Below are 56,933 nucleotides of genomic sequence, written 5' to 3'. Positions count from 1 at the left end.
CCTGGCCTATTTCGAACAGAAGCAGGCTGCTGCAGACCCTGCTCCGATGAAGGGCTACGGCAAGACCATCCAGTATCACGCCCAGCAAAACCGTATCATCCTGATCGATCAGGCCAGGGTCGTGAGCAGCGATGGCAACACCACGGACGGTGAGAAAATCACCTATGACACCGTGAAGCAGATCGCTCAGGCGGGTCGCGCCACCGGCGCGAAGATCGGCACGCCGAAGCCGCGTATCGACATGGTTATCCAGCCCAAGCAGAAAGACGCTGCCGCTCAGCCTGCGCCTAAACCCGCTGCGAAGAAGGCGAACTAATGGCAACCCTCAAAGCCCAGCATCTGGCCAAGGCTTACAAAAGCCGTCAGGTCGTGCGCGACGTCAGCCTGTCGATCGACAGCGGCCAGATCGTCGGCCTGCTCGGCCCTAACGGTGCCGGCAAAACCACGTGTTTCTATATGATCGTCGGGCTGGTCCAGGCGGATCAGGGCCGTGTATTGATCGACGACCTCGACGTGAGCCACCAGCCGATGCACGGCCGCGCACGCGCAGGTATCGGCTATCTCCCACAGGAAGCGTCGATCTTTCGCAAACTGTCGGTGTCGGACAACATCATGGCGATCCTCGAGACCCGCAAGGAACTCGACCGTGACGGCCGCCGCAAGGAGCTGGAAAGCCTGCTTCAGGAATTCCACATCAACCACATTCGCGACAACCTCGGCATGAGCCTGTCCGGTGGTGAGCGCCGTCGCGTGGAAATCGCACGTGCACTGGCAACCGCACCGAAGTTCATCCTGCTGGACGAACCGTTTGCCGGCGTTGACCCGATCTCGGTCGGCGACATCAAACAGATCATCCACCACCTCAAAGCCAAGGGCATCGGCGTGTTGATCACTGACCACAACGTCCGTGAAACCCTCGATATCTGTGAAACGGCTTATATCGTCAACGATGGCCAGCTGATCGCCGAGGGCGATTCAGCCACAATCCTGGCTAACGAACTGGTCAAGGAAGTGTATCTGGGCCACGAGTTCCGCCTGTAAGCACCGTGGTGTCACGGCTGTTCGCCAAGGCGCGCGGGAGTCAATAAAAACCTCTTTTTTTTATTGTTACCGCGCTCTAGGCAAAGCCCCCGACATCAGGCATATAATTTGCTTATGTTTGGCGCTCACGCGCCCTGTCGTGGATGGCGCATTGCGCCGGCGAATAAGGTGTTAAGCCCCTGCCATGAAACCATCGCTAGTCCTGAGAATGGGCCAGCAGCTGACGATGACACCTCAGCTGCAACAGGCCATCCGCCTGCTCCAATTGTCGACCCTGGACCTGCAACAGGAAATCCAGGAGGCCCTGGAGTCCAATCCGATGCTCGAACGCCAGGAAGAAGGCGACGACTTCGATAATGCAGACCCGCTGGCCGACAACATCGAGCAAAAATCCAACTCCGACGTGCAGGAACCCTCCTATCAGGAAACCGCCCCAACGGTGGATAACCTTGAGGAAGGCGAATGGAACGAACGCATCCCCAACGACCTTCCCGTGGATACCGCGTGGGAAGACGTTTACCAGACCAGCGCCAGCAGCCTGCCCAGCAATGACGATGACGAATGGGATTTCACCACCCGCACGTCCGCTGGCGAAAGCCTGCAAAGCCATTTGTTGTGGCAACTTAACCTCGCGCCGATGTCCGACACCGATCGCCTGATCGCTGTCACTCTGATCGACTGCATCAATAACCAGGGCTACCTGGACGAAACCCTTGATGAAATCCTCGAGGCCTTCGACCCGGAGCTGGACATCGAGCTGGACGAAATCGAAGCCGTCCTTCACCGCATTCAACAGTTTGAGCCCGCCGGCATCGGCGCTCGCACCCTCAGCGAGTGCCTGTTGCTGCAATTGCGTCAACTGCCCGCCAAGACGCTTTGGCTCGCCGAGGCCCAGCGCCTGGTCACCGATTACATCGACCTGCTGGGCAGCCGCGACTACAGCCAACTGATGCGCCGCATGAAGCTCAAGGAAGACGACCTGCGCCAAGTCATCGAGCTGGTACAGAGCCTCAATCCGCGCCCCGGCTCGCAAATCGAGTCCAGCGAAGCCGAATACGTCGTTCCCGACGTGATCGTGCGCAAGGACAACGAGCGCTGGCTGGTGGAGCTTAATCAGGAATCGGTGCCACGCTTGCGCGTCAACCCGCAATACGCAGGCTTTGTGCGCCGCGCCGACACCAGTGCCGATAACACTTTCATGCGCAACCAGTTGCAGGAAGCGCGCTGGTTCATCAAGAGCCTGCAAAGCCGCAATGAAACCCTGATGAAAGTGGCCACCCAGATCGTCGAGCACCAGCGCGGCTTCCTGGAATATGGCGACGAGGCAATGAAACCGTTGGTGCTGCATGACATTGCCGAGGCGGTGGGCATGCACGAATCAACGATCTCCCGGGTGACCACGCAGAAGTTCATGCATACCCCACGGGGTATTTATGAGTTGAAATACTTTTTCTCCAGCCATGTCAGCACCTCCGAAGGCGGCGAATGCTCGTCCACGGCGATCCGCGCGATCATCAAAAAACTGGTTGCTGCGGAAAATCAGAAAAAGCCGTTGAGTGACAGCAAGATCGCTGGTTTACTGGAGGCACAAGGCATTCAGGTCGCCCGTCGAACCGTCGCCAAGTACCGCGAGTCCCTCGGGATCGCGCCTTCCAGCGAGCGTAAGCGTTTGATGTGACGGGCGGGCCATAGCGTTCCAGTGGCAGGCGTTTTGCCTGCCGCTTTATGCACTGGCAACGAAGGAGAAGCTGTATGCAAGTCAACATCAGTGGACACCAACTGGAAGTTACCAAGCCCCTGCGTGAGTACACCGAGAGCAAGCTGAACAAGCTTGCGGGGCATTTTGACAAGATCACCAACGTGCAGGTCATCATGGAGGTCGACAAGCTCAAGCAAAAAATCGAGGCCACCCTGCACGTACCGAATGCGAAGCTCGTCGCCAATGCGGAGCATGAAGACATGTACGCAGCGATTGACTCGCTCTACGACAAGCTGGACCGCCAACTCATAAAGCATAAGGAAAAGTATCTGCACCTGATGCAAGGTACAGGTCGTTAACTCTCCCCCATGATCCAACTTGAAACCATCCTGACCCCCGGCCGTTCACTCGTGAACGCGCCGGGCGGCAGCAAGAAGAAAGCCCTCGAACACATCGCCAACCTGATCAGCCGTGAAGTGCCTGAGCTGGATGAGCAAGTTGTGTTCAAGGCCCTGATTGACCGTGAAAAGCTGGGTTCGACCGGTTTTGGTAACGGCATCGCCATTCCTCACTGCCGCCTTGAAGGCTGTACTTCTCCCGTAAGTGCACTTTTACACCTGCAAGAAAAAATCGATTTTGATGCCATCGACGGCGCCCCGGTCGACCTGCTGTTCGTTCTGCTGGTCCCGCAAGCTGCTACCGATGCACACCTGGAACTGCTCCGGCAGATCGCCAGCATGCTCGACCGCAAGGAAGTACGCGACAAACTGCGCAGTGCCAGCAGCAACGAGGCGCTCTATCAGGTTGTCCTGGATGAACAAAACAGGCAGTAATCATGCGTTTGATCATCGTCAGCGGCCGTTCCGGCTCGGGTAAAAGCACCGCACTCAATGTCCTTGAAGACAATGGCTTCTATTGCATCGACAACCTGCCCGCCGGCCTGCTGCCGGAGCTGGCCGAGCGTGCGCTGATTCACACTGAGTTGGCGCAGCCGCTGGTTGCCGTTTCAATTGATGCACGTAATCTCCCCAGCCACCTCTCGCGATTTCCTGAATTGCTCGAAGAAGTGCGGGCCAAGCACATCCATTGCGACGTGCTGTACCTGGATGCCGACGAAGAGACGCTGCTCAAGCGCTTCTCTGAAACCCGTCGACGTCACCCTCTGAGCAGCCCTCACCGCTCGCTGGCCGAGGCCATTGAGGACGAGACCACGCTGCTGGGGCCGATCATCGACCTCGCCGATCTCAAGATCAATACCACCGGCTTGAACTTGTATCAGCTGCGCGACGCCATCAAACTACGCCTGCTGAATCAACCAGAGCCTGGCACGGCATTTCTCGTCGAGTCGTTTGGCTTTAAACGAGGCATGCCGGTCGATGCCGACCTGGTGTTCGATGTTCGCTGCCTGCCCAACCCTTACTGGAAGCCGGAGCTGCGTGATCAGTCGGGGCTGGATCAGCCGGTGGCCGAGTACCTGGCTGCGCAACCGGATGTCGAAGAGATGTTCCAGGACATTTCCAGCTACCTGCTTAAATGGTTGCCACGTTTTGCCGCGAGTAATCGTGCCTATGTCACCATCGCCATCGGCTGCACCGGCGGCCATCACCGTTCTGTCTACCTGACTGAACGCCTGGGCCAGGTGCTGCAACAAACCCTCAAGAACGTCCAGGTTCGCCACCGCGACCTTAGCTGAAAGGAACACCTGTTCGATGCCCGCTCTGGAAATTGAAATCATCAACAAGCTGGGCCTGCACGCTCGCGCTTCCGCCAAATTCGTCGGTGTGGCCGGGCAGTTCCCTTGCCAGATCCGGGCCGGGCGCACTCCAGAATCCATGGTCGACGGCAAGAGCATCATGGCCATGATGATGCTGGCTGCTGGCAAGGGCACCAAGATTCACTTGAAGACTGAAGGCGAGCAGGAACAGGAAGCGATGGACGCGCTGGTAAAGCTGATCAATAACTTCTTTGACGAAGGCGAATAACCACGTCCAGGCATCGGCTTGCTGGCGGGACGCCCTCAAGCCTTGCCGTCACCGGGCGGACGCCACCGTTGCCAAGCCGGGCTTGTAATAATGGGCCGAGGTTTATCCCAGAGCAGTATCCATCACCATCATCAAGCAGAACCCGATGCACAGTCCCAGGCTGGCAAGCTTTTCGTGACCATTGCGGCGCGATTCGGGAATCACTTCGTGCGTCACCACCAGCAACATCGCCCCAGCCGCGAGTGCGAGCCCCAGCGGCAACAAAATTTCCGCCAGGCTCACCAGCCAGGCACAGAGCACCGCAAATACCGGTTCGACCAACCCTGACGCAGCGCCGATCAGGAACGCTTTGATCCGCGACATCCCTGCCCCGGCCAAGACCAGCGCAATCACTAAACCTTCCGGAACATCCTGCAGGGCGATGCCCATGGCCAGGCTGTCGGCATCCGGCATGCCGCCACCCGCCGAGACACCTACGGCCATGCCCTCCGGAATGTTGTGGGCAATGATGGCAAACACGAACAACCAAATGCGCGGTGGAATCACCGGCTTGTCCGGCGTGCCCACCAGCATTTCCGGGCTGGCGCCGGAGACCTTGCGGTCAACCAGGTACAACCCGAACGCACCGAGCATGATGCCGAAGCTGATCAAACCACTGGCTCCCCAAGGCGATAGCCCAAGGCCTTCAGCGGCCGCAATACCAGGCACGATCAGCGAAAAGGCCGTCGCCGCCAACATCACACCGGCGCCGAATCCCAGCAAGGTATCGCTGAGCGCTACCGGCATCCGGCGAATCACCAGCACCGGGACTGCGCCCAGTGCAGTGCCAAGCGCGCAGATCGCCCCGCCCTGCAAGGCGCGCAGGATGCGCGGTTCAAGATCCAGCCAGGCCAGCCCGTGGGCCACCAGCAATGCAGTGCCTGCCAATAGCAGCAGCGAACCAAACGCATAACGAAACATTCGTCCGCTGCTGATCGCCAGTGTTTCAGTGCCCATAGTCGGCCTTAGATCTTGTTATTGGATGAATATCAGGCCACGGCGGCCTGGTAGCGTGCGGCGACTTCCGGCCAGTTGATGACGCTGTAGAAGGCGTTGATGTATTCCGGGCGGCGGTTCTGGTAGAGCAGGTAGTAAGCGTGCTCCCAGACGTCCAGACCGAGGATCGGCGTGTTGCCGTTCATCAGTGGGCTGTCCTGGTTGCCGCTGCTTTCGACCACCAGAGTTTTTTGCGGCGTGACGCTCAACCAGGCCCAGCCGCTGCCGAATCGGGTCAAGGCGGCCTTGGTGAAGGCGTCCTTGAAACTGTCGAAGCCGCCCAGTTGCGTCTCGATCGCTGTGCCTAGCGCGCCCTCGGGTTTGCCACCGCCTTTGGGAGACATCACCGCCCAGAACAACGAATGGTTAGCGTGACCGCCACCTTGGTTAATCACCGCTGCGCGTAGTTTTTCCGGCAGTTGCTGGACGCTGGAGACCAGCTTTTCAACCGTCCAGCCCGCAAACTCGGTGCCCTCGACCGCCGCATTCAGATTGTTGATGTAGGTCTGGTGATGCTTGGTGTAGTGGATTTCCATGGTCTGCGCATCGATATGCGGCTCCAGGGCATCATAGGCGTAGGGCAAGGCAGGCAAGGTGTAGGACATATCAATGTGCTCCGTAATAGGGACTGTTGCGGGTCGACGCTTGCGATTGCGCCGCAGTGCCACCCAGCAAGCGATGGGTCCGCGGGTACTCGCCGTGATCACTGATGAAGTTCAACAGTTCGACGTAGGTCTTGCTGCTCTGGCGCAGCGCCGCCTCGCGCAATTGCGGGCTCAGGCGCGGGTCCTGCATGGTCTGCAACAGGCGTTGATGGATAGCGCACAGGTATTCCGCACTTTCCTCAGGCTGGTTCAGGCGCAGGTGCAAGTCCGCCAGGTTGTGATGGGAGATGACGCAAGCCGCCACTGCTTCGTCGGCATCCGCCCAGCGCTCGAATAACACTTGAGCCAGGGCCAGGGCTTGCAAATAGGCCTCGCGAGCGTCAACCAATTCGCCCTGCATAAAACAGCGATTGGCTCGTTCGATCGTGCGTTTCCAGTGCTCCATGGTGAGCCTCCAAAGCAGAGTCGGTGATTACACGCCGCCGGCCGTGAGCTTTTCCGGATCCAGCAGGATCTCGAGTTGGCTACGTGACAAGTCGGTGTGCTCGAGGGCGACATCAATTACCGGACGGCCTTGCTGGTAGGCCTTCTTGGCAATTTCAGCGGCTTTTTGGTAACCAATGATCGGGTTGAGGGCCGTGACCAGAATCGGGTTGCGCGACAGCGCTTCCTTGAGCTTGGCCTCGTTGACTTTGAAGCTGGCGATGGCCTTGTCCGCCAGCAATCGGCTGGAATTAGCCAGCAGTTCGAGGCTGCTGAGCAGGTTTTGGGCAATGATCGGCAGCATCACGTTGAGTTCAAAGTTGCCGGACTGACCCGCAACAGTGATCACGGTGTCATTGCCGATGACTTGCGCAGCAACCATGGCAGTCGCTTCAGGGATCACCGGATTGACCTTGCCAGGCATGATCGAAGAGCCCGGCTGCAAGCCCTCCAGTTCGATTTCACCCAGGCCCGCGAGCGGTCCGGAGTTCATCCAGCGCAAATCGTTGGCAATTTTCATCAGCGAGACGGCGGTGGCTTTCAGCTGGCCGGAGACGGCCACAGCGGTGTCCTGGGAGCCAATCAACGCGAACAGGTTCTTGCCCGGTGTGAATTTCACGCCGGTCAGGGTGCTCAGTTGCTGGCTGAAACGCGCGGCGAATTCCGGGGGTGCGTTGATCCCGGTGCCGACCGCCGTGCCGCCCTGTGCCAGGGCTTGCAAGCTCGGCAGCAAGTCCTGCAAGTGACCGATATTGGCTTTGAGTTGTTGCGCCCAGCCGTTAAGCACTTGGCTCATACGCACCGGCATGGCGTCCATCAAGTGGGTGCGGCCGGTTTTGATGAACGGATGGACCTCCTCGGCCTTGTGTTCGATCACCTGCACCAGGTGCAGCAAGGCCGGCAGCGTTTGCTCGTGCAACACCAATGCGGCGCTGACGTGAATGGTGGTCGGGATAATGTCGTTGCTGCTTTGGCCGCAGTTCACGTGGTCGTTGGGGTTGACCGCTTCGCCCAACAAACGGCTGGCGAGGGTCGCAATCACTTCGTTGGCGTTCATGTTGGAGCTGGTGCCGGAACCGGTCTGGAAGATATCCACCGGAAAGTGCGGCATGTAATCACCTTCCAGCAAACCCTGAGCGGCGTCGACAATGGCTTTGCCTTGCGCTTCGCTGATCTGCTTGAGGTCGACGTTGACCTTGGCGGCGGCGGCCTTGGCCAAAATCAGGGCGCGAATGAATTGCGCCGGCATACGCTGGTCGCTGATTGGGAAGTTGTTCACCGCGCGCTGGGTTTGCGCGCCATACAGGGCCCCGGCAGGCACTTGCAGTTCGCCCATGCTGTCGCGTTCGATACGGGTGTTACTCATCGGAAGATCCTTGCACCAGGTCAGAAACGGAAATGGAGGGCAGCAATTCGCAGGTCGCCAATTGCCAGGCAAAGGTCTGCCAGCGCTTGAGGCGGCAGGCACAGTGAGAGAGTTTTTCCAGGTCACGCAGCGGGCGCCAAGCCTGGTCCAGGCACATGGATCGCCAATGCCAGGGCAAGGCGACATCGCTGGCGGTGTCGATCAACAAACGGAATGATGTTTCAGCGATCGTCCACGGATGGGTCGCGGTGCAGCACGCCAGGTATCGACCCTCATTGAGGTAATGTTCGATCAGGCGAGGTTCATTGGGATCGAGGCCGCAGCGAATCTGACGACTCATCCAGCGCCAGCTTTCCAGGTACGGATCCTCATGCAGGACAGAACTCATGATCCACACTCATTCGGTAATGATATTTATTATTAAATGATATTGAGAATCAAAACAAGGGTGGCACGCGAATCCACCCGTGATGCGGGCATAAAAAAGGCGCGCCATCTGTAGGATGGCGCGCCTTTTTTTGAGACGTTGAGTGTTTAGCTGCCGGCGACGGTCATCCGCTCGATCAACACCGACCCCGTGCGAATATTGCTGCGCAGCTCCAGATCGTTACCGACGGCAACGATCTGCTTGAACATGTCGCGCATGTTGCCGGCAATAGTCACTTCCTGGACGGCGAACTGAATCTCGCCGTTTTCCACCCAGAAACCGGCGGCGCCGCGGGAATAGTCACCCGTGACCATATTCAGGCCACTGCCCATCAATTCGGTCACCAGCAGGCCGCGGCCCATGCGACGCAGCAGCGCAGCCTGGTCTTCGTCGCCATGGGTCACGAACAGGTTGTGCACGCCACCGGAGTTGGCCGTGCTCGGCAGCCCCAGCTTGCGACCGGCGTAAGTGCCCAACACGTACGAGACCAGCTCGCCCTTCTCGACGAACGGCTTGGCATAGGTCGCCAGGCCATCACCGTCGAAGGCGGAACTGCCCATGGCACGCATCAAATGAGGACGCTCATCGATGGTCAGCCACTCAGGGAACAACTTCTGGCCGATTGCGCCCTCAAGGAACGAGGACTTGCGGTACAGATTCCCACCGGAAATCGCCCCCAGGAAGCTGCCAAACAGGCCGCCGGCAAGTTCGGCCGAGAACAGCACCGGCACTTCACACGTCGGCACCGGACGCGCGCCCAAACGGCTGGCCGCGCGCTGCGCAGCGCGCTGACCAATACTGACCGGGTTCGCCAGCAATTCACCCTGACGGCTTACGTCATACCAATAATCACGCTGCATCTGGCCATCGGCTTCGGCGATCATCACGCAGCTCAAGCTATGGCGAGTAGAAGCGTAACCGCCGATAAAACCGTGGCTGTTGCCGTAAACACGGCAACCCTGATGGGTGCTCAAGGTGGTGCCATCAGCATTCTTGATGCGGGGATCGGCATCAAACGCCGCAGCTTCGCAGATCAGCGCCTGCTCGATAGCCTGCTCAGGCGTGATGTCCCAGGCGTGAAAGAGGTCGAAATCCTTCAAGTCCTTGGCCATAAGCGCTTTGTCGGCCAAGCCCGAGCTTTCGTCTTCGGACGTGTGCTTGGCAATCGCCAACGCAGCAGCGACAGTTTCGCGAATCGCTTCCGGACCGCTGGCCGACGTACTCGCCGAGCCTTTGCGCTGCCCCGAATACAAGGTGATACCAAAACCCTGATCGCGATTGAATTCGACAGTTTCCACTTCCCGCTGGCGCACCGACGTCGACAGCCCCTGCTCCAGCGATACGGCCACTTCACAGGCACTGGCACCCTGGCGCTTGGCCTCGGCAAGGATCTGCTCGACTTGTTCCTGCAGTGCCGGTAACGCTTGCGGACCGACGCTTTGGGCTGCACTCATGGTTTTCTCCACTCAAATTCTGCTTTCGGTTAAGGCCATCGAGCGACCGGGCCGGACAAGCGGCCCCCGACTGGTTATCATGGCGGCGTTTCTTTGCGGACTGCCACCATGGTTGATTCTTACGACGACTCCCTCGATGGGGAGAAAAGCAAAACCCAGGTCAAACGCGAGCTGCATGCTCTGGTTGACCTTGGCGAGCGCCTTACAACGCTCAAGCCGGATTTGGTTGCAAAACTGCCACTGACCGACGAAATGCGTCGGGCCCTGGCGGATGCGCCCAAGCACACCGCGAATATCGCGCGTAAACGGCACATCATGTTTATCGGCAAATTGATGCGCGATCAGGACACTGACGCCATTCTGACGTTGCTCGATCAACTCGATGCCTCCACTCGCCAGTACAACGAACGTTTCCATAACCTGGAACGTTGGCGTGACCGCCTGATTTCGGGCGATGACGCTGTACTGGAGAAATTCGTGGTGGACTACCCGGACGCGGACCGCCAGCAACTGCGCTCCCTGATCCGTCAGGCCCAGCACGAACTGGCGCAAAACAAGGCTCCGGCCACCAGCCGTAAAATTTTCAAGTACATCCGTGAGCTGGACGAGACTCAACGCGGCCTGCGCTGATCCTCTTCCCCGGGTGGCGTTCTGCGCCACCCGAAGCTCCACCGCTTACGACCCCGTGCCACCCACGGTGATCGCATCAATCTTCAAGGTTGGCTGGCCAACGCCGACCGGCACCGACTGCCCATCCTTGCCGCATGTGCCCACGCCGCTGTCCAGCGACAGGTCGTTACCGACCATCGACACCTTGCTCATGGCTTCCGGCCCGTTACCAATCAACGTCGCCCCTTTGACCGGCGCGGTAATCTTGCCGTCTTCGATCAGGTACGCCTCGCTGGTGGAGAACACAAACTTACCGCTGGTGATATCCACCTGGCCGCCGCCGAGGTTGGCGCAGTAGATCCCGCGTTTGACCGAGGCGATGATTTCCGCCGGATCGCTTTCGCCACCGAGCATGTAGGTATTGGTCATACGTGGCATCGGCAAGTGCGCGTAGGACTCACGACGGCCGTTACCGGTGCGCGCCACGCCCATCAGGCGCGCATTGAGTTTGTCTTGCATGTAGCCCTTGAGCACACCGTTTTCAATCAGCGTGGTGCACTCGGTCGGCGTGCCTTCATCGTCAACGCTCAACGAACCACGGCGACCCGCCAAGGTACCGTCGTCGACAATGGTGCAAAGCTTGGACGCGACCATCTCGCCCATGCGCCCGCTGTAGGCCGAACTGCCCTTGCGATTGAAGTCGCCTTCCAGGCCGTGGCCCACCGCTTCGTGCAGCAAAACCCCGGACCAGCCCGAACCCAACACCACCGGCAAGGTACCGGCGGGTGCTGGGATGGCTTCCAGGTTAACCAGCGCCTGGCGCAGCGCCTCGCGGGCATAGCCCATGGCGCGGTCGTCAGAAAGGAAATACCGGTAGTCGGTACGCCCGCCGCCGCCATGGCCACCGCGCTCGCGGCGACCATTCTGCTCAACGATCACGCTGACATTAAACCGTACCAACGGCCGTACATCTGCCGCCAGCCCGCCGTCGGTGGACGCCACCAGAATGCGTTCCCACACACCGGCCATGCTCACGGTCACTTGCTGTATGCGTGGGTCGAGGGCACGGGTAGCGGCGTCGATACGCTTGAGCAAGTCGACCTTTTCCGCACGGCTGATCACTTCCAGAGGGTTATCCGGCGCGTACAACTGCGCCAAGTCCTGGGTACTGAACGCCTGCACCGTGCCGTTCTGGCCAGCGCGGGAAATCGAGCGCGCTGCGCGGGCCGCCAGGCCCAGCGCTTCAAGGGTAATGGCATTACTGTAGGCAAACCCGGTCTTTTCACCGGATTGCGCACGCACGCCCACGCCCTGATCAAGGTTGAAACTGCCTTCCTTGACGATGCCGTCTTCGAGGGCCCATGACTCGGAAATCTGCCCCTGGAAATACAGGTCCGCCGCGTCGATGCCTGGCCCGGCCAGGTCGCCGAGCACGGTTTGCAAGCTTTCGATGGTCACGCCACCGGGTGCCAGGAGGTGTTCACTGACTGAGGACAACAACTCGCTCATAGGTTTGGCCTTAAATTCATCGTTCCGAAGCAGGCCGCTGCGCGCCCTGCGAGAAAAAGCGCCGATGGTTGACCACCGGCATGCGCGCCCGTATCGACGCTTGTTCATTGCTATCGCGTTCGGCCAACAACACCGCTTCGCCCTGATCCTGTTGTGTCAGCACGCGCCCCCAAGGGTCGACAATCGCTGCGTGGCCAAAGGTTTCCCGTGGGCCTGGGTGTACGCCGCCTTGGGCAGCTGCCAGCAAGTAGCACTGGGTTTCAATGGCTCGCGCCCGAATCAGTACGTCCCAATGCGCAGCACCAGTTACCGCTGTAAACGCCGAGGGCGCGGTAATCAATTCAGCCCCCGCCGCGCGCAATTCGCTGTACAGCTCGGGGAACCGCAGGTCGTAGCACACCGTCAGGCCCAATCGCCCCACCGGCGTGTCCGCTACCACCACATTGCTCCCGAAAGCATAGTCGTCAGATTCGCGATAACGACCCCGCGCATCTGCTACATCCACATCGAACAAGTGCAGCTTGTCGTAACGGGCGACGATTTCGCCCTGATCATCGATCAGCAGCGAGCAAGCGTTGGACTTGGCGTTGGGTTGGTCCTTGGGCGGCAACGGCAAAGTACCGGCCACTATCCATAAGGTGAGGTCGCGAGCGGTCTGTTTCAACCACGGCAGGATCGGGCCTTCGCCCAAAGCTTCGGCGCGGCCCAGATCGGCTACGTCACGGCGGCCCATGGCGGCGAAGTTCTCCGGCAGTACCGCCAGCTTCGCGCCGCCAGCCGCCGCTTGCTCCAGCAAGCGCCTGGCCTGGGCCAGGTTGACCAGAACATCGCTCTGGCTGACCATCTGAATTACCGCAAAGGACATAGGCCGACACTCCGAAAAGGGCATGCGGCCATGCTACTCCACAGCCTCTCAGTTTGGTTTTTCAAATGGCTTGTCGAAGGTGATTTTTGGATCCTTCCAAGGCCCTTGCACCTTGTACTGCACGCTGGCGAAGCGCGAAACACGATCGCCAATCAACTTGTCGATCAAAAACAGCGCGCCACCAATGGCCGGTGCACCGACAATCAAAGCGGCAATTGGCAGGTTATTGGTCACCGGCAACGTGACCAGCAGCTTGGCGTCGACGCGGTCGGCTACCAGGTCCAGCGTGCCGTTGAGCTCCAGGTTGGTGGAAGGCCCGGTCATGGTGATGGGTTCACGCGTCACGAACACGCCATTGCTGGCCGCGAGCAAGCCTTTGACCCGGTCATAGCTCAAGCCTTTACCAAGCAAGTCCGAGAAGTCCAGACGCAAACGGCGCCCGATGGAGTTGAAATTCAGCAAGCCAAATACCCGCAGAGCCTGCGCGCCACCTTCGACCTCAACGAACTGGCCTTTGCGGAACGCTGCATCCAGGCTACCGGAGAAACGCTTGGGACCGACCCAAGCCGGCGAGCCCGGCCAGCGACCGTCCACATCCAGATGGAAGTCTTCACTGGTTACCGTCGGCGCGAACCCCCAGCCTTTGAGCACATCGGCGATGTTCTTGCCATCCAGGCGTCCTTTGTACCAACTGCTGCTGTTACCCGGCGCGCCTTCCCAACCACCAGCGCCGTTGAGCTGCATGCCTTTGAGGCCAAGGTCCAGATTGTTGAAGGCCAGGCCTTTGGCCGTCGGCCGTACTTTCAGTGACCAGGCGCCCACCAAGTCCGGCCCCTGGAACAGTTGATTGATGGAGATATCCAGTGCTGGAATGTCCTTGGGGTCGACATCCGCCAACGGGTCTGGCGCGTTTTCGTCGGCCTGTGCCTTCGGATCCACCGCCGGCAACTTCACGTACTGCAGGTTGATTGCAATAGGCGCGCCCTTGGCATCAGGAAGGTTCACAGCACCTTTGGCTTGTTGACTGTCGAACTGCAGCCCCCATGCGGCCGGTTTGCGGTCAAGTTGCAGGTTGACCTGGTCAAACTGGGTACCAAAACCGCTCAACTTGCCCACCTTGAAATCAGCACCGCTGAGCAGTTGCTTGGCATTGCCGCCTGGGTCATTGCCGGCGTAACGGTCGACCAGTTTTTTCCACGGGTCTATATCCAGCTCCGACAGCACGCCACGAATGCGCAAGCCTTTGGCAGCCGGCAGCACGGCATCACCGTCCCCCAGGAACAACTCCCCGCGACCCTCATTGAATTTGTCCGGAGGCGACGCAAAGGTGAAGCTCGCCAGCTCGCCATAATCGAACCAGTAGCGGCGCTCGGCCCCCTGCAAGGTCATGCGGAATACGCTGTCGCGCCCCTGGCTGGCGGGCATGCCAAACGGTGCGGGCAGATCGACCGCTACGCCTTTCATGTTGGAACTGACCATCAGTTGGCTGTCGGCGCCGTCCAGTGTCACTTGCAATTGGTACGGGATATCGCCGGACACCGGCAGCGGCTGGCTAATTTTCAACCAGTCCGTCAGGCGCTTGACCGTGACCTGCCCCTTGGCGGTGATACGCGTGCTGATAGTGCCCGGTTTGCCATCGGCAACGATCTGCGCGGTGATCGGACGATCAAACGCCTGGGCGGAGATGTTCTGGCCACTCAGCCCCTTGGTGCTGTCGAAGCGAAAATCGCCCTTGAGCTGGCTCAAATCCAGAGTCGGCTCGGCCAATTGCAGGCGGGACTTGTCGGTCTGGAAGTCCACCACGATCTTGGGTTCGGTGCCTTTGACCAGCGGAATATCCAGGTCCAGCTTGCCTTGCAGGTCGCCCTCGCCTTTCCAGCCGGCAAACGTCGAGCCAGTGCCGATCGGCGCGTCCTGAAGGATCTTCAAGCCATCCCCCAGGCCACCTGCGAATCCACCGGTGATCAGCAGATGACTGTCTTTACCGGTTGGCGCGTGAGGAATATTGACGTAAACGTCCTTGACCTTGGTGTCGAGCAATTGGCCCTTGCTCGCCAGGATGCGCACGCCGCTCTCCTCGACAAACACTTCACCATTGACCTTGCTCACATGCGGCCAGCCTGGCTGGAACGCCAGTTCGGCATCGTGCACCTTGAAGAACAGGCTGATATTGCGTGCAGCCGGCAGCGCGTCATGGTTCAGCGAACCTTGGTACTGGAAGAAACCTTGGTCAACCGCGCCTTTGAGAATCGCTGTGCGCAACCACTCATCCAGCGACGGGCTCAATACCGCCGGCAAATACTTGGGTGTAAAACGGCCATCGCCATCGACCATGCCGACCCGAAGGTCCATATAGTCTTCCTGGCTATGGTCGAAATGCAGACGAATCAGGAAGTCTGCCGCAACCTTGCCTTCTTCGCCGAGCACCTTGATGTAGGGGGCGATCAGGGTGAAACCTTCTTTATCCAGCTTCCACGTCAGGCGTGCATTGGCCTGGATGTACTGCCACGGTTTGGCAAAGATCGGGTACAGGTGCAAGGAGAAGTCCTTGCTGTCCATGCGCAACTCACCGTGCCCCAGGTCGCCGCTGATACTGCCGGACACGTTGCGCGCAGCCGGTGCGCCGAAGTAGGCATCAAACCCGATGCGCTCGAGGTTGGCGGCAAAACTGACCTTCTGATCGCTCGTATCCTGGGGACGGAAATCCACCAGCACGTTGCGCAGCGTGCCAGTGGCCTTGAGGTGTTCGACGGTTTTGGCAAAGCCTTCCGGCAGGGGCGCCAAGGCATTCAGCAACGGCGTGATCGGCGTCAGGTCAAGGCGGTCGGCCTGCAGTTTCCAGACTTCCAGATCCTTGTCGGTAGCCAGGCTTTGCTGCAATTGCAGGCGCGACTCCCAGCGCGTTTCACCAATGTTCATCGCCAGCGAGTCAAACAGCACGTTGAGGCCGCTTTCACTGCGTTGCAGGTAAGCCGTGAGGGCAAGGTTTTCGATATGAACCGGCTTGCGGTCGGCGTAGCTGCCTTTGAGCTGGGGTGAGTTCAGACGCGCCACCGCGCTTTGCACGGTGCCTTTGGCCCAGGTCAGCCAGAATTCGCCGCCGGCCTTGAACTGCGTGACGTTCCATTGCTGGGTCAGCCTGCCGGGTATCCATTTGGCCCAGTCGCTTTGCGGCAGGCTCAGGTAAGCCTGGACTTCACCGTCTTTCCAAGCGCTGGCGCGAATTCGTGTACGCAGGTTTACAGCCAGTGGCTGGCCATCCGGCAGGGTCAGGCGCGCATCGAGGCGCTGGCGAGTGGCGCCGGTGTGCAGGCTCAGGCCCACGTAAGTCAGGGTCAGCGGCGCCTGGCCGAACGGTTGCAGCGTGACCTGGCTATCGAGCAAGGACACGCGCTTGACCATCTGCATGCGCGTCAGCACCTGCTCAGGGTCCAACGGTTGGTCATCTTGCACCGGCAGGCCTTGGGGCGCCCAGTGGCCGTCCTTGTCTTCCTTGACGCTCAACTGCAGCCCGCTGACTTCCAGGTGGGCTATACGCACTTCGCGGGCCATCAGGCTGGCCCAGATATCCGGCACCACCTCAACCTGGTCCAGGCGCAAGGCACTGCTGCCCTCGCCGACCATCACGTCGTGGGCCAGCAACACGGGGGCGAAACCGCTCCAGCGGCCTTCAAGGCTGCCGATTTGCACGGGCATGTCCACCGCAGCCTGAGCCTTGGCTTCGATTTCGGCGCGGTATTCAGCCACCAGCGGGGTCAATTCACGACCCAGGCTCACGTACACCGCAGCCAACACCAGCAGCAAGGCACACAAGCCCAGGCCCCAACGGGTCAAAGCGGCAAAAAAGCGTATCAGACGCTCCATGTCAGGCGACCCTCAAAGCAGTGGACGGACGGCAGATCAAGGTCTGCCGTTCTCGAAGAAATTAAGCGATTGGGGATCAGAGCAGCACCACGTCATATTGTTCCTGGGAATACATGGTTTCGACCTGGAAGCGAATCGTGCGCCCGATAAAACCCTCCAGTTCAGCGACGTTACCAGACTCTTCATCCAGTAACCGATCGACGACTTTCTGGTTGGCGAGCACTCTATAACCTTCGGCTTGATAGGCGCGTGCCTCCCGTAAGATTTCGCGGAAAATCTCGTAGCAAACCGTTTCAGGGGTCTTCAGCTTGCCGCGCCCCTGGCAGCTGCTGCAGGGTTCGCAGAGCACTTGCTCAAGGCTTTCGCGGGTACGCTTGCGGGTCATCTGCACCAGGCCCAGCTCGGTGATGCCGATGATGTTGGTCTTGGCGTGATCGCGCTCCAGTTGCTTCTCGAGGGTACGCAGCACCTGGCGCTGGTGCTCTTCGTCTTCCATGTCGATGAAGTCAATGATGATGATGCCGCCCAGGTTGCGCAGGCGCAGTTGGCGGGCAATCGCGGTGGCGGCTTCGAGGTTGGTCTTGAAGATGGTCTCTTCGAGATTGCGGTGGCCGACAAACGCGCCGGTGTTGACGTCAATGGTAGTCATGGCCTCTGCCGGGTCCACGACCAGATAGCCGCCGGATTTGAGCGGCACTTTGCGCTCCAGGGCTTTCTGGATTTCGTCTTCGACGCCATAAAGATCGAAGATCGGCCGCTCGCCGGGGTAATGCTCGAGGCGGTCGGCTATTTCCGGCATCAATTCGGCGACAAATTGTGTGGTGCGCTGGAAGGTTTCCCGCGAGTCGATGCGAATTTTCTCGATTTTCGGGCTGACCAAATCGCGCAACGTACGCAGCGCGAGGCCAAGGTCTTCATAGATCACGCTCGGCGCGCCAATGGTTTTGATCTGTGCGCCGATCTGGTCCCACAAGCGCCGCAGGTACCTGATGTCCATGAGGATTTCATCGGCGCCGGCGCCTTCTGCGGCCGTGCGCAGGATAAAACCACCCGCTTCCTTGATGCCCTCGGCAGCCACGCAGTCGCTGACCACCTTTTTCAGGCGTTCACGCTCGGCTTCGTCTTCGATTTTTAAAGAAATACCGACATGCGCAGTGCGCGGCATGTACACGAGATAACGCGAAGGAATCGACAGTTGAGTGGTCAGCCGCGCGCCCTTGGAACCGATCGGGTCCTTGGTGACTTGCACCACCAGGCTCTGCCCTTCGTGTACCAGCGCGCTGATGCTTTCAACCGCAGGGCCTTCGCGCAGGGAGATTTCCGATGCATGGATAAACGCGGCGCGGTCCAGGCCGATGTCGACGAATGCCGCCTGCATGCCCGGCAACACGCGCACCACTTTGCCTTTATAGATATTGCCGACAATGCCGCGCTTCTGGGTGCGCTCGACGTGCACTTCTTGCAGAACACCGTTCTCTACCACCGCCACGCGCGATTCCATCGGCGTGATATTGATCAGAATCTCTTCACTCATGGCTGGGTCTCGTTCAGGCGTTTTCACAATAGTGACCGATCGCTTAAGGCTTGGCGCTGGGATACGGCGTTCAGCGCGCGGTAAGGTTTTGCCAACAGGGTATGCCGAATTGACCAAGCAGTTGCGCGGTTTCGCACACGGGCAGGCCTACCACGGCGGAATAGCTGCCATTGAGCCCGGCGACAAACACCGATCCAAGTCCCTGGATAGCATAGCCGCCCGCCTTGTCCTGAGGTTCGCCGCTGCGCCAGTAGGTTGTAGCCTCCTCGACAGAAATAGCGCGAAAACGTACCCGGCTGCTCACACATCGAGTTTCGCTGCGCTCGCCGTCGGTGACGGCAATGGCGGTGAGGACTTCATGCTCGCGTCCCGACAGGGCCATCAACATCGCCAGGGCGTCGGCCTGGTCAACCGGTTTGCCAAGGATCTGACCATCAACGATCACGGCCGTGTCGGCGCCCAGCACGCAGGCGCCGGCAGTCTTTTCAAGCGCAGCAAAACCCGCCGTGGCCTTGCCATGCGCAAGGCGCTCGACGTAGGCAACGGCGGATTCGTTTGTAAGAGGAGTTTCATCAATGGCGGCGCTGACCAGGGTGAAAGGCACACCGATCTGCGTCAGCAGTTCACGCCGTCTTGGGGAGCCCGAGGCCAGATAAAGCGAATTCATTGCAGACTCTCCCTGTAGGGTTCGATAACCAGGCAGAGCCTCGCAATCCATTCAATTGATTTTATAGCGGCGACGTAAACCACGTAGACCGAAGCTGACCCAAGGCCACAGCAACGCACTGACCAGAGCCGGCAATACCAGGGCCAAAGTTGGCTGGCGGTTACCGGTCAAGGCGCTGAGCCACAGTTGCACCAACTGCGCCAGGCCGAAGATCACCAGGATCACCAGGCACTGCTGCCACATCGGGAACATGCGCAACCTCTGCTGCAATGACAGCACCAGGAAAGTAATCAGGGTCAGGATCAGCGCGTTCTGGCCCAGCAAGGTGCCATAGAGCACGTCCTCCGCCAAGCCCAGGCACATCGCCGTGACCATGCCTACCTTGTGCGGCAAGGTCAGCGACCAGAACGCCAGGAGCAAGGCGAGCCAGAGCGGTCGCAGGATTTCCATGAACTGCGGCAACGGCGAAACGCTGAGCAGCAAGCCGATGGCGAAGGTCAGCCAGACGATCCAGCCATTGCGCGAATGCGTACCGGCCATTATTCCTCCCTCTGCCGCGTGGTTGCCGGCGCTGCGGCCGCTGGTCGGGTTGCCGACGTGGCAGGCGGTTTAGCCGCTGGCACTGTGGCGGCCGGCGTGGTGACCGTTGGCTTGGCCGCGGCCGGTTTGGCTGAGCGGGCGCTGTGGGCCGCAGGTTTGACGGGCGTCGCCACTGGCGCGACCGAGGTCACCGCAGGAGCAGGCGGCCCCACGAAGGCTGGTTTTGGCACCGTGGCAGGAATGACCGGCGCGGTGCCGTTCTGCTTGTCTTCTGCTTCCTGCGCCTGGGCAGCGTCGTTGGCACGCTCTTCCGGCGTACGGTTGTCGCTGAACACCAGCAACAGGTAACGGCTGCGGTTCAACGCGGCGGTCGGCACGGCGCGCACGATGGCGAACGGCTGGCCGGAATCGTGGATCACTTCCTTGACCGTCGCGACCGGGTAGCCTGCCGGGAACCGCTGACCCAGGCCGGAACTGACCAACAGGTCGCCTTCCTTGATGTCGGCAGTGTCGGCCACATGGCGCAACTCAAGACGCTCCGGGTTACCGGTACCGCTGGCAATCGCGCGCAAACCGTTGCGGTTGACCTGCACGGGAATGCTGTGGGTGGTGTCCGTCAGCAGTAATACGCGCGAAGTGTAGGGCATCAACTCGACCACCTGGCCCATCAGGCCACGGGCGTCGAGCACCGGTTGACCCAGGACCACACCGTCGCGCTCACCCTTGTTGATGATGATGCGATGGGTAAAGGGGTTGGGGTCCATGCCGATCAACTCGGCCACTTCGACCTTCTCGTTGACCAATGCCGAAGAGTTAAGCAACTCGCGCAGCCGAACGTTCTGCTCGGTGAGGGCCGCCAGCTTTTGCATGCGCCCCTGCAACAGCAGGTTTTCAGTCTTGAGTTTTTCGTTCTCGGCGACAAGCTCAGTGCGGCTGCCGAATTGGCTGGCCACGCCCTGATAGAGCCGTTGCGGCAGGTCGGTGATCCAGTAAGTCTGCATCAACACCAGCGACATCTGGCTACGCACGGGCTTGAGCAGTGCAAAGCGGGCATCGACCACCATCAGCGCGACCGAAAGCACGACCAGCACCAATAAGCGCACGCCCAATGAGGGGCCTTTGGCGAAAAGCGGTTTAATAAGCCGCTCCTCCCGGGCAAATGTTCTCTTTATTCATACGGCATCAAACCGGCCTGGATGCAGATTGAAGAAGATAAACGCCAACAGGCAGCACTGCAAAGTGCTGCCTGTGGGCGAAGCATGAACCATTCCGGCAATCTTATTCGCTGGAAAGCAGGTCCATGGTGTGTTTATCCATCATTTCCAGTGCACGGCCACCACCACGGGCGACGCAGGTCAGCGGGTCTTCGGCGACGATCACCGGCAGGCCTGTTTCCTGGGCCAACAGCTTGTCGAGGTCGCGCAGCAAGGCGCCACCACCGGTCAGCACCAGGCCACGCTCGGCGATGTCGGAAGCCAGCTCCGGAGGCGATTGCTCCAGGGCGCTCTTCACTGCCTGAACAATGGTGGCCAGGGACTCTTGCAGAGCTTCCAGCACTTCATTGGAGTTCAGGGTGAAAGCACGTGGAACGCCTTCGGCCAGGTTGCGACCGCGAACATCAACTTCGCGAACTTCGCCGCCCGGGTAAGCGGTGCCGATTTCCTGCTTGATACGCTCGGCGGTGGATTCGCCGATCAAGCTGCCGTAGTTACGACGCACGTAGGTAATGATCGCTTCATCGAAACGGTCGCCGCCTACACGCACGGATTCGGCGTACACCACACCGTTCAGGGAAATCAGGGCGATTTCAGTGGTACCACCACCGATATCCACCACCATCGAACCGCGCGCTTCTTCGACCGGCAGGCCGGCGCCGATAGCGGCAGCCATAGGCTCTTCGATCAGGAATACTTCGCGGGCACCGGCGCCAAGGGCCGATTCACGGATGGCACGACGCTCAACCTGGGTGGACTTGCACGGAACGCAGATCAGCACACGAGGGCTGGGCTGCAGGAAACTGTTTTCGTGAACCTTGTTGATGAAGTACTGCAGCATCTTCTCGCAGACGCTGAAGTCGGCGATCACGCCGTCCTTCATCGGACGAATGGCAGCGATGTTGCCTGGTGTTCGGCCGAGCATGCGCTTGGCCTCGGTGCCAACGGCAACGACACTTTTCTGATTACCATGGGTCCGAATGGCCACAACCGATGGCTCATTCAGAACGATACCGCGCTCGCGCACGTAAATAAGGGTGTTGGCAGTGCCCAGGTCAATGGAAAGATCGCTGGAAAACATGCCACGCAGTTTCTTGAACATGGGGAAAGGACCCTAGGCAACGCGTGGGTAAAAAAGTGCGGCAAACTCTAACAACGACAGGGATTTTGGGCAAGGCGCCAATGTGCTAAATTGGCCGACTTTCTGTGCACCAACCCCCACAATCGCGGCCATATGACCGTAGAAATGCGGTAGTGTTCCGACAATCTAACACACGGACGCCCTCCGTTCTGTTTTCCACTGGAGAATCCCATGGCGCTTGAACGCTCCGACGTGGAAAAAATCGCTCATCTGGCCTCGCTTGGCCTGAATGAAGCCGATCTTCCACAGACCACCGCAGCCCTGAACAGCATTCTCGGGCTGGTTGACCAAATGCAGGCCGTCAATACCGACGGCATCGAGCCCCTGGCTCACCCGCTGGAAGCCAGCCAGCGCCTGCGCGCAGACGTTGTGACCGAGCGAAATAATCGCGAGGCCTACCAGTCCATCGCGCCAGCGGTCGAAAACGGCCTGTACCTGGTTCCGAAAGTCATCGACTAAAGGGAAAGAGCCTTTCATGCATCACATGACTCTGGCCGAGATCGCCCGCGGTCTCGCCGACAAAAAGTTTTCTTCCGAAGAGCTGACCAAGACCCTGCTTGCGCGCATCGCCGAGCTTGATCCGAAGGTCAACAGCTTCATCAGCCTCACCCAAGAGCTGGCCCTGAGCCAGGCCAAGGCCGCCGACGTACGTCGCGCCAACGGTGAGAATGGCGCACTGCTGGGCGCACCAATCGCCCACAAAGACCTGTTCTGCACCCAGGGCATTCGCACCAGCTGCGGCTCGAAGATGCTCGACAACTTCAAGGCGCCCTACGATGCCACCGTGGTGTCCAAGCTGGCCGCCGCCGGGGCCGTGACCCTGGGCAAGACCAACATGGACGAATTCGCCATGGGTTCTGCCAACGAGTCGAGCTACTACGGCGCCGTGAAAAACCCGTGGAACCTGGATCACGTGCCAGGCGGTTCGTCCGGTGGTTCGGCTGCCGCCGTTGCCGCGCGCTTCCTGCCGGCGGCTACCGCTACCGACACCGGCGGCTCGATCCGTCAGCCCGCCGCGTTCACCAACCTCACCGGTTTGAAGCCGACCTACGGTCGTGTTTCGCGTTGGGGCATGATCGCCTACGCCTCCAGCCTGGATCAGGGCGGCCCGCTGGCACGCACCGCTGAAGACTGCGCGATTTTGTTACAAGGTATGGCCGGGTTTGATAAGCAGGACTCCACCAGCATTGACGAACCGGTGCCGGACTACAGCGCCAGCCTCAATACCTCGCTCAAAGGCCTGCGTATTGGCGTGCCGAAAGAGTATTTCAGCGCCGGCCTCGACCCGCGTATCGCCGAACTGGTGCACAACAGCGTCAAGACGCTGGAACAACTCGGCGCCGTGATCAAGGAAATCAGCCTGCCGAACAACCAGCACGCGATTCCTGCCTACTACGTGATCGCACCGGCAGAAGCCTCTTCCAACCTGTCGCGTTTCGACGGCGTGCGCTTCGGCTATCGCTGTGAAAACCCGAAAGGCCTCGAAGACCTGTACAAACGCTCGCGCGGCGAAGGCTTCGGCGCCGAAGTCCAACGTCGGATCATGGTCGGTGCCTACGCCCTGTCCGCCGGCTATTACGACGCGTACTACCTCAAGGCGCAGAAAATCCGTCGCCTGGTCAAGAACGACTTCATGGCTGCCTTCGAAGAAGTCGACGTGATCCTCGGCCCAACCACGCCGAACCCGGCCTGGAAGATCGGCGCCAAGACCGGCGACCCGATCGCCGAGTACCTGGAAGACCTGTACACCATCACCGCCAACCTCGCGGGCTTGCCGGGCTTGTCCATGCCCGCCGGTTTCGTCGATGGCCTGCCGGTCGGTGTGCAATTGCTTGCCCCGTATTTCCAGGAAGGCCGCCTGCTCAATGTGGCGCACCAGTACCAGTTGAACACCGACTGGCACACTCGCACCCCTACCGGCTTCTGAGGAGAACACTATGCAATGGGAAGTTGTGATCGGGCTGGAGATTCATACCCAGCTCGCCACCCAATCGAAGATTTTCTCCGGTAGCGCCACCACGTTCGGCGCAGAGCCCAATACCCAGGCCAGCCTGGTAGACCTGGGCATGCCCGGCGTGCTGCCGGTGCTGAACCAGGAAGCGGTGCGCATGGCGGTGATGTTCGGCCTGGCGATTGATGCCGAGATCGGCCAGCACAACGTGTTCGCGCGCAAGAACTACTTCTACCCGGACCTGCCCAAGGGCTACCAGATCAGCCAGATGGAACTGCCGATCGTCGGCAAGGGCTATCTGGACATCCCACTGGAAGACGGCACCATCAAACGTGTCGGCGTGACCCGCGCGCACCTGGAAGAAGACGCCGGCAAGAGCCTGCACGAAGAATTCCCGGGCGCTACCGGCATCGACTTGAACCGTGCCGGCACGCCGTTGCTGGAAATCGTCTCCGAGCCGGACATGCGCAGCGCCAAGGAAGCCGTGGCCTACGTCAAGACGATCCACGCGCTGGTGCGTTACCTGGGCATCTGCGACGGCAACATGGCCGAAGGCTCGCTGCGTTGCGACTGCAACGTGTCGATCCGTCCTAAAGGCCAGGTCGAGTTCGGCACCCGCTGCGAGATCAAGAACGTCAACTCGTTCCGCTTCATCGAAAAGGCGATCAACAGCGAAGTGCGTCGCCAGATCGACCTGATCGAAGACGGCGGCAAGGTCATCCAGCAAACCCGCCTGTACGACCCGAACAAAGACGAAACCCGCGCCATGCGCAGCAAAGAGGAAGCCAACGACTACCGTTACTTCCCCGACCCGGACCTGTTGCCGGTCGTCCTTGAGGATTCGTTCCTCAATGACATCCGCGCCACCCTGCCGGAATTGCCGCAGCACAAACGCGAGCGCTTCCAGGCGCAGTTCGGCCTGTCGGTCTACGATGCCAGCGTGTTGGCTTCCAGCCGCGAGCAAGCCAACTACTTCGAAAAAGTCGTGAGCATTGCCGGCGACGCCAAGTTGGCGGCCAACTGGGTGATGGTTGAGCTGGGCAGCCTGTTGAACAAACAGGGCCTGGAAATCGACGAAGCCCCGGTGACCGCCGAGCAACTGGGCGGCATGCTGCTGCGCATCAAGGACAACACCATCTCCGGCAAAATCGCCAAGACCGTGTTTGAAGCCATGGCCGCAGGCGAAGGCAGCGCCGATGAGATCATCGAGAAGCGCGGCCTCAAGCAAGTCACCGACAGCGGCGCGATCTCGGCCGTGCTCGATGAAATGCTGGCGGCCAACGCCGAACAGGTCGAGCAATACCGCGCCGCAGACGAAGCCAAGCGCGGCAAAATGTTCGGCTTCTTTGTCGGCCAGGCGATGAAAGCCTCCAAAGGCAAGGCCAACCCGCAACAGGTGAACGAATTGCTGAAAAGCAAGCTCGAAGGCTGATTCGCGGTGAAAGGGTCCGGGCGGGATTTCCTACCCAACTCGGACCCATGTGGGCGCTGGCTTGCCTGCGATAGTATCGCCTCGGTGCAACTGAAACACCGAGGTGCCTGCATCGCAGGCAAGCCAGCTCCCACATTTATAATGGGGACTTACCTAAAGTGAAGCGTCTACTCGGCCTCCTGGCCCTGTTCTCTGCGTTGGCCGGTTGTGCCAGCGGCCTCATCGACCCCAACGGCTACGACGAAACCGGCACCGCCTCCTATTACGGCGCCAAGCACCATGGCAACAAAACTGCCAGCGGTGAACCCTTCAACCAGAACACCCTGACCGCCGCCCATCGGCGTCTGCCCTTCGGCACTCAGGTCAAGGTGACCAATCTCAACAACAACAGATCCGTGGTCGTGCGCATCAATGATCGCGGTCCGCATACCCGTGGGCGCCTGATCGACGTTTCACGCAAGGCTGCCGAACAACTCGGTATGCTGGGCAGCGGCACTGCACGGGTTCGCGTGCAGGCGCTGAGCAACTGATAAAGGAGCCCTGGCCATTTTCGGATTAACCGCCCTCTCGCCCTGGAGCCTGATCGAACTGATCAGCGGCCTGGTGTTGCTGATCGTCGGCGCCGAAATCCTGGTGCGTGCCGCCGTGCGCCTGGCAGCCAGCCTCAAGGTGCGGCCACTGATTATCGGCTTGAGCATCGTCGCTTTCGGCAGCAGTGCGCCGCAGATGACCGTCAGCCTGCAGGCCACCCTGGCCGGCAATACCGATATCGCCGTGGGCAGCGTCATCGGCAGCAGTATCTTCAACACCCTCGTCACCCTGGGCCTGGCGGCGCTGATCATTCCGCTGCGCGTCTCGCGGCAGCTGGTGCGGCTGGACATTCCGGTGATGATCTTCGCCGGCCTCTTGGTGTTTACCCTGGCCGCCAATGAAGAACTGACACCGCTCGACGGCCTCTTTTTAGTGGTTGCGCTGATAGCCTACCTCGGTGTGTTGCACTACCAGACCCGCCATTCTCGCCGTCCGCGCACGCTGGACACGGTGGCCCGCGCGCCCTGGCTGAGCAGCGCGTTGTTGATGCTGGGCGGGTTGTTGATTCTGGTGCTGGCCGGGCATTTGCTGCTGGGCGCAGCGGTGGATGTGGCAAGCGACCTGGGCCTGTCCGAACGCATCATCGGCCTGACGCTGATCGGTGTCGGCACCTCGCTGCCGTGCCTGGCCACTTCACTGATTGCCGCGCTGCGCGGCGAGCGCGAAATTGCCGTGGGCAACGTGATCGGCAGCAACCTGTTCAACCTGCTCGGCGTGCTGGGGTTCACCGCGCTGGTGGCGCCCTCGCCGTTGTCGGTGTCGCCCAACGCACTGGATTTCGACTTGCCGGTGATGCTCGGCGTGGTGGTGTTGTGCCTGCCGGTGTTCTACAGCGGCTACCGCGTCACCCGCGCTGAAGGCCTGGTGTTTCTGGGGTTGTATCTGGCGTATGGGCTGCATGTGGTGTCGTTCACCTTCGGCATGCCGCTGGCCACCCGGCTTGAACAATTGATGCTGTATTACGTCCTGCCAGCGCTGGTCGCGTTTGTGTTGTTCACCTCGCTGCAAGCCTGGCGCCGCCAACACAAGAGGGAATCGCAATGACCGAACAGAAAAAGTCCGGGGTTGAAATGCGTCGCCAGGTCATGGGCGATGTGTTCGTCGACCGCGCCCTGGGCAATGCCACCGAGTTCACCCAGCCGCTGCAGGATTTCGTCAATGAGCATGCATGGGGCAGCGTGTGGAACCGCGAAGGCCTGCCGTTGAAGACGCGCAGCCTGATCACACTGGCCGCCCTCACCGCCCTCAAGTGCCCGCAGGAACTCAAGGGCCACGTGCGCGGCGCGCTGAACAATGGCTGCACAGTGGAAGAGATTCGCGAAGCACTGCTGCATTGCGCGGTGTATGCCGGCGTGCCGGCGGCGATTGATGCGTTTCGGGCGGCGCTGGAAGTGATTGAGGCGTATCAGGCAGATAAGCCGTGACGGCTGGATAGTCATCGCAGGCAAGCCAGCTCCCACTTATGACTGTATTCACAGGTCAAACGGTGGGAGCTGGCTTGCCTGCGATTGGCCCTCAACCCCACCACAACCTTCAGATCCAGCCACCCGCCTGCAACACAAATATCCCGATATTGGTGGTCACCGCCGCCATCAAGGTCGTAATCACAATAATCGCCGCCGCCAGCTCATGATTGCCCTCGGCCGCCCTGGCCATGACAAAACTCGCCGCCGCGGTCGGTGCGCCAAAGTACAAAAACAGAATCCCCAGCTCCGGGCCCCTGAAGCCCAGCAGCCATGCGCCCAGCGTCGCAACTAACGGCAAACCGATCATCTTCACCAGGCTGGCACTCAGGGCCATGCTTCCGCTTTTGCGCAAGGCCGCCAACGACAAGGTGCCGCCGATGCAGATCAATGCCAGCGGCAAGGTCATGTCCGCCAGGTATTGCCCGGACGACTCCAGCCACCCCGGCAGGCCGATCTTGAAAATCGCGAACGGTGCGGCCGCAATCACGCTGATGATCAGCGGGTTGGCCACCACGCTTTTGAAGATGCTCCACGGATCGGACTTGATCACCGGGCTGTACACCGCCAGCACGATGGTCGACAGGGTGTTGTAGAACAGAATCACCAGCGCCGCGAGGATCGCGCCCAGGGAAATGCCGTAGTCGCCATACATGCTGGCCGCCAGCGCCAGGCCGATCACACCGTTGTTACCGCGAAACGCACCCTGGGTGTAGATACCGCGGTCTACGCGCGGGCAACGATAGATCGCCCAGCCCCAGGCCAATGCAAAGCTCAGCAATGTGGCGACAGCAAAGTAGATCAGCAGACCTGGCTTGAGCGCCGCGTGCAGGTCGGCGTGCAGGATGCCCAGGAACAGCAGCGCCGGCATGGTCACGTTGAAGACAAGGGAGGAGGCGGTGTGGATAAAGTTGTCGTTGATCCAGTTGATGCGTTTGAGCAGCACACCCAGAAACAGCATGGCAAACACCGGCGCGGTGATGGTGAGGGTGGTGAGGAAGATAGCCAGCATGCCGGGGAGAACCTTGGTGGGTGTCGTCAGGTGGCTAATGATAAGCCATGCGGCTGTGCGGCGTCTGGTAGGCCGCCTTCGGGGGCAAGCCCCCTCCCACATTTGAAGGTATTCACAAATCAAATGTGGGAGCTGGTTTGCCAGCTCCCACAGGGGCCGCGTCGGTCTCAGGTGATGGGCGCCGGGTTGAACAGCGTAATGTCGTTGTGCAGCTTATGCCGCTCCGCCCACGTCTGCTTCTTGCCGCTGGCCACATCCAGGTAGAAGTGGAACAACTCCCAGCCCAATTCCTCAATGCTCGCACGCCCGGTGGCGATGCGTCCGGCGTCGATATCGATCAAGTCCGGCCAGCGCTGCGCCAATTCCGTACGCGTCGAGACCTTCACCACCGGCGCCATCGCCAGTCCATACGGCGTGCCACGCCCGGTGGTGAACACATGCAGGTTCATCCCGGCCGCCAGTTGCAAGGTGCCGCAGACAAAATCACTGGCTGGCGTGGCGCAAAAGATCAGGCCTTTGCCCGTGAAACGCTCGCCCGGGCCAAGCACGTCAGTGATCGCGCTGCTGCCCGACTTGACGATGGAGCCCAGGGACTTCTCGACGATATTCGACAACCCACCCTTCTTGTTGCCCGGCGTGGTATTGGCGCTGCGGTCCGCCTCGCCTTTGGCCAGGTAGCGGTCGTACCAGTCCATTTCCCTGACCAGCGCTTGGGCCACTTCTTTGCTCTGGGCACGAGCGGTCAGCAGGTAAATGGCGTCACGCACTTCAGTCACTTCGGAAAACATCACCGTCGCCCCGGCCCGCAACAGCAGATCCGAGGCAAACCCCAGCGCCGGGTTGGCGGTAATGCCGGAAAACGCATCACTGCCGCCGCACTGCATGCCCAGAATCAGCTCCGATGCCGGCACAGTTTCGCGACGGCGCTGGTCGAGTTTTTTCAAGCGGATTTCGGCCAGGCCCATGATCTGCTCGATCATCTCGGTAAACCCATAGCTGGAATCCTGCAGCCGATACAGCCATGGCTCGCTGAGGTCGACAGAGCTGTCGTTGTCGTGCATCACCTGCCCGGCCTGCAGCTTCTCGCAGCCCAGGCTGATCACCAGCGCTTCGCCACCCAGGTTCGGGTTACGCGCCAGGTTGCGCACGGTGCGGATCGGGATGTACGCGTCTGTTGCCGTGATCGCCACGCCACAGCCGTAGCTGTGGGTCAGCGCCACCACGTCATCGACGTTCGGGTATTTGGGCAGCAATTCATCCTTGATGCGCTTGACCGCATGGTCCAGCACACCGGTGACGCACTGCACCGTGGTGGTGATGCCCAGAATATTGCGCGTGCCCACGGTGCCGTCGGCGTTGCGGTACCCCTCAAACGTAAAACCTTCCAGCGGCGCCTGGGTTTCAGGCACTTCGGTAGACAGCGGCAGGCTGTCCAGCGGTGGCGCGGTGGGCATGCGCAGTTGGTCTTCCTGCACCCAACTGCCACGTGGAATCGGCGCCAGGGCGTAACCAATGGTCTGCCCGTAGCGAATAACCTGACCGCCTTCAGGGATATCTTCCAGGGTCACCTTGTGGCTCTGCGGGATGAAGTCCACAGTCACCAGGCCGTCCGGGAACTCGGTCCCGGCCGGTACGCCTTGATCGTTGACCACGATCACTACGTTGTCGCGCTCGTGCAAACGGATCGAGCGCGGCGAGTCGGCATGTTCAATCAACTGCATTACATCGCCCCTCAGGAATGCGCTTGGATAAATTGGGTCAGCTCAGGCCCTTTGCTGCTGGGCGGCTCTTTGAGCACCACACGCTTGATCGGGCCGACGATCACCAGGTAGCTGAACACCGCCAGCAAGGCGTTGGCGCCGACGAACACCAGGGCCCACTTGAACGAGCCGGTGGTGGCGATGATGTAGCCGATCACAATCGGTGTGCTGATGGAGGCCAGGTTGCCAAACATATTGAACAAACCGCCACTGAGGCCGGCGATTTGTTTCGGCGAGGTGTCAGACACCACCGCCCAACCCAGTGCGCCAACGCCTTTACCGAAGAAGGCCAGCGCCATAAAGCCCACCACCATCCATTCGATATCCACGTAGTTGCACGCCACGATGCTGCACGACACCAGCAACCCGCCAATAATCGGTGCCTTGCGCGCAAACGTCAGGGAATGGCCTTTGCGCAGCAGGTAATCGGAAATCAAACCACCCAATACCCCGCCGACAAACCCACAGATGGCCGGCAGAGAAGCAATGAACCCCGCCTTGAGGATGGTCATGCCACGCTCCTGCACCAGGTACACCGGGAACCAAGTCAGGAAGAAATAGGTGATGCCATTGATGCAGTACTGGCCCAGGTACACACCGAGCATCATGCGGTTGGTCAGCAGTTGGCGGATGTAGTCCCACTTCGGACCGTCGGTTTTCTGGCCCTTGGTCTTCTCCTGGTCCATGTCGACCATTGCACCGTTCTCGCAGATGTACTTGAGTTCGGCCTCGTTGATCATCGGGTGCTGGCGCGGGCTGTGGATAATTTTCAGCCAGATCAGCGAGAACAGTACGCCAATCCCGCCCATCACGATGAACACGTGCTGCCAGCCGAAGGTGTAGACGATCCAGCCCATCAGCGGCGCGAACAGCACCGTGGCGAAGTACTGCGCCGAGTTGAAAATCGCCGAGGCCGTACCGCGTTCGGCGGTGGGGAACCAGCCGGCCACAATGCGCGCATTACCAGGGAACGACGGCGCTTCCGCCAAGCCCACCAGAAAGCGCAGCATAAACAGCGCGACGATGGCGGTGGAAACGCCAAACTCGCCGACATAGCCTTGCAGAATGGTGAACAGCGACCAGGTGAAGATGCTCAGGGCATAGACTTTTTTCGAGCCGAACCGGTCCAGCAACCAGCCACCGGGGATTTGCCCGGCCACGTAGGCCCAACCGAATGCGGAGAAGATATAACCGAGGGTGACCGCGCTGATACCGAGGTCTTTTTGCAGGCTGGAGCCGGCGATGGCGATAGTGGCCCGGTCGGCGTAGTTGATCGTGGTCACCAGAAACAGCATGAGCAGGATCAAATAGCGGACGTGGGTCGGCTTGGTCGCTTGCATGAAGATGTACTCCCACTAATTATTTTTTTTGCGGGTAAGCATTTCTGTTTTAAGTGCAGGAACCGCTTTCTGTGGGAGCTGGCTTGCCTGCGATGGCGGTGTATCGGTCAACATCTCTGTGACTGATGTACCGCTATCGCAGGCAAGCCAGCTCCCACACAAGCCGGTTCCCACGGGTGTTACGAGTTACGAACCGATGTAGCTGGTCTTCACCACGGTGTAGAACTCTTGCGCGTAGCGACCTTGCTCGCGCGAACCATACGAGGAGCCCTTACGGCCACCGAACGGCACGTGGTAATCCACACCGGCAGTCGGCAGGTTGACCATCACCATCCCGGCCTGGGAGTGGCGTTTGAAGTGGTTGGCGTACTTGAGCGAGGTGGTGGCAATGCCCGCCGACAGGCCGAACTCGGTGTCGTTGGCCATGGCCAGCGCCGCTTCGTAATCCGCTACGCGCACCACGTTGGCCACGGGGCCGAAGATCTCTTCACGGCTGATGCGCATGGCGGCTTCGCTGTCGGCAAACAGCGTCGGCGCCAGGTAGTAGCCTTCGGTGTCGCAGGTCACCAGGCCGCCACCGCTGACCAGCCGCGCACCTTCGCCTTGGCCGATGTCGATGTACTTCATGTCCTGGTCCAGCTGGGCCTGGGAAACCACCGGGCCGATGTCGGTGCCGCTTTTCAGCGCGTGGCCGACTTTGATCGACTTCATGCGCTCAGCCATGGCCGCAACGAACTGGTCGTGGATACCGGCGGTGACGATCAAGCGGCTGGAGGCGGTGCAACGCTGGCCGGTGGAGTAGAACGCGCTCTGTACCGACAGCTCGACGGCCTGCTTGAGGTCGGCGTCGTCGAGGATGATCTGCGGGTTCTTGCCGCCCATTTCCAACTGCACTTTGGCCTGGCGCGACACACAGCTGACGGCGATCTGACGGCCCACGCCGACCGAACCGGTAAAGCTGATGCCGTCGACTTTCGGGCTATTGACCAATACGTCGCCAACCACGCGGCCGCTGCCCATCACCAGGTTGAACACACCGGCGGGGAAGCCGGCGCGGGAGATGATCTCGGCCAGGGCCCAGGCGCAGCCCGGCACCAGTTCGGCCGGTTTGATCACCACGCAGTTGCCGTAGGCCAGGGCCGGGGCGATTTTCCAGGCGGGGATCGCAATCGGGAAGTTCCACGGGGTGATCAAGCCGACCACACCCAGGGCTTCGCGGGTGACTTCCACATTGACGCCCGGGCGCACGGACGGCACGTAGTCACCGGACAGGCGCAGGCATTCACCGGCGAAGAACTTGAAAATGTTACCGGCGCGGGTCACTTCGCCGATGGCTTCGGGCAGGGTCTTGCCCTCTTCACGGGCCAGCAGGGTGCCGAGTTCTTCACGACGGGCGAGGATTTCACTGCCGACTTTGTCCAGCGCATCGTGGCGAGCCTGGATGCCGGAGGTCGACCAGGCCGGGAAGGCGGCGCGGGCGGCATCGATGGCGGCGTTGACTTGAGCTACGTCAGCCTTGGCGTATTCGCCGATGACATCGGACAACTCCGACGGATTGATGTTGTTGCAGTAATCGGCACCGGCCACCCACTCGCCGTTGATGTAGTTCTCAAAACGTTTGGCTTGGGACACAAATCTTCTCCTGACGCAAAAGGCCGCTGATCTCTCAGCGGCCTTGTTGATAAGTTACTGCGGACCTTGCTTGTCGATCAGCGCGGCCAGGGCTTCGTATTCTTCCGGCAGCAGGTCGGTCAGCGGCGTGCGCACCGGGCCTGCGTCATAGCCGGCGATTTTTGCACCGGCCTTGACGATGCTCACGGCATAACCCGCTTTACGGTTGCGGATGTCGAGGTAAGGCAGGAAGAAGTTGTCGATGATCTTGCCGACGGTGGCGTGATCGTCCTTGGCAATCGCGTGGTAGAAGTCCATCGCAGTTTTCGGGATGAAGTTGAACACCGCCGAGGAGTACACCGGCACGCCCAGGGCCTTGTAGGCAGCGGCGTAAACCTCTGCAGTCGGCAGGCCGCCGAGGTAGCTGAAACGGTCACCCAGGCGACGGCGGATCGACACCATCAACTCGATGTCACCCAGGCCGTCTTTGTAGCCGATCAGGTTCGGGCAGCGCTCGGCCAGGCGTTCCAGCAGAGGCGCAGTCAGGCGGCACACGTTGCGGTTGTAGACCACCACGCCGATTTTGACCGACTTGCACACCGCTTCCACGTGGGCGGCGACGCCGTCCTGGCTGGCTTCGGTCAGGTAGTGCGGCAGCAACAGCAAGCCTTTGGCACCGAGGCGTTCAGCCTCTTGGGCGTACTCGATGGCCTGACGGGTCGAACCACCCACACCAGCGAGAATCGGCACGCTGGTGGCGCAGGTATCAACAGCAGTCTTCACCACCTGGGAATATTCGCTGGCAGCTAGGGAGAAAAACTCACCGGTGCCACCGGCGGCGAACAAGGCGGTGGCGCCGTAGGGGGCGAGCCATTCCAGACGCTTGATGTAGCCGGCCTGGTGGAAGTCACCCTGCGCATTGAAATCGGTCACGGGGAAAGACAGCAGACCGTGGGAGAGGATGGACTTCAGTTCTTGTGGATTCATTATTCGAACACCCTGGGCGAAGACTTTCTGTCGAAAGGTTATTGTTGGTTTGTTGATGTCGTACGTCATCGTACAACTATAAAAAGATTCGTCAACTGCAATTCATCGGGCTTCATCCGGCCCTGCGTTTGAACGCACTTTCTTGACGTAGGAAATTAATCCTCTATGCTCCGATTAACTGTATATACATACAGCTATCAAGGAAGATTCCTACGACATAGCAAGGAGCTAACATGTCAGGTCTTGAACTCGCAGCACCCGAGAAAAATCCACCTACCCTGCGCTTTGAAGGCGGTGAGCACACCGCCATCGGCGATGACACGCTGTTGCGTTTCGTCAAAGACGCCCCGGCGATTCCCGCCCACCAGGTCGAGCTGCACCTGCCCAACGGGCTGGCACTCACCTATGGCCAGGTGATCGCGCTGGGCGGCGATTTCTATGGCATTCCTGGCCAGCCGATCAGCGACGGCGCGTCCGCCGCCGATCGCGTGCAGCGTTTTACTGCAGCGTTCAATTCGCTGGCGGTGCTGCCAGCCTCGCGGGAAGAGGCCGGGAAAATCCTCGCGGTGATGCAAAAGGAGATCAACGCCGTGAACCAGGCGATCAAGGACGGCAAACAACCGCACGAAGCCTATGACGCGCTGGGTGATACGTTGTCCGAGGAATGGAACCGCATCACCGGCGGCGGCAGTGCCGTTTCGGCATTGATTCCGCTGGGGCGCTACCTGAAATTGGCCGCAGATAACGCTGACCACTTCGGCGAATGGGCGCTGTCAGCGTATCTGGCTGGCCATACGGCGGCACTGCAACAGGCGGTCGTGGCCCATCAAACCGGCACCGATCAGGCACTGGAATTGGCCTACGCCATGAACAGCTTTGCTGATCACTTTTTGACCGACCTGTTTTCCGCCGGCCACCTGCGCGTGCCGCGCAAGCAATTGGCGGCGGTGGTGACGCCTGGCGAACTGGGCTCGCTGATCAGCCGCTTCATGCACGATGAGGACAGCAAGTTCGGGCTCAAGGTGCGCAACGCCAAGGGCGATCAATGGCATGCCTATGGGGATAAACGCTACTTCGATGCCATCGACGCGGACAATCGGGCGATGGTCAAACGGGCGGTACAGGCCTCGGCCGATGAGGTCTTCGAGACCTTTATCAGCGGTGTGGCGCCCTCCCCGGCCAACTTCAAGGCGCCGCTGTATGTGCCGGATTTGAACGCAGCGCAGAACCCGGCGAATAACTTTTCGCCGCTGTTCAAGACGGAAGGCGACAAGGTGCTGCGCCGCAAGGACGTGAATGACCTGAACGACAAACACTGGACCAATGATTGGTGGGGTTGGAGTACGTATCTGCTGCTCAAGGACTACAAGCCCAATCAGCCGGCTAATTAAGTAGACGCAAAACTCCAGGCCAAGGAGATCAAAATGTGGGAGCGGGCTTGCTCGCGAAGGCGTTTTTCAGTTGATGCATGTGCAGACTGACGCACCGCATTCGCGGGCAAGCCCGCTCCCACACTTGGATCGATTTACTCCCGACACCACTCGGTTGCCCGGTTAACCGCGCTGCGCTTCTGCCTCTTCGTGGGCATGGCGCAGTCGCTCTCGGCTGTTGGTCAAATGCAAGCGCATGGCGGCGCGTGCAGCGTCCGAATCCTGGCGGGCAATTGCCTCATAAATCTCTTCGTGCTCGCGGCTCAGGCGGCCCATGTAGTGCTGCTGATCGTCATGGGCCAGGCGCGCTGAATTCAGGCGCGTACGCGGAATGATGCTGGTGCCCAGGTGGGTCATGATGTCGGTGAAGTAGCGGTTGCCGGTGGACAGCGCAATTTCCAGGTGGAACGCGAAGTCTGACGCCACCGCATCGCCGGCGTGGGCCGCGCTTTCATTCAGGGCATCGAGCGCCGCACGCATGGCGGCCAGTTGCTCGTCGCTGCGACGTAACGCGGCAAGGCCGGCGGACTCCACTTCCAGGCTGATCCGCAGCTCCAGAATCGCCAGCACATCGCGCAGCGTAACCACCGTGGCCGGATCAATCCGGAAACCGCTCGGGCTTGGCGTGTCCAACACAAAGGTGCCGATACCGTGACGGGTTTCGACCTGCCCCGCCGCCTGCAAACGCGAGATGGCTTCACGCACGACCGTGCGGCTGACGCCATGGGCTTCCATGATGGCCGACTCGGTGGGCAACTTATCGCCACGTTTGAGTTGACCGTCACGGATCTGCTCAGACAACACCGTGACCAATTCCTGGGCAAGGCTGCGGCGCTTGCGGGGAAGACGAGGGGCGGTGTTGGCGTTTTCCATGATGAACCATCTTTCTCGGCGAACTTGAGCCCGCATCATAGCCCATGGCGGTTGTACGATCACCGTTGTGTCGCGACTTTCATTCACATCCTTCGCGCAAAAAAATGCCCCGACGCATGTCGAGGCATTTTTCAGGCTCACCCGAGGGTGAAAGCCGCTTACTTCACCACTTTCAGGCTCGGCCGGCCGCTTGGACGCGGTGGCTCGGAGTCCGGTGGTGGTACATCATCACCGTCTTCGCCTTCAATCGATTCGTCGTCCTCGAAAGGCGACTCCAGATCGAACACCATGCCTTGACCATTCTCGCGGGCATAGATCCCGAGAATCGCGCCAATCGGCACGAACAGCGTATGGGGCACGCCGCCAAAACGCCCTTCGAAGCTGACAGCCTCGTTGTCCATGTGCAGGTGGCGCACGGCACTGGGTGATACGTTCAGCACAATCTGCCCGTCACTGGCAAAACCTTGAGGCACGTCAACCTTGGGAAATTCGGAGTTGACCAGCATGTGCGGGGTGCAATCGTTGTCCACAATCCACTCATAGAGCGCGCGGACCAAATAGGGTCGACTGGAGTTCATCAGCGGCTCCTTAAGCCTTAGCGCATATCGCGTTCGACACCAGACAGACTCGCCTGGAAAGCCTCACGCGCAAACTGGCGCTCCATGTAATCAAGCAACGGCTTGGCCGGCCGTGGCAGTTCAATGCCCAGGATCGGCAAGCGCCAGAGTATGGGTAATAGGCAGCAATCCACCAAGCTTTGTTCCTCGCTGAGGAAAAAAGGTTTGTCGGCGAACAGCGGCGAAACACCGGTCAGGCTCTCACGCAATTCCTTGCGCGCCTGCACCCGAACGGCTTCTTTACTGCGTGAATCCAGAATCACATCCACCAGCCCGCACCAGTCACGCTGGATCCGGTGGATCAGCAGGCGGCTGTTGGCACGCGCCACCGGGTACACCGGCAACAAAGGCGGATGCGGGTAACGCTCATCCAGGTATTCCATCACCACGGTTGACTCCCACAACGCCAGGTCACGATCGACCAGGGTGGGCAAGCTGCCGTAAGGGTTCACTTCGATCAGTTTCGGCGGATGACGTCCCACCTCCACACTGATGATCTCGGCGCTGACACCCTTCTCTGCGAGCACGATGCGTACTCGGTGGGAATAGTGGTCGGCGGGGTCGGAGTAACAGGCCAACCGATTGGTCACGCCCATGGCGGTCCTCCTCGCTTGTTGAAATTATCGAAAGCTCAAAAACGAGCGCGCCCAGAGAGCATCTCTGCAGTGCCTGGTTCAACCAGACCGCTACGTGTTCAGAGATGCCGCTGGGCGCGCAAGATTAACAGCAATTGCTTACGGTTGGATCAATGCACATCCTTCCAGTATTCGCGTTTGAGCAGATAGGCGAATACGAAGAAGAAGGCCAGGTACAGCAATACATAGGTACCGATGCGCTGATGTTGCAGTTTGACCGGGTTGGCCGAGTAGGCCAGGAAGGTCACCAGATTCTTGACCTTCTCGTCGAACTGCTCTTCGTTCAGCGTACCGGTCTTGGGCACTATGGTCAGTTGATCACACGCTTCATGCGTCAGAGGCGTGCCGGTCAACGGATCATATTGCTTCTTGCCGTCTTCAACGACCTGAACCTGCTTGCATCCTACCACTTGGCGACCCTGCAGGCCGACCAGAACGTTAGGCATACCGACGTTCGGGAAGACTTTGTTGTTCACACCCCAAGGGCGCGCCGGGTCTTCGTAGAAGGATTTAAGGTAGCCATACAGCCAGTCGGTACCCCGCACGCGCGCCACCAGGGTCAGGTCAGGCGGTGCAGCACCGAACCAGGCTTTGGCGTCGGCAGGCTGCATGCCGATGTTCATGTGGTCGCCAATCTTGGCGCCGGTGAACACCAGTTTCTCCAGCATCAGCTCATGAGGGATACCGAGGTCATCGGCAACCCGCTCATAGCGCTGGAACTTGGCGCTGTGGCAGCCCATGCAGTAGTTGGCGAAGGTACGCGCGCCATCTTGCATTGCAGCTTTGTCAGAGACGTCGATATCGACTTTTTCCAGTTCCGGGCCCTGCTCGGCCGCGAAGGACAGTAGCGGCAGTGCCGCAAGCATCAAAGCAACGAATAACTTTTTCATCAGCCAGTCACCCTTTCCGGAACCGGTTTGGTCTTCTCGAGCCGGGTGTAGAACGGCATCAGAATGAAGTAGGCGAAGTACAGGAAGGTGCAGACCTGCGACAGCAACGTCAGCGCAGGCTTCGGTGCCTGGACGCCGGTCCAGCCCAGCAGCATGAACGCGATGCAGAACACGACCAGCCAGATTCGGCTCAACCATCCCTTGTAGCGCATCGATTTGACCGGGCTGCGGTCAAGCCACGGCAGTACGAACAAGAGCGCAATCGAGGCGCCCATGGCAACAACGCCCATGAGCTTGTCTGGAATCGCCCGCAAGATCGCGTAGAACGGCGTGAAGTACCAGACTGGTGCAATGTGCTCAGGCGTCTTGAAGGCATTGGCCTGTTCGAAGTTAGGCTTCTCGAGGAAATACCCGCCCATCTCCGGGAAAAAGAACACGATCGAGCAGAAGATGAACAAGAACACCACCACACCGACAATGTCTTTCACGGTGTAGTACGGGTGGAACGGAATGCCGTCCAGCGGGATGCCGTTTTCGTCTTTATGCTTCTTGATGTCGACGCCATCGGGGTTGTTCGAACCCACTTCGTGCAGCGCCAGGATGTGCAGCACCACCAGGCCGAGAATCACGATCGGCAGGGCCACAACGTGCAAGGCGAAGAAGCGGTTCAAGGTGATGCCGGAAATCAGGTAGTCACCACGAATCCATTGGGTCAGGTCGTTGCCGATGACAGGGATCGCGCCGAACAGCGAGATGATCACCTGAGCGCCCCAATACGACATCTGCCCCCACGGCAGCAGGTAACCCATGAAGGCCTCTGCCATCAGCGCCAGATAGATCAGCATGCCAAACACCCACACCAGCTCGCGGGGTTTCTGGTATGAGCCGTAGAGCAAGCCACGGAACATGTGCATGTAGACCACGATGAAGAATGCCGAGGCGCCGGTGGAGTGAAGCAAACGCAGGATCGAGCCGTACTCGACGTCGCGCATGATCCCTTCAACGGACGCAAAGGCCTCTTCAGCCGAAGGTGTGTAGCTCATCGTCAGCCAGACGCCGGTGACGAGTTGGTTGACCAGCACCAACAGCGCCAGGGAGCCGAAGAAGTAGAAGAAGTTGAAGTTTTTTGGTGCGTAATATTTGCTGAGATGGTCTTCCCACATTTTGGTAGCGGGGAAGCGCGCATCCACCCAATCCATGAACTTGCTCATCAGGCTTTCTCCCCCTCGTCGACGCCAATGACAATGACACTGTCAGTCTCGTAGTGATGTGGCGGAACTGGCAGGTTCAGTGGTGCGGGTTGTGACTTGTAGACGCGGCCGGCCAGGTCGTAATGAGAGCCATGGCAAGGGCAGAAGTAACCACCCACCCAGTCTTTGCCCAGGTCGGCAGGAGCAACTTCAGGGCGGAAGGTAGGCGAGCAGCCGAGGTGGGTGCAGATACCGATCAGCAGCAGAATCTCTGGCTTGATCGAACGGATTTCCTTATCGACGTAGGCGGGTTGGTCGGAATTCTTCGAGTCGGGATCAGACAGCTGACCTTCGATTTTTTTCAGATTCCCCAGGATTTCCTCAGTACGACGAACGATGAAGACCGGCTGACCGCGCCACTCAGCAATCATCTGCTGGCCTGGGTCGATCTTGCTGACATTCACCTTCACCGGTGCACCTGCGGCTTTCGCCTTGGCACTGGGAAACCATGACCCCACGAACGGGACCGCAGCCCCCACCGCTCCTGCAGCACCCACCACGGATGTGGCTGCTACCAAGAAGCGACGCCGGCCTGCATTCACGCCGTCATTGCTCATTCAGTCCTCTCCCATCAGCTTTTTGGCCTGTTAAATCAGGCGTCTACTAAGTGTTGAATCTTTACTTATAAAAATTTTGCCGAATGGTAATGAAAAGCCCCACGTATGACAAGGGAATTGCCCGGGGCTCCCTCTCCAGGCCTTGTAGTATAGGGGGTCTACGGATGTGGCAAGTTGTCACGGCGAAATTTGTGCATAAATCGCAGGCAATAAAAAACGCCCAGCTCCGTGACGAGTTGGGCGTTTTTGTGGAACGTAAAGCGAATTAACGCTTCGAGTACTGCGGACGCTTACGCGCTTTACGCAGACCGACTTTCTTACGTTCAACTTCACGAGCATCGCGAGTTACGAAGCCAGCTTTGCGCAGTGCGCCACGCAGGGTTTCGTCGTACTGCATCAGAGCGCGAGTGATACCGTGGCGGATTGCGCCAGCTTGACCACTTACACCGCCACCGATAACGGTGACGTAGATGTCGAACTTTTCAACAGTCTCGGTCAGTTCCAGCGGCTGACGAACTACCATGCGGGCAGTTTCGCGACCGAAGAAGTTGTCCAGAGTGCGGTTGTTGATCGAGATGTTACCAGTGCCCGGACGCAGGAAAACGCGTGCGGTTGCGGTTTTGCGACGGCCAGTGCCGTAATTTTGAGTCGCCGACATAATGAACTATTCCGTTAAAACTTCAGTTCTTGGGGCTGCTGAGCAGCATGAGGGTGTACAGCGCCCGCATAGACTTTCAGCTTGCGAAACATATCGCGACCCAGTGGGCCCTTCGGCAGCATGCCTTTGACCGCGATTTCGATCGGGGCTTCAGGCTTCTTGGAAATCAGGCCTTCAAAGTTCGAAGACTTGATACCGCCTGGGAAACCGGAGTGACGGTAGTACATTTTGTCTTGCGCTTTGTTGCCGGTAACACGTACCTGCTCAGCGTTGATGATCACGATGTAGTCACCGGTGTCAACGTGAGGGGTGTACTCAGGCTTGTGCTTGCCACGCAGACGGCTGGCGACTTCAGTGGCCAGACGACCCAGGGTCTGACCAGCGGCGTCGACGACAAACCAGTCGCGCTGAACTGTTTCCGGTTTTGCAGTAAAAGTTGTCATTCTTTAATAGCCTCAGGGGCCGCCCTGTAAATTAGACGGCGGATCTTACTGAATAGTGCGTACTTTGACAAGTCAAAGGCAGCCGGATACAGACGCTATCGGGGGCTCGGGTCGGCGCGTCCGTTCAACGGCAAGATTCTTCGGCAGGCGGCGCATCACTTCCACTGCAGAAAGAGGTGGGCAATTATGCAGATTGCGAAAAAAAATTCAACCTGCTTTTATGATTGTTTTCCCTGAAGGAGTACCCGATGGATTATCGACAGCTGGGCCGAACCGATCTGAACGTAAGCGCGATAGCCTTGGGCACCATGACCTGGGGTGAGCAGAACAGCGAGGCAGAGGCCTTCGCGCAGATCGAACGGGCCAAGGCCGCGGGGATCAACTTCCTCGACACGGCGGAAATGTACCCGGTGCCGCCCAAGGCCGATACCTATGCCACTACCGAGCGTTACATCGGTAATTACTTCAAAAGCCGCGGCGACCGTGCCGACTGGATCCTCGCCAGCAAGATCGCCGGCCCCGGCAACACCATCGACTACATCCGCGACGGCCACCTGCGCCACAACCGCAAGCACATCGTCGAAGCACTGGACGCCAGCCTCAAGCGCCTGCAAACCGACTGGATCGACCTCTACCAGCTGCACTGGCCGGAACGCAGCACCAACTTCTTCGGCCAACTGAGCTACAAGCACAAGGACGAAGACGACCTCACCCCGCTGGAAGAAACCCTCGAAGCGCTGGACGAGCAGGTAAAAGCCGGCAAGATCCGCCACATCGGCCTGTCCAACGAAACCCCGTGGGGCACCATGAAATTCCTCGCCCTGGCCGAAGCCCGTGGCTGGCCCCGCGCGGTGTCGATCCAGAACCCCTACAACCTGCTCAACCGCAGCTTTGAGGTGGGCCTGGCGGAAGTGGCGATTCGTGAACAGTGCGGCCTGCTGGCGTATTCGCCCCTGGCGTTCGGCATGCTCAGCGGCAAGTACGAGAACGGCGCACGCCCGGCCAAGGCACGCCTGACCGAATACAGCCGTTTCAGCCGCTATTTCAACCCGCAGTCCGAAGCGGCGTGCAGCCGCTATGTGGCGTTGGCGCGTGAACACGGCCTGGACCCGGCGCAGATGGCCTTGGCGTTTGTGACGCAACAGCCGTTTGTGACCAGCAACATCATTGGTGCGACGTCTTTGGAGCAACTGGATAGCAACATTGCCAGTGCTGACCTGAAACTGTCGAAAGAAGTGTTGGAAGGGATTGAGGCGATTCAGAAGGATCATCCGAATCCAGCGCCTTGATTGATCTTTAGATAGCTATCGCAGGCAAGCCAGCTCCCACATTTGACTGTATTCACACATCAAAATGTGGGAGGGGGCTTGCCCCCGATGAGGCCCTGAGCACCACCGAAGATCAAAGCGCTCGCGCAATAATCTCTTTCATGATTTCGTTGGTCCCCGCATAAATCCGCTGCACCCGCGCATCCGCCCAGGCCCGCGCGATCGGGTATTCCCACATAAAGCCGTAACCGCCGTGCAGCTGCACACACTCGTCGAGCACCTTGCATTGCAGGTCCGTGGCCCAGTACTTGGCCATCGCTGCAGTAGGCACGTCGAGCTTGCCTTCCAGGTGCAACGCCATGCACTGGTCGACAAACACGCGACCGATCTGAATTTCCGTGGCCATCTCCGCCAGCTTGAACCGGGTGTTCTGGAAATCGGCAATCGCCTTGCCGAACGCCCTGCGCTCGCGGGTGTATTCCAAGGTCCACTGCAGCGCCGCCTCCGCCGATGAGAGCGCAGCAATCGCCACGGTCAAACGCTCCTGCGGCAACTCCTGCATCAAATAGGCGAAGCCCATGCCCGCCTGCCCCAGCAGGTTGCCCTTGGGCACACGCACGTCCTGGAAAAACAGCTCCGAGGTGTCCTGGGCCTTCATGCCCACCTTCTCCAGGCGCTTGCCCTTGTCGAAGCCCGGCGTGTCGGCCTCCACCAGAAACAGGCTGGTGCCCTTGGCGCCGGCCTTGGGATCGGTCTTGGCCACGACGATCACCAGCTCGGCGAGAAAGCCATTGGTGATGAAGGTCTTTGAGCCGTTGATCACGTACTCATCGCCATCCAGCACCGCGGTGGTCTTCACGCCCTGCAAGTCGGAACCAGCCCCTGGCTCGGTCATGGCGATGGCCGTCACCATTTCACCGGAAATCAATTTGGGCAGGTACTTCTGCTTCAGCGCCTCGCTGCCGTAATGCAGGATGTACGGCGCGACGATGTCCGAATGCAGCGAGAAACCGATGCCCGTCAAACCCAGGCGGCTGACCTCTTCGATCACCACCGCGCTGTAGAGAAAGTCGGCACCCAGGCCGCCATACTCTTCCGGCAAGTGGGAGCAAAGCATCCCCGCCTCCCCCGCCTTGCTCCACAACGCACGGTCGATATAGCCCTGTTTCTCCCATTGCCCATGGAACGGCGCGGCGTGTTTTTCAAGGAAGGTGCGCACGCTCTCGCGAAAGAGTTCGTGCTCCGAGCTGAACAAGGTTCTGGGGATCATGGGTCACCTGCGTGGATTGTCGGACAAAGGCCAGACCACAGAGCCTATGCCGCGAAGCCGTCACGGGACACTGGACACATGCGACAAAAAATAAGACGATCCAGCCGTCTGGTGACCACTTTCCCCTATAAGAATAAATGAAATTATGTCTAACCAAATCTCCACGCCCTTGCGGCGCGTCAGCATTTTGGCCATTGATCGGGTATTCGCTTCCACCCTCATGCAAGCCAAGGATTTCTTCCATCTCGCCAGCCTGCGTTATGGCAAACAACAAGGCCTGGGCCTGACCCCGGCGTTTGAAACGCGCCTGGTCAGCCCCGACGGGCAATCGGTGCGCAGCTTCAGTGATGTGATCATGCCGGTGGACGGCGGCCTGGAAGACGCCGACATCATCGTGCTACCGGCCTTCTGGGACGACTTCGACGCGTTATGCACACGCTACCCGCAAGTGCTGCCCTGGCTGCGCCAGCAACACGCACGCGGCGCTGTACTCTGCGGCGAGGCCACCGGAGTGTTCTGGCTGGCCGAGGCCGGATTGCTCGATGGCAAGGAGGCGACCACCTACTGGCGTTTCTTCAATGCCTTCAGCGAACGCTTCCCCAAGGTGCAGCTCAACCAGGACAAGCACCTGACCGACGCCGACAACCTGTATTGCGCCGGCGGCACCACCTCGGCGTGCGACCTTTATATCTACCTGATCGAACGCTTCTGCGGCGCCAACATCGCCCAGGCCGTGGCCCGCGACATCCTCTACGAAGTGCAACGCAGCTACGCACCGGGGCGCATTGGTTTTGGTGGGCAGAAGCTGCACCAGGACGTGATCATCCTGCAGATCCAGCACTGGCTCGAAGAGCACTTTGCCGACAAGTTTCGCTTCGAAGACGTCGCCCGCGAACACGGCATGAGCATCCGCAACTTCATGCGCCGTTTCCAGACCGCCACCGGCGACAAGCCGCTGCACTACCTGCAACGCCTGCGCATCGAGACCGCCAAAGGCTTGCTCTCGGGCAGCCGCAAAAGCATCAAGACCATCAGCTATGAGGTGGGTTACGACGATGCGAGTTTCTTTGCGCGGCTGTTCAGGCAGCACACCGAGCTGTCGCCGAATCAATACCGGCAGCAGTTCCAGCAAGCCGCTTAAGCAGGGTCAAACACCGTAAAAAATGTGGGAGGGGGCTTGCCCCCGATAGCGGTAGTTCAGTCAGTACACCTGGCCCTGACACACCGCTATCGGGGGCAAGCCCCCTCCCACCATTTATGCGTGTCGCTGTTAGGGTTTGTGCCCGCGCGACAGGAACTCGTGGGACTGCATTTCCAGCAAGCGGCTCAGCGTGCGCTGGAATTCGAAGTTCAAGCGACCACCGGTGTAGAGGTCCTTGAGTTCGACTTCCGCCGAGATGATCAGCTTGACGTTGCGGTCGTAGAACTCGTCCACCATGTTGATAAACCGGCGCGCAATGTCGTCAGTGGTGACGCTCATCTGTTCCACGCCGCTCAGGATCACCGCGTGGAAGATCTTGCCCAGTTCGATGTAGTCGTTCTGGCTGCGCGGGCCATCGCACAGCTGGCGGAACTCGAACCAGGCCACGTCATCGCAGGTGCGCAGCGCGATGATTTCGCGGTTCTCGATCATCAACTTGTCGTTTTCGACCGCCTTGGTGCATTCCGGCGTGAGCGCACGGAAGCTTTTTTTCAGGCTGTCCAGCGCGGCCTCGTTCAGCGGATAGTGGTAAAGCTCCGCTTGCTCAAGGTGACGCAGGCGATAGTCGACGCCGCTGTCGACGTTGACGATCTCGGTGTTCTGCTTGATCAACGCGATGGCCGGCAGGAAGCGCGCGCGTTGCAGGCCGTCCTTGTACAAGCCATCGGGCACGATGTTCGAGGTCGCAACCAGGGTCACGCCGTTCTTGAACAGCTCTTCCATCAGGGTGCCGAGGATCATGGCATCGGTGATGTCGGAGACGAAGAATTCGTCGAAACAAATCACCCGCGCCTCGTCGGAGAAACGCTTGGCGATGATGGTCAGCGGGTTTTTCTCGCCCGGCAGCGTCTTCATTTCTTCGTGCACGCGCTTCATGAAGCGGTGAAAGTGCGTACGCACCTTTTCCTTGAACGGCAGCGCTTCGAAGAAGGTGTCGACCAGGTAAGTCTTGCCGCGGCCCACGCCACCCCAGAAGTACAGGCCTTTGACCGGCGTATGGTCTTTCTTGCCAAACAGCTTGCTGAACATCCCTGGCTTGTTTTGCGAGGCCGCGACCAGGTCGTCGTACAGGCGCTGCAAATGACGCACCGCATTTTCCTGCGCGGCGTCATGGAAGAATTCAGGGCGCTTCAGATCAGCTTGATATCGTTCTAGGGGCGTCATAATTTCGTTAGCAAGGCAACAAAAACGGGCCGTCACTGTAACGACGGCCCTGGATAATGGCAATCAACCCTTGGTCGGGTTAATCCTCGGTTGGGGTCAACGCAACGCGCAGCGCGGCGATGGCTGCATCGCGCGACGTTTCGTCGGCGAACGCGGCACTGTCGGCAACCACCGCGCCATCGAGCCATACGCTGAAACTCAGGGCCTCAGTGCGTACATCCAGCGCGTCGCCGCTTTGCAGTTGCTTGGTCACCGCACCAGCCGCTTTGCCGTCGGCAAAATTGCGCGACAGCAGCAGTTGCTCGCCGTCGGCCGACAGCAGGCGGAAGCGGAAGCTGCCGTCGTCTTCGCGAAAGCTCACAAAGCGCGCGGCTTTGGCGGCTTTCTTCTTGGCTGCCACCGGCGCGGCGGCCTGATTGACGAACGAACGCAGGCCCACCGCTTCACGCAGCTCAGCCAGGAACGGCGCCGCCACGGCGCGGGCTTTCTTGGCGCCGATCAGCAACAGGTCTTCCATGTCCGCGGGGCGCGACATCAGTTGGTGATAACGCTCGCGCGCTTCACCCAGTTGGCCGTCGAGCAGTTGGAACAGACGGTTCTTCGCCTCGCCCCAGCCCAGGCCTTGCAGCAGCTCGGCACGGAATTCCTCTTCCTGAGCCTTGGTTGCAAACGCCTGGAACAGGGTGAACAGGTGCGAGTTGTCCGGGTCTTTGGCTTCGCCAGGCGCGCGCGAGTCGGTGACGATCCGCGAGATCGCGTCCTTCATGTCCTTGGCGCTGGTGAACAACGGGATGGTGTTGTCGTAGCTCTTGGACATCTTGCGGCCATCCAGGCCCGGCAAGGTGGCGACGCTTTCTTCGATCAACGCCTCAGGCATGGTGAAGAATTCTTTACCGTTGCCAAACAGGTGGTTGAAACGCTGGCCAATGTCGCGGGCCATTTCCACGTGCTGGATCTGGTCGCGGCCGACCGGCACCTTGTGCGCGTTGAACATCAGGATGTCCGCCGCCATCAGCACCGGGTAGCTGTACAGGCCCATGGTGATGCCCGCGTCCGGGTCTTCGCCGGTTTCCAGGTTTTTATCCACCGAGGCCTTGTAGGCGTGGGCGCGGTTAAGCAGGCCCTTGGCGGCAACACAGGTCAGCAGCCAGGTCAGTTCAGGAATTTCCGGGATGTCGGACTGGCGATAGAACGTCACCCGGTTCACATCCAGGCCACCGGCCAGCCAGGTCGCGGCAATTTCCATACGCGAGCGCTGGATGCGCTGCGGGTCATCGCATTTGATCAGGGCGTGGTAGTCGGCCAGGAAGTAGAAGGAATCGGCATTCGCGTCCTGGCTGGCGAGGATCGCCGGGCGGATCGCGCCGGCGTAGTTGCCCAGGTGCGGCGTGCCGGTGGTGGTGATGCCGGTGAGAATACGGGTACGAGTCGTCATGGGTAATCGCTTATCAGACTGCTATCAATTCGAGAGGCGCGGCAGCACCAGATCCTTGAGATCGGTGAGCTTGCCATGAAAAAAGTGCCCGCATTCTGCCACTTTCAGCAGCTCATGGGGGCGTTTCAAGGCAGCGGACCAATCGTAGACGACCTGCGGGTCGACCACTTCGTCGGTTTCCGGCTGGATCAAAGTCAATGGGCAGCCTTGGGGCAGCACGTCGGTATCACGCAGGCGCATCACGGCGGCGGCCACCATGAACAGGTGCGCGAGCTTTTCACCCTTGGCTTCCAGACGGCCGCCGAGGCTGGCGGCCACGTAGCCACCGAAGGAAAACCCGAGCAGGGTGATCGGCAGGTCGGGGTGTTTTTCCCGCAGCCAGGTGGCGGCCGCTTCGGCATCATCCACTTCACCGGTGGCCATGTCGTGGGTACCGGCGCTGGCACCGACGCCACGGTAATTGAAACGCAAAGTAATCAAACCGGCATCGCGAGCGGTGCGTTGCAGGGTCGAGACAACTTTATTGAGCATGGTCCCGCCCTGCACCGGGTTAGGGTGGCAGATCAGCGCCAGGCCACGTGGCTCGGGGTGATCCAGGTACAGGGCTTCCAATTGGCCAACCGGGCCATCGATCAAAACGGGGGTTTCACGCATGAGCAAGGAATGAACTCCGTGACCTCACAAAGGGTCGACTCGTCTAGCTAAAAGTCTGTGCATGGCATCATTGCGAGCTTAATCGCGGTATACAGCGCAGGTCCGAGCCGTTAACGTAAAGCAAAGCCGTTTATAGAGGAAGGACTCGTGGAACACTCGCTCTTAGTTTGGTTGTTGCCGACTCTCGCCTTGGTTGCCGGTGTCGCCATTGGATTTCTGGTTGCCCGCCTGCTGCCAAATACCGCGCCTAACCGCACGCAGCGTCAGCTGGATGACATTCAGGAACGTTTTGACAGTTATCAGAACGAGGTTGTTACCCACTTCAACAGCACCGCGACCCTGGTCAAGAAGCTCACCCAGAGCTACCAGGATGTACAGGATCACCTCGCCGATGGCGCTAACCGCCTGGCCCTCGACGACATCACCCGCCAGCGTCTGCTGGCCGCGCTGCATTCCGATGCACCGCACACGCCACGGGAGCGCCTGACGCCTCCGCGGGAAAACCAGGAGCCACCACGGGACTACGCGCCAAAAACGCCGGACGCCCCAGGCATGCTGGATGAGCATTACGGCTTGAAGAAGTAAGTCTTCTGCAAGCAACAAAAAGCCCGGCTGATCGATGATCAGCCGGGCTTTTTATTGGGCTTCACTCTCCAGAACACTGGAGATCCACTGTGGGAGCGGACTTGCCCGCGAATGCGGTGGGTCATCAGCACATCGCTAACTGACAGACCGTATTCGCGAACAAGCCCGCTCCCAGATTGACCGCGTACGACCTTAAGCCGGTTGCTGCTCCTGCAACAACCCACCGTCAATCCGTACATGCCGCCCATGGAAGCGCTTGAGGCTGCTGCGATGGCCGACGCTGACGATGCTCAGTCCCGGCAGCTCGTCAATCAATGCTTGGTACAACGTGGCCTCGTCCTCCTCATCCATCGCCGAGGTGGCTTCATCCATGTACAGCCATTGCGGCGCGAACAACAACGCGCGAGCAAAAGCCAGGCGCTGCTGCTCACCCGGCGAGAGCAGGCGTTGCCAATGATTGGCTTCGTCCAGGCGCGCAACCAGATGCGGCAGGCGGCACGTTTCCAGGACCTGTGCATAACGTTCGGCCGAGTACGCGCTGTCGTCTTGTGGATAACTCAACACAGCCTTCAGCGTGCCAATGGGCAAGTAAGGCTTTTGCGGCAGAAACAGGTAACGCGCAGCCGGCAGACGAATGCTGCCGTGGCCCGCTGGCCAGAGGTGGCCCATTGCGCGCAGCAGCGTACTCTTGCCGCTGCCTGAGCGCCCACTGAGCATCACGCGCTGGCCCGGCTCTACGGTCATGTCGGCGTCGGTCAGCAAGTGACGACCGTCAGCCAAATCCATGCCCAGGTTTTTCACCACCAGGCGCTCGCCCTCGGGGTGCACATCGATGGCGGGCACACGCTGTTCATTGTCACTCATGGCCTGATGGAAGCTGAGCAGACGATCACTGGTCGCTCGCCATGAAGCCAGCTCCGAATACGCGTTGATAAACCAGCTGAAGTTCTCTTGCACGTTGCCGAACGCCGAGTTGATTTGCATCAGCTCGCCCAGCTCGATCTTGCCGGTGAAGTAGCGTGGCGCGGCGACAATGAAGGGGAAGATGATCGCAATCTGGCTGTAGCCAGCGGTGAAAAAGGTCAGGCGCTTGGACACTTTCATGATGTCCCAGAAGTTGTGCCAGACCTTGCCAAAGCGTGCGCTCAGGCGCTGGTTCTCATTCGGCTCGCCGTTGTACAAGGCGATGCTCTCGGCGTTCTCACGCACACGCACCATGGAGAAACGCAGGTCTGCTTCAAAGCGTTGTTGTTGGTTGCTCAGGCCGATCAAACGACGGCCGATCAGGTGGGTCAGCCAGCTACCGACGCCCGCGTACACCAACGCGCACCAGAACATATAGCCGGGGATGGTGAAACCAAACACTTCGATACTGCCCGACACGCCCCACAGGATGATCGAAAACGACACCAGGCTCACCACGTTACGCAGCAGGCCCAGGCCAAGGCTCAAGGTGCTGGAGGTGAAGTTGTTGAGATCTTCGGAAATCCGCTGGTCCGGGTTATCGGTGTAACCGCCCTGCTCCAGCTGGTAGTAATTCTTGTGGGCAAGCCAACGTGCAAAATGCTTTTCGGTGAGCCAGGCACGCCAGCGGATCGTCAGCATCTGAGTCAGGTAGAGGCGGTAGACCGCGCCGAGAATCGCTACGGCGGCGATCCCGCCGAAATAGCCGATCAGCTGCCAGAAGGCGGCGGTGTCCTTCTTCTCCAGCGCGTTGTAAAAGTCTTTATACCAGTGGTTGATCCACACGGAGATCGCCACGCTGAACAGCGACAGGCCAATCACTGCAGCCAGCAACAACCAGGCCTTGCCCTTCTCTTCACTGCGCCAATAGGGCGTGATCATCGCCCAGGTTCGGCGAAAGAAGTGCCCACGCACCGCATCGTTGACCGCGGAGTACTCAGCGTTCTGATTCATCGTTCAGGCTCGGTAGGAAAAAGTGACAGGCGTTTGAACCGATCATAGACGATCGGTTCAGGGCTCCGTGCAGCCTGAAGCAGATTGTTCAGACTTTGTTCAGCGCCGTACCGGACGCTTCTGCAGCTTGCGTTGCAGGGTACGCCGGTGCATGCCCAGGGCGCGGGCGGTCGCGGAGATATTGCCTTCGTGTTCAGTCAACACGCGCTGAATATGCTCCCACTGCAGACGGTCCACCGACATCGGGTTTTCCGGCACCAGAGTGTCGAGGTCGGCATGCTCGGAGAGCAGCGCGGCCAACACGTCGTCGGCGTCCGCCGGCTTGCACAAATAATTGCAGGCGCCGCGCTTGATGGCCTCGACGGCGGTGGCGATGCTCGAGTAACCGGTGAGGATCACCACGCGCATTTCAGGGTCGAGTTCCAGCAACTTGGGCAGCAGCACCAGGCCGGAGTCGCCGTCCATTTTCAGGTCGAGCGCGGCGTAGTCCGGCAAATCGGCCTGGGCGATGGTCAGGCCTTCTTCGGCCGAGCCTGCGGTGCTCACGCGAAAACCACGGCGGCTCATGGCGCGCGCCATCACGCGGGTAAAGGTGGCGTCGTCATCTACCAGCAGCAGGTGCGGCAGTTCTTCGCCTTCGACTTGGATCTCGTCACTCATCGATATCTCCTCGTGCGACACGGGGCAGGCGCAGCTCGGTGAGCGTGCCACCTTCCTCATGACTATAGAGCTTCACTGAGCCGCCCGCGCGGGTCACGCTGGCCTTGCTCAAAAACAGGCCGAGGCCGAAGCCTTTGCCCTTGGTGGTAAAGAAGGGTTTGCCGATCTGCTCGGCAATGGCCAGCGGCACGCCCGCGCCGTGGTCACGAATGCTGATGGTCACGTTTTCCGCGTCCCAGTCCAGCTGCACGCCCAACCCTTCAGGGCAGGCATCGGCGGCGTTGTTCAGCAGGTTGAGCAACGCCTGCGTCAGGTCTGGCGGCGGCGCCATGCGCGGCACGCTGCCCTGGCCCAGCAGGTTGAAACGGTAACTGGCTTCGGGGCGCATCAGGTGCCAGCGGTTCAGGGCTTCGTCGAGCCACTGGGTCACGTCTTGCATCTCCACCGCCAGGCGGCGATTGGCCTCGGCGGCGCGTACCAGTTGCTGCAAGGTCTGCTTGCACTGCTTGACCTGTTCCTGCAACACGCTCAGGTCATCTTGCAGCGCCGGGTCGTGATGATCCTGGGTCATTTCCTTGAGCAGTACGCTCATGGTCGCCAGCGGTGTGCCCAGTTCATGGGCGGCGCCGGCGGCCTGGGTGGCGACGGCCAGCAACTGCTGGTCACGCAGGCCTTCTTCACGGCGAATGGCGCGCAATTCTTCCTGGCGGCGCAGCTCTTCGGCCATGCGCGCGGCAAAAAACGTGATAACCGCAGCGGACAGCGCAAAGCTCAGCCACATCCCGTAGATCTGCAGGTTTTCCCGGGCGATAGGGAAGGTCTTCAGGGGGTAAAACTGCGCCAGCAGCAAGGTGTAAAGCGTCAGCGCGATGCCCGACAGCACCACCGAATAGCGCCATGGCAGCGTCACGGCGGCAATGGTCAGCGGCACCAGGTAATAAGACACGAACGGGTTGGTGGAACCACCGGAGAAATAAAGCAACACACTGTGGATAAACAGGTCGCAGGCCAATTGCAGCGCGTATTCCAGCTCGGTCACCGGCCACGTGGTGCGCAGCCGAATGGCGGTGAACACACACAGCACGATGGAAAAGCCCAGGGTCACGGCCAGCTGCAGCCACGGCAGCGGCAGCAGGTCGAACCAATACGCGAGCCCGACGGAGCCGGCCTGTGCGGCCAGTACCAAGGTACGAATGAACGTCAGGCGCCAGAGGTTCTGGCGGGTGGCGGAAGTCAGTTTTACGGCGGCGAGCATGAGCTCTCCCGGTGAGCGCTGCAGGCGGATCGGCAGGAGTATAAACGAAGCAGACCCGCTGGCACGGCGCGTGTGGCTCTTTGACGCAGGCCGGGCAGATGACCGTTCGTCGGCACCGGGCCACTTGTAGCGAATGTGTAAACCCGAAGAACCCGATAGCACCGTCTACAGTCTTACCGAACACGGTTATACCAACACGACCATCCCAAGGAGCTTCCATGTCTCGTTTCACTCGCAGTGCAGCTGTCCTCACTCTCAGCGCCAGCGCCCTGGCCAGCCTGCCGGCCATGGCCGCCGATGAACTGCATTACAACCAGATCTCTCTGCGTGCCGAAGTCAGCCAGGAAGTGGCTCGCGACAAGATGATCGTCACCCTTTATACCGAGTCACAAAACACCGACCCGGCCAAGCTCGCCGCCGAAATTACCACCACCCTGAACAAGGCCCTGGGCGAAGCGCGCGAAGTCAAAGGTGTGACCCTGCGCCAGGGCAGCCGCAACAGCTACCCGATTTACGACAACAAGAACCAGAAGATCACCGGCTGGCGCGAGCGTGCCGAACTGCGCCTGGAAAGCGCGGATTTCCCGGCGCTGTCCAAGCTCACCGGCGATCTGCTGAACACCCTGAAAATGGAAAACATGGACTTCGCCATCGCCGACGCCACGCGCAAGTCCAGCGAAGACGCACTGCTCAAAGACGCGGTCGCCGCCTTCAAGGCGCGCGCGCAGCTGGCCACCGATGCGCTGGGCGGCAAGGGCTACAAGATCGTCAACCTGAACTTCAACACCAATGGCTACCCGATGCCTTACGCGCGCGGCGCCGGCATGATGATGAAAGCGGCGATGGCGGATTCGGCACCGACGCCCGAAGTAGAAGCGGGTACCAGCCAGGTCAACATGAGCGCCGACGGCGTGATCGAAGTACAGATGCAGTGACCTCTACCTGACAAACCTGAACGGCGGTAACCTCGGTTGCCGCCGTTTTCGTTTGGGCGGCTGTATAGGCCTGCCACTTCAGGAGTTTCCATGGAAAGAACCGCTTTCAAACCGCTACTCCTGGCTGCAAGCCTGCTGGCGTTCATGCCGATGGCCCAGGCGGCCAGCACCCTGGTCTACTGCTCCGAAGCCAGCCCTGCCGGCTTCGACCCCAGTCAGTACACCAGCGGCACCGATTTTGATGCCTCCGCCGAAACCGTGTTCAACCGCTTGACCCAGTTCAAGCGTGGCGGCACCGAAGTCGAACCCGGCCTGGCAACGAGCTGGGAGGTATCCAATGACGGCCTGAGCTACACCTTCCATCTGCGCGATGGCGTCAAGTTCCACACCACCGACTACTTCACCCCTACCCGCGACTTCAACGCGGATGACGTGCTGTTTACCTTTAACCGTCTGCTGGATGCCGACAGCCCATTTCGCAAGGCTTACCCGTCCGAGTCGCCATACTTCACCGACATGGGGTTGAACACCACGATCAAAAACGTCGAAAAACTCGACGAGCACACCGTGCGTTTCAACCTGAATAATGTCGATGCCTCGTTCGTGCAAAACCTGGCCATGAGTTTTGCCTCGGTGCAATCGGCCGAATACGCCGCCCAGCTGTTGAAAGAGGGCAAGGCTGAAGACATCAACCAGAAACCCGTCGGCACCGGGCCGTTTGTGTTCAAGCGCTACCAGAAAGACTCGCAGATCCGTTACGTCGCCAATAAACAGTATTGGAAACCCGAGGATGTGAAGCTCGACAACCTGGTGTTTGCCATCACTCCGGACGCCGCTTCGCGCTTGCAGAAGCTCAAGGCCGGCGAATGCCAGGTCAGCGGGTACCCACGCCCGGCCGATATCGAGGTGATGAAACAGGACCCAAACCTGCGCGTGCTGCAACAAGCCGGCTTCAACCTGGGCTTTCTTGCTTACAACGTGACTCACCCGCCGCTCGACCAACTCAAAGTGCGTCAGGCCCTGGATATGGCCATCGACAAGCCGGCAATCATCAAGGCCGTGTACCAGAGCGCCGGTCAATTGGCGCAGAACGCATTGCCACCTGCCCAGTGGTCTTATGACCCCACCATCAAGGACGCGCCCTACGACCCGACCAAGGCGCGGGCGCTACTAAAAGAAGCAGGGGTTGCACCAGGTACCACCATCAATCTTTGGGCGATGACCGTGCAGCGCGCCTCCAATCCCAACGCGCGAATGTCGGCGCAGATGATTCAGCAGGATTGGGACAAGGTGGGTATCAAAGCCAACATAGTCAGCTACGAATGGGGCGAATACATCAAACGCGCCAAAAATGGCGAACATGACGCGATGATTTACGGCTGGACCGGCGACAACGGCGACCCGGATAACTGGCTCGGCGTGCTCTACAGTTGTGCCGCGGTCAAAGGCAGCAACTACGCCAAATGGTGTAACCCGGCCTACGACAAGCTGGTGCAGCAAGCCAAAGTCAGCAATGACCGCGACCAGCGCATCAAGTGGTATCAACAGGCACAAAAAATCCTTAAGGAACAAGTACCTATAACGCCTATCGCAAACTCGACGGTTTTCCAGCCTATTCGAAAAGAAGTGCAGGACTTCAAGATCAGTCCTTTTGGTCTGACGCCGTTTTATGGTGTCAGTCTAGATAAGTAACAGCTGCGCCCCAACCGAGTGCGCCAGACGCCTCGGTTGGGCTTTTTTGGTGCGTCAAATGCACCGAAAAAACCCTCTATATATATGCATTTATGTACAAACTTTCATAAATGCGACATTCCTGTACGTTCGTACCACTGTTTGGCCTTCACGACGGTTCAGCATCTTGCAATGGGTATGGCCCCTGCATAAGTATCCGCAGGCCGACTCACGAGGTCGCCCTCAACACCAAAAATGACAACAAATCATGAGGCCAACATGCTTAAACACGCAGTCCTTCCGCTTTTAGTTAGCGCTGGCCTTATGGCCGCAGCCCCTTTCGCCCAAGCGGCGACTAACCTGGTGTTCTGCTCCGAAGGGAGCCCGGCCGGTTTTGACCCAGGCCAGTACACCACCGGAACAGACTTCGATGCCTCGGCCGAAACCGTGTTCAACCGCCTGAGCCAATTTGAACGTGGCGGCACCGCCGTTGTTCCAGGCCTGGCCACCAGTTGGGACGTTTCCCCGGATGGCCTGACGTATACCTTCCACCTTCGCGAAGGCGTCAAGTTCCACACCACCCCGTATTTCAAGCCGACTCGTGAATTCAATGCCGATGACGTGCTGTTCACGTTCAATCGCATGATCAACAAGGACGATCCGTTCCGCAAAGCCTATCCAACCGAGTTCCCGTACTTCTCGGACATGGAGATGGACAAGAACATCAAGAACATCGAAAAAGTTGATGACCATACCGTCAAGTTCACCCTTGGCACCGTGGACGCAGCGTTCATCCAGAACCTGGCAATGAGTTTCGCGTCGATCCAGTCGGCCGAATACGCTGCCCAGCTGTTGAAGGAAGGCAAAGCCAGCGACATCAACCAGAAGCCAATCGGCACCGGGCCGTTCGTCTTCAAGAGCTACCAGAAAGACTCCAACATCCGCTTTACCGGCAACAAGGACTACTGGAAGCCTGAAGACGTCAAGGTTGATAACCTGATCTTCTCGATCTCCACTGACGCCTCGGTACGCATTCAAAAACTCAAGAAGAACGAGTGCCAGATCACGGCCTATCCTCGCCCAGCGGACATCAAGCCACTGGAAGCGGACAAGGACATGAAGATGCCGCACCAGGCGGGCTTCAACCTGGGTTATATCGCTTACAACGTCATGCCTGTGCTTAAGGGCCAGACCACGCCGAACCCATTGGCAGACCTGCGGGTTCGCCAGGCGCTGGACATGTCGGTCAACAAGCAGCAGATCATCGACTCCGTGTATCAGGGCGCAGGCCAACTGGCCGTCAACGCCATGCCGCCGACCCAATGGTCGTATGACACCACCATCAAAGACGCCAAGTACGACCCGGCCAAAGCCAGGGAACTG

55 protein-coding genes (2 of these 55 cut by a window edge) are annotated in these 56,933 nt (G+C 59.7%); 21 read left to right on the top strand and 34 right to left on the bottom strand.

All coding sequences use genetic code 11. The features are described from left to right. The 7 genes from lptA to ACP7B3_RS18885 all read left to right on the top strand — a co-directional run. Positions 1-316, top strand: the 3' portion of a protein-coding gene (gene lptA / locus ACP7B3_RS18915) for a lipopolysaccharide transport periplasmic protein LptA (protein ID WP_145165175.1). The gene continues 260 nt to the left of window position 1, outside the view; only the last 316 of its 576 coding nucleotides appear in the window; the start codon falls outside the window, past its left edge; it ends in the stop codon at positions 314-316. Beyond that, positions 316-1,041 (top strand): LPS export ABC transporter ATP-binding protein, encoded by a 726-nt coding sequence (gene lptB, locus ACP7B3_RS18910; protein WP_016974288.1) that lies wholly within the window; start codon positions 316-318, stop codon positions 1,039-1,041. The genes lptA and lptB overlap by 1 nt, the downstream gene beginning before the upstream one ends. Positions 1,042-1,225: 184 nt before the next feature. Beyond that, positions 1,226-2,719, top strand: coding sequence for an RNA polymerase factor sigma-54 (locus ACP7B3_RS18905; RefSeq protein ID WP_426180191.1), 1,494 nt, complete (start codon positions 1,226-1,228; stop codon positions 2,717-2,719). A gap of 74 nt (positions 2,720-2,793) precedes the next feature. Continuing rightward, positions 2,794-3,099 (top strand): ribosome hibernation-promoting factor, HPF/YfiA family, encoded by a 306-nt coding sequence (gene hpf, locus ACP7B3_RS18900; RefSeq protein ID WP_106578678.1) that lies wholly within the window; start codon positions 2,794-2,796, stop codon positions 3,097-3,099. A 9-nt stretch (positions 3,100-3,108) separates the two neighbouring features. Continuing rightward, positions 3,109-3,573, top strand: a complete 465-nt coding sequence (gene ptsN, locus ACP7B3_RS18895) for a PTS IIA-like nitrogen regulatory protein PtsN (RefSeq protein ID WP_058419319.1) — start codon at positions 3,109-3,111, stop codon at positions 3,571-3,573. Between the two features lie 2 nt (positions 3,574-3,575). Next, entirely contained in the window at positions 3,576-4,433 is an 858-nt protein-coding gene (rapZ, locus tag ACP7B3_RS18890) for an RNase adapter RapZ (RefSeq protein ID WP_145165179.1), read from the top strand. A 16-nt stretch (positions 4,434-4,449) separates the two neighbouring features. Continuing rightward, complete coding sequence (locus ACP7B3_RS18885; protein ID WP_049709983.1) at positions 4,450-4,722, top strand: HPr family phosphocarrier protein; 273 nt, start codon at positions 4,450-4,452, stop codon at positions 4,720-4,722. Positions 4,723-4,824: 102 nt separating this feature from the next. Here the strand turns inward: ACP7B3_RS18885 and ACP7B3_RS18880 are convergent, their stop codons facing one another. The 6 genes from ACP7B3_RS18880 to pmbA form a co-directional block, all read right to left on the bottom strand. Beyond that, complete coding sequence (locus tag ACP7B3_RS18880) at positions 4,825-5,718, bottom strand: ZIP family metal transporter (RefSeq protein WP_262207105.1); 894 nt, start codon at positions 5,716-5,718, stop codon at positions 4,825-4,827. 32 nt (positions 5,719-5,750) lie between these two features. Then, positions 5,751-6,362 (bottom strand): superoxide dismutase, encoded by a 612-nt coding sequence (locus ACP7B3_RS18875; RefSeq protein WP_426180187.1) that lies wholly within the window; start codon positions 6,360-6,362, stop codon positions 5,751-5,753. Position 6,363: 1 nt separating this feature from the next. Further along, complete coding sequence (locus ACP7B3_RS18870) at positions 6,364-6,807, bottom strand: hypothetical protein (protein WP_145165185.1); 444 nt, start codon at positions 6,805-6,807, stop codon at positions 6,364-6,366. A 27-nt stretch (positions 6,808-6,834) separates the two neighbouring features. After that, a complete protein-coding gene (locus ACP7B3_RS18865) occupies positions 6,835-8,211 on the bottom strand; it encodes a class II fumarate hydratase (protein WP_426180185.1) in 1,377 nt (458 codons plus the stop codon). Beyond that, complete coding sequence (locus tag ACP7B3_RS18860; RefSeq protein ID WP_404486917.1) at positions 8,204-8,599, bottom strand: FagA protein; 396 nt, start codon at positions 8,597-8,599, stop codon at positions 8,204-8,206. The genes ACP7B3_RS18865 and ACP7B3_RS18860 overlap by 8 nt, the downstream gene beginning before the upstream one ends. A gap of 146 nt (positions 8,600-8,745) precedes the next feature. After that, positions 8,746-10,092: a metalloprotease PmbA gene (gene pmbA, locus ACP7B3_RS18855; RefSeq protein ID WP_124416442.1), complete on the bottom strand. Its 1,347-nt coding sequence runs from the start codon at positions 10,090-10,092 to the stop codon at positions 8,746-8,748. A gap of 108 nt (positions 10,093-10,200) precedes the next feature. On the opposite strand from pmbA, the gene yjgA reads away from it, so the two are divergent. Then, a complete protein-coding gene (gene yjgA / locus ACP7B3_RS18850; protein WP_083360139.1) occupies positions 10,201-10,722 on the top strand; it encodes a ribosome biogenesis factor YjgA in 522 nt (173 codons plus the stop codon). 45 nt (positions 10,723-10,767) lie between these two features. Here the strand turns inward: yjgA and tldD are convergent, their stop codons facing one another. The 8 genes from tldD to mreB all read right to left on the bottom strand — a co-directional run bounded on the left by tldD (position 10,768) and on the right by mreB (position 21,996). Next, complete coding sequence (gene tldD / locus ACP7B3_RS18845; protein ID WP_426180182.1) at positions 10,768-12,210, bottom strand: metalloprotease TldD; 1,443 nt, start codon at positions 12,208-12,210, stop codon at positions 10,768-10,770. Positions 12,211-12,226: 16 nt separating this feature from the next. Then, a complete protein-coding gene (locus tag ACP7B3_RS18840) occupies positions 12,227-13,075 on the bottom strand; it encodes a carbon-nitrogen hydrolase family protein (protein WP_426180180.1) in 849 nt (282 codons plus the stop codon). Between the two features lie 48 nt (positions 13,076-13,123). Continuing rightward, entirely contained in the window at positions 13,124-16,939 is a 3,816-nt protein-coding gene (locus ACP7B3_RS18835; RefSeq protein ID WP_426180178.1) for a YhdP family protein, read from the bottom strand. 76 nt (positions 16,940-17,015) lie between these two features. Then, positions 17,016-18,473, bottom strand: coding sequence for a ribonuclease G (gene rng, locus ACP7B3_RS18830; RefSeq protein WP_010213134.1), 1,458 nt, complete (start codon positions 18,471-18,473; stop codon positions 17,016-17,018). A gap of 70 nt (positions 18,474-18,543) precedes the next feature. Then, positions 18,544-19,140, bottom strand: a complete 597-nt coding sequence (locus ACP7B3_RS18825; protein ID WP_426180176.1) for a Maf family protein — start codon at positions 19,138-19,140, stop codon at positions 18,544-18,546. A 51-nt stretch (positions 19,141-19,191) separates the two neighbouring features. After that, a complete protein-coding gene (mreD, locus tag ACP7B3_RS18820; protein WP_017138250.1) occupies positions 19,192-19,680 on the bottom strand; it encodes a rod shape-determining protein MreD in 489 nt (162 codons plus the stop codon). Then, on the bottom strand, positions 19,680-20,819 hold the full coding sequence (gene mreC / locus ACP7B3_RS18815) for a rod shape-determining protein MreC (protein WP_426180463.1): 1,140 nt from the start codon (positions 20,817-20,819) through the stop codon (positions 19,680-19,682). The genes mreD and mreC overlap by 1 nt, the downstream gene beginning before the upstream one ends. A 139-nt stretch (positions 20,820-20,958) precedes the next feature. After that, positions 20,959-21,996, bottom strand: a complete 1,038-nt coding sequence (gene mreB / locus ACP7B3_RS18810; protein ID WP_002555108.1) for a rod shape-determining protein MreB — start codon at positions 21,994-21,996, stop codon at positions 20,959-20,961. A 210-nt stretch (positions 21,997-22,206) separates the two neighbouring features. On the opposite strand from mreB, the gene gatC reads away from it, so the two are divergent. The 6 genes from gatC to ACP7B3_RS18780 all read left to right on the top strand — a co-directional run bounded on the left by gatC (position 22,207) and on the right by ACP7B3_RS18780 (position 27,433). Beyond that, positions 22,207-22,494 (top strand): Asp-tRNA(Asn)/Glu-tRNA(Gln) amidotransferase subunit GatC, encoded by a 288-nt coding sequence (gatC, locus tag ACP7B3_RS18805; RefSeq protein WP_003171764.1) that lies wholly within the window; start codon positions 22,207-22,209, stop codon positions 22,492-22,494. Positions 22,495-22,510: 16 nt separating this feature from the next. Further along, positions 22,511-23,962, top strand: coding sequence for an Asp-tRNA(Asn)/Glu-tRNA(Gln) amidotransferase subunit GatA (gene gatA / locus ACP7B3_RS18800; RefSeq protein WP_242194709.1), 1,452 nt, complete (start codon positions 22,511-22,513; stop codon positions 23,960-23,962). A 10-nt stretch (positions 23,963-23,972) separates the two neighbouring features. Continuing rightward, positions 23,973-25,418, top strand: a complete 1,446-nt coding sequence (gene gatB / locus ACP7B3_RS18795; protein WP_404486907.1) for an Asp-tRNA(Asn)/Glu-tRNA(Gln) amidotransferase subunit GatB — start codon at positions 23,973-23,975, stop codon at positions 25,416-25,418. Positions 25,419-25,576: 158 nt separating this feature from the next. Then, positions 25,577-25,948 carry a septal ring lytic transglycosylase RlpA family protein gene (locus tag ACP7B3_RS18790; protein WP_145165205.1) on the top strand — a complete coding sequence of 124 codons (372 nt, stop codon included), beginning with the start codon at positions 25,577-25,579 and terminating at the stop codon, positions 25,946-25,948. Between the two features lie 58 nt (positions 25,949-26,006). Further along, complete coding sequence (locus ACP7B3_RS18785; protein ID WP_145165304.1) at positions 26,007-27,053, top strand: calcium/sodium antiporter; 1,047 nt, start codon at positions 26,007-26,009, stop codon at positions 27,051-27,053. Continuing rightward, positions 27,050-27,433 (top strand): carboxymuconolactone decarboxylase family protein, encoded by a 384-nt coding sequence (locus ACP7B3_RS18780; protein WP_426180172.1) that lies wholly within the window; start codon positions 27,050-27,052, stop codon positions 27,431-27,433. The genes ACP7B3_RS18785 and ACP7B3_RS18780 overlap by 4 nt, the downstream gene beginning before the upstream one ends. Before the next feature lie 109 nt (positions 27,434-27,542). Here the strand turns inward: ACP7B3_RS18780 and ACP7B3_RS18775 are convergent, their stop codons facing one another. From ACP7B3_RS18775 to kdgD, 5 genes are all read right to left on the bottom strand, one after another. Beyond that, positions 27,543-28,484 (bottom strand): AEC family transporter, encoded by a 942-nt coding sequence (locus tag ACP7B3_RS18775; RefSeq protein ID WP_145165207.1) that lies wholly within the window; start codon positions 28,482-28,484, stop codon positions 27,543-27,545. 167 nt (positions 28,485-28,651) lie between these two features. Then, positions 28,652-30,205, bottom strand: coding sequence for a galactarate dehydratase (gene garD, locus ACP7B3_RS18770; RefSeq protein ID WP_426180169.1), 1,554 nt, complete (start codon positions 30,203-30,205; stop codon positions 28,652-28,654). A gap of 11 nt (positions 30,206-30,216) precedes the next feature. Next, positions 30,217-31,584, bottom strand: coding sequence for an MFS transporter (locus ACP7B3_RS18765; RefSeq protein ID WP_145165211.1), 1,368 nt, complete (start codon positions 31,582-31,584; stop codon positions 30,217-30,219). Positions 31,585-31,770: 186 nt separating this feature from the next. Beyond that, the gene (locus ACP7B3_RS18760; protein ID WP_426180167.1) at positions 31,771-33,216 is read right to left on the bottom strand and encodes an aldehyde dehydrogenase family protein; all 1,446 of its coding nucleotides are present in this window, start codon (positions 33,214-33,216) and stop codon (positions 31,771-31,773) included. Positions 33,217-33,270: 54 nt separating this feature from the next. After that, on the bottom strand, positions 33,271-34,182 hold the full coding sequence (gene kdgD / locus ACP7B3_RS18755) for a 5-dehydro-4-deoxyglucarate dehydratase (RefSeq protein WP_064450699.1): 912 nt from the start codon (positions 34,180-34,182) through the stop codon (positions 33,271-33,273). A gap of 233 nt (positions 34,183-34,415) precedes the next feature. Here kdgD and ACP7B3_RS18750 point away from each other — a divergent pair, with 233 nt between their 5' ends. Beyond that, entirely contained in the window at positions 34,416-35,573 is a 1,158-nt protein-coding gene (locus ACP7B3_RS18750) for a phospholipase (RefSeq protein WP_426180164.1), read from the top strand. 162 nt (positions 35,574-35,735) lie between these two features. Here ACP7B3_RS18750 and ACP7B3_RS18745 read toward each other — a convergent pair whose 3' ends face one another. From ACP7B3_RS18745 to rplM, 8 genes are all read right to left on the bottom strand, one after another. Beyond that, positions 35,736-36,485, bottom strand: coding sequence for a FadR/GntR family transcriptional regulator (locus ACP7B3_RS18745; RefSeq protein ID WP_106578653.1), 750 nt, complete (start codon positions 36,483-36,485; stop codon positions 35,736-35,738). Between the two features lie 158 nt (positions 36,486-36,643). Next, positions 36,644-37,063, bottom strand: coding sequence for a ClpXP protease specificity-enhancing factor (locus tag ACP7B3_RS18740; RefSeq protein WP_159954235.1), 420 nt, complete (start codon positions 37,061-37,063; stop codon positions 36,644-36,646). Between the two features lie 17 nt (positions 37,064-37,080). Continuing rightward, entirely contained in the window at positions 37,081-37,698 is a 618-nt protein-coding gene (locus tag ACP7B3_RS18735) for a glutathione S-transferase N-terminal domain-containing protein (RefSeq protein ID WP_106578651.1), read from the bottom strand. A 149-nt stretch (positions 37,699-37,847) separates the two neighbouring features. Continuing rightward, positions 37,848-38,627, bottom strand: coding sequence for a cytochrome c1 (locus ACP7B3_RS18730; protein ID WP_145165217.1), 780 nt, complete (start codon positions 38,625-38,627; stop codon positions 37,848-37,850). Then, positions 38,627-39,838 (bottom strand): cytochrome b, encoded by a 1,212-nt coding sequence (locus ACP7B3_RS18725; protein ID WP_145165219.1) that lies wholly within the window; start codon positions 39,836-39,838, stop codon positions 38,627-38,629. Before ACP7B3_RS18725 ends, ACP7B3_RS18730 begins: the two co-directional genes overlap by 1 nt. After that, positions 39,838-40,434, bottom strand: a complete 597-nt coding sequence (gene petA / locus ACP7B3_RS18720) for a ubiquinol-cytochrome c reductase iron-sulfur subunit (RefSeq protein ID WP_003216040.1) — start codon at positions 40,432-40,434, stop codon at positions 39,838-39,840. The genes ACP7B3_RS18725 and petA overlap by 1 nt, the downstream gene beginning before the upstream one ends. Before the next feature lie 265 nt (positions 40,435-40,699). Then, the gene (gene rpsI, locus ACP7B3_RS18715; RefSeq protein WP_003171743.1) at positions 40,700-41,092 is read right to left on the bottom strand and encodes a 30S ribosomal protein S9; all 393 of its coding nucleotides are present in this window, start codon (positions 41,090-41,092) and stop codon (positions 40,700-40,702) included. Positions 41,093-41,106: 14 nt separating this feature from the next. Next, positions 41,107-41,535, bottom strand: a complete 429-nt coding sequence (gene rplM, locus ACP7B3_RS18710) for a 50S ribosomal protein L13 (RefSeq protein WP_003171742.1) — start codon at positions 41,533-41,535, stop codon at positions 41,107-41,109. Between the two features lie 248 nt (positions 41,536-41,783). Between rplM and ACP7B3_RS18705 the strand changes: the two genes are divergently transcribed. Continuing rightward, on the top strand, positions 41,784-42,824 hold the full coding sequence (locus tag ACP7B3_RS18705; RefSeq protein WP_242194720.1) for an NADP(H)-dependent aldo-keto reductase: 1,041 nt from the start codon (positions 41,784-41,786) through the stop codon (positions 42,822-42,824). Positions 42,825-42,936: 112 nt separating this feature from the next. On the opposite strand, the gene ACP7B3_RS18700 is transcribed toward ACP7B3_RS18705, so the two are convergent. After that, positions 42,937-44,073, bottom strand: a complete 1,137-nt coding sequence (locus ACP7B3_RS18700) for an acyl-CoA dehydrogenase family protein (protein WP_145165223.1) — start codon at positions 44,071-44,073, stop codon at positions 42,937-42,939. A 220-nt stretch (positions 44,074-44,293) separates the two neighbouring features. On the opposite strand from ACP7B3_RS18700, the gene ACP7B3_RS18695 reads away from it, so the two are divergent. Then, positions 44,294-45,214: a GlxA family transcriptional regulator gene (locus ACP7B3_RS18695; RefSeq protein ID WP_178119741.1), complete on the top strand. Its 921-nt coding sequence runs from the start codon at positions 44,294-44,296 to the stop codon at positions 45,212-45,214. A gap of 129 nt (positions 45,215-45,343) precedes the next feature. On the opposite strand, the gene zapE is transcribed toward ACP7B3_RS18695, so the two are convergent. The 3 genes from zapE to ACP7B3_RS18680 form a co-directional block, all read right to left on the bottom strand. Beyond that, positions 45,344-46,438 (bottom strand): cell division protein ZapE, encoded by a 1,095-nt coding sequence (zapE, locus tag ACP7B3_RS18690; RefSeq protein ID WP_145165227.1) that lies wholly within the window; start codon positions 46,436-46,438, stop codon positions 45,344-45,346. 79 nt (positions 46,439-46,517) lie between these two features. Next, positions 46,518-47,873, bottom strand: a complete 1,356-nt coding sequence (locus ACP7B3_RS18685) for a tryptophan--tRNA ligase (RefSeq protein WP_426180154.1) — start codon at positions 47,871-47,873, stop codon at positions 46,518-46,520. 24 nt (positions 47,874-47,897) lie between these two features. Next, the gene (locus ACP7B3_RS18680) at positions 47,898-48,527 is read right to left on the bottom strand and encodes an alpha/beta hydrolase (RefSeq protein ID WP_065900651.1); all 630 of its coding nucleotides are present in this window, start codon (positions 48,525-48,527) and stop codon (positions 47,898-47,900) included. Positions 48,528-48,674: 147 nt separating this feature from the next. Here ACP7B3_RS18680 and ACP7B3_RS18675 point away from each other — a divergent pair, with 147 nt between their 5' ends. Next, entirely contained in the window at positions 48,675-49,112 is a 438-nt protein-coding gene (locus ACP7B3_RS18675) for a YhcB family protein (RefSeq protein ID WP_426180150.1), read from the top strand. A gap of 192 nt (positions 49,113-49,304) precedes the next feature. Here the strand turns inward: ACP7B3_RS18675 and ACP7B3_RS18670 are convergent, their stop codons facing one another. From ACP7B3_RS18670 to ACP7B3_RS18660, 3 genes are all read right to left on the bottom strand, one after another. After that, complete coding sequence (locus tag ACP7B3_RS18670) at positions 49,305-51,029, bottom strand: ABC transporter ATP-binding protein/permease (protein ID WP_426180148.1); 1,725 nt, start codon at positions 51,027-51,029, stop codon at positions 49,305-49,307. 99 nt (positions 51,030-51,128) lie between these two features. Next, positions 51,129-51,689: a response regulator transcription factor gene (locus ACP7B3_RS18665; RefSeq protein WP_003171731.1), complete on the bottom strand. Its 561-nt coding sequence runs from the start codon at positions 51,687-51,689 to the stop codon at positions 51,129-51,131. Continuing rightward, positions 51,682-52,944 carry an ATP-binding protein gene (locus tag ACP7B3_RS18660; RefSeq protein WP_106578640.1) on the bottom strand — a complete coding sequence of 421 codons (1,263 nt, stop codon included), beginning with the start codon at positions 52,942-52,944 and terminating at the stop codon, positions 51,682-51,684. Before ACP7B3_RS18660 ends, ACP7B3_RS18665 begins: the two co-directional genes overlap by 8 nt. 218 nt (positions 52,945-53,162) lie before the next feature. On the opposite strand from ACP7B3_RS18660, the gene ACP7B3_RS18655 reads away from it, so the two are divergent. The 3 genes from ACP7B3_RS18655 to ACP7B3_RS18645 form a co-directional block, all read left to right on the top strand. Beyond that, positions 53,163-53,879 (top strand): SIMPL domain-containing protein, encoded by a 717-nt coding sequence (locus tag ACP7B3_RS18655; protein WP_145165237.1) that lies wholly within the window; start codon positions 53,163-53,165, stop codon positions 53,877-53,879. Between the two features lie 90 nt (positions 53,880-53,969). Then, a complete protein-coding gene (locus ACP7B3_RS18650; RefSeq protein WP_426180143.1) occupies positions 53,970-55,571 on the top strand; it encodes an ABC transporter substrate-binding protein in 1,602 nt (533 codons plus the stop codon). Between the two features lie 258 nt (positions 55,572-55,829). Continuing rightward, positions 55,830-56,933, top strand: partial view of an ABC transporter substrate-binding protein gene (locus tag ACP7B3_RS18645; RefSeq protein ID WP_262210123.1) — the 5' portion only. Its footprint extends 525 nt past the window's final position; the window shows 1,104 of its 1,629 coding nt (coding positions 1-1,104); its start codon is at positions 55,830-55,832; the stop codon falls past the right edge of the window.

Source organism: Pseudomonas sp. TWRC1-2 (genome assembly GCF_049896685.1).
In the GTDB taxonomy this organism is placed as follows: domain Bacteria; phylum Pseudomonadota; class Gammaproteobacteria; order Pseudomonadales; family Pseudomonadaceae; genus Aquipseudomonas.
The sequence above is the reverse complement of the archived record's forward strand: the minus strand, read 5'-3'. Positions and strand labels throughout refer to the sequence as shown.

Excerpts from the sequence above, each read along its gene's own strand:
- gatA (WP_242194709.1), top strand. The coding sequence starts at position 22,511 with ATGCATCACATGACTCTGGCCGAGATCGCCCGCGGTCTCGCCGACAAA.
- ACP7B3_RS18695 (WP_178119741.1), top strand. The coding sequence starts at position 44,294 with ATGCAAGCCAAGGATTTCTTCCATCTCGCCAGCCTGCGTTATGGCAAA.
- ACP7B3_RS18745 (WP_106578653.1), bottom strand. The coding sequence starts at position 36,485 with ATGGAAAACGCCAACACCGCCCCTCGTCTTCCCCGCAAGCGCCGCAGC.
- petA (WP_003216040.1), bottom strand. The coding sequence starts at position 40,434 with ATGAGCAATGACGGCGTGAATGCAGGCCGGCGTCGCTTCTTGGTAGCA.
- ACP7B3_RS18840 (WP_426180180.1), bottom strand. The coding sequence starts at position 13,075 with ATGTCCTTTGCGGTAATTCAGATGGTCAGCCAGAGCGATGTTCTGGTC.
- rng (WP_010213134.1), bottom strand. The coding sequence starts at position 18,473 with ATGAGTGAAGAGATTCTGATCAATATCACGCCGATGGAATCGCGCGTG.
- kdgD (WP_064450699.1), bottom strand. The coding sequence starts at position 34,182 with ATGAATCCACAAGAACTGAAGTCCATCCTCTCCCACGGTCTGCTGTCT.
- ACP7B3_RS18825 (WP_426180176.1), bottom strand. The coding sequence starts at position 19,140 with ATGAATTCGCTTTATCTGGCCTCGGGCTCCCCAAGACGGCGTGAACTG.
- ACP7B3_RS18860 (WP_404486917.1), bottom strand. The coding sequence starts at position 8,599 with ATGAGTTCTGTCCTGCATGAGGATCCGTACCTGGAAAGCTGGCGCTGG.
- ACP7B3_RS18680 (WP_065900651.1), bottom strand. The coding sequence starts at position 48,527 with ATGCGTGAAACCCCCGTTTTGATCGATGGCCCGGTTGGCCAATTGGAA.
- hpf (WP_106578678.1), top strand. The coding sequence starts at position 2,794 with ATGCAAGTCAACATCAGTGGACACCAACTGGAAGTTACCAAGCCCCTG.
- ACP7B3_RS18905 (WP_426180191.1), top strand. The coding sequence starts at position 1,226 with ATGAAACCATCGCTAGTCCTGAGAATGGGCCAGCAGCTGACGATGACA.
- ACP7B3_RS18880 (WP_262207105.1), bottom strand. The coding sequence starts at position 5,718 with ATGGGCACTGAAACACTGGCGATCAGCAGCGGACGAATGTTTCGTTAT.
- ACP7B3_RS18740 (WP_159954235.1), bottom strand. The coding sequence starts at position 37,063 with ATGAACTCCAGTCGACCCTATTTGGTCCGCGCGCTCTATGAGTGGATT.
- ACP7B3_RS18660 (WP_106578640.1), bottom strand. The coding sequence starts at position 52,944 with ATGCTCGCCGCCGTAAAACTGACTTCCGCCACCCGCCAGAACCTCTGG.
- gatB (WP_404486907.1), top strand. The coding sequence starts at position 23,973 with ATGCAATGGGAAGTTGTGATCGGGCTGGAGATTCATACCCAGCTCGCC.
- ACP7B3_RS18735 (WP_106578651.1), bottom strand. The coding sequence starts at position 37,698 with ATGGGCGTGACCAATCGGTTGGCCTGTTACTCCGACCCCGCCGACCAC.
- ACP7B3_RS18725 (WP_145165219.1), bottom strand. The coding sequence starts at position 39,838 with ATGAGCAAGTTCATGGATTGGGTGGATGCGCGCTTCCCCGCTACCAAA.
- ptsN (WP_058419319.1), top strand. The coding sequence starts at position 3,109 with ATGATCCAACTTGAAACCATCCTGACCCCCGGCCGTTCACTCGTGAAC.
- mreB (WP_002555108.1), bottom strand. The coding sequence starts at position 21,996 with ATGTTCAAGAAACTGCGTGGCATGTTTTCCAGCGATCTTTCCATTGAC.
- pmbA (WP_124416442.1), bottom strand. The coding sequence starts at position 10,092 with ATGAGTGCAGCCCAAAGCGTCGGTCCGCAAGCGTTACCGGCACTGCAG.
- ACP7B3_RS18650 (WP_426180143.1), top strand. The coding sequence starts at position 53,970 with ATGGAAAGAACCGCTTTCAAACCGCTACTCCTGGCTGCAAGCCTGCTG.
- ACP7B3_RS18775 (WP_145165207.1), bottom strand. The coding sequence starts at position 28,484 with ATGCTGGCTATCTTCCTCACCACCCTCACCATCACCGCGCCGGTGTTT.
- ACP7B3_RS18865 (WP_426180185.1), bottom strand. The coding sequence starts at position 8,211 with ATGAGTAACACCCGTATCGAACGCGACAGCATGGGCGAACTGCAAGTG.
- ACP7B3_RS18730 (WP_145165217.1), bottom strand. The coding sequence starts at position 38,627 with ATGAAAAAGTTATTCGTTGCTTTGATGCTTGCGGCACTGCCGCTACTG.
- lptB (WP_016974288.1), top strand. The coding sequence starts at position 316 with ATGGCAACCCTCAAAGCCCAGCATCTGGCCAAGGCTTACAAAAGCCGT.
- ACP7B3_RS18835 (WP_426180178.1), bottom strand. The coding sequence starts at position 16,939 with ATGGAGCGTCTGATACGCTTTTTTGCCGCTTTGACCCGTTGGGGCCTG.
- mreD (WP_017138250.1), bottom strand. The coding sequence starts at position 19,680 with ATGGCCGGTACGCATTCGCGCAATGGCTGGATCGTCTGGCTGACCTTC.
- ACP7B3_RS18655 (WP_145165237.1), top strand. The coding sequence starts at position 53,163 with ATGTCTCGTTTCACTCGCAGTGCAGCTGTCCTCACTCTCAGCGCCAGC.
- rplM (WP_003171742.1), bottom strand. The coding sequence starts at position 41,535 with ATGACAACTTTTACTGCAAAACCGGAAACAGTTCAGCGCGACTGGTTT.
- ACP7B3_RS18685 (WP_426180154.1), bottom strand. The coding sequence starts at position 47,873 with ATGACGACTCGTACCCGTATTCTCACCGGCATCACCACCACCGGCACG.
- zapE (WP_145165227.1), bottom strand. The coding sequence starts at position 46,438 with ATGACGCCCCTAGAACGATATCAAGCTGATCTGAAGCGCCCTGAATTC.
- ACP7B3_RS18665 (WP_003171731.1), bottom strand. The coding sequence starts at position 51,689 with ATGAGTGACGAGATCCAAGTCGAAGGCGAAGAACTGCCGCACCTGCTG.
- ACP7B3_RS18750 (WP_426180164.1), top strand. The coding sequence starts at position 34,416 with ATGTCAGGTCTTGAACTCGCAGCACCCGAGAAAAATCCACCTACCCTG.
- rpsI (WP_003171743.1), bottom strand. The coding sequence starts at position 41,092 with ATGTCGGCGACTCAAAATTACGGCACTGGCCGTCGCAAAACCGCAACC.
- ACP7B3_RS18670 (WP_426180148.1), bottom strand. The coding sequence starts at position 51,029 with ATGAATCAGAACGCTGAGTACTCCGCGGTCAACGATGCGGTGCGTGGG.
- ACP7B3_RS18875 (WP_426180187.1), bottom strand. The coding sequence starts at position 6,362 with ATGTCCTACACCTTGCCTGCCTTGCCCTACGCCTATGATGCCCTGGAG.
- ACP7B3_RS18780 (WP_426180172.1), top strand. The coding sequence starts at position 27,050 with ATGACCGAACAGAAAAAGTCCGGGGTTGAAATGCGTCGCCAGGTCATG.
- ACP7B3_RS18870 (WP_145165185.1), bottom strand. The coding sequence starts at position 6,807 with ATGGAGCACTGGAAACGCACGATCGAACGAGCCAATCGCTGTTTTATG.
- ACP7B3_RS18765 (WP_145165211.1), bottom strand. The coding sequence starts at position 31,584 with ATGCAAGCGACCAAGCCGACCCACGTCCGCTATTTGATCCTGCTCATG.
- garD (WP_426180169.1), bottom strand. The coding sequence starts at position 30,205 with ATGCAGTTGATTGAACATGCCGACTCGCCGCGCTCGATCCGTTTGCAC.
- rapZ (WP_145165179.1), top strand. The coding sequence starts at position 3,576 with ATGCGTTTGATCATCGTCAGCGGCCGTTCCGGCTCGGGTAAAAGCACC.
- yjgA (WP_083360139.1), top strand. The coding sequence starts at position 10,201 with ATGGTTGATTCTTACGACGACTCCCTCGATGGGGAGAAAAGCAAAACC.
- ACP7B3_RS18705 (WP_242194720.1), top strand. The coding sequence starts at position 41,784 with ATGGATTATCGACAGCTGGGCCGAACCGATCTGAACGTAAGCGCGATA.
- ACP7B3_RS18885 (WP_049709983.1), top strand. The coding sequence starts at position 4,450 with ATGCCCGCTCTGGAAATTGAAATCATCAACAAGCTGGGCCTGCACGCT.
- tldD (WP_426180182.1), bottom strand. The coding sequence starts at position 12,210 with ATGAGCGAGTTGTTGTCCTCAGTCAGTGAACACCTCCTGGCACCCGGT.
- gatC (WP_003171764.1), top strand. The coding sequence starts at position 22,207 with ATGGCGCTTGAACGCTCCGACGTGGAAAAAATCGCTCATCTGGCCTCG.
- ACP7B3_RS18700 (WP_145165223.1), bottom strand. The coding sequence starts at position 44,073 with ATGATCCCCAGAACCTTGTTCAGCTCGGAGCACGAACTCTTTCGCGAG.